This window comes from Acinetobacter sp. 809848 (genome assembly GCF_000581275.1).
In the GTDB taxonomy this organism is placed as follows: domain Bacteria; phylum Pseudomonadota; class Gammaproteobacteria; order Pseudomonadales; family Moraxellaceae; genus Acinetobacter; species Acinetobacter pittii.
The window spans coordinates 1-57671 of record NZ_JEXG01000019.1 but is presented as its reverse complement, the minus strand read 5'-3'; the positions used below and the strand labels follow the sequence as shown (position 1 = coordinate 57671).

Below are 57671 nucleotides of genomic sequence, written 5' to 3'. Positions count from 1 at the left end.
TTTGTAAGGTTTTTCGAGATGATGAACACGGGCGTAAACACAACAGTGAATTTACTATGCTTGAATGGTATCGCCCCGGTCTAGACTTAAAAGCGTTAATGCATGAAACAGCCGATTTATTGCAAACCTGTTTGCAGCATCGTTTTGGTGAAGTTCGTCCATTTATTTTAAGTTATAAGCATGCCTTTCAAGATCGTCTTGATATCAACCCTTTGCAGGCAACTTTGAAACAACTCAAAGATACGGCAAATCGTGTGGGGTTAAATCTCGACTTGGGCGATGATCGCCTAGCTTATATGGATTTGTTATTTTCTCATTTTGTTGAACCAAGTTTAGGTTTTGATGCTCCAGTTTTTTTAACTGACTTTCCACCAGAAATGGCCTCTTTGGCAAAAGTGAAAGTCGATGAAGATGGGGAAGAGGTCGCGGCGCGTTTCGAGGTTTATATTGAAGGCTTAGAGCTAGCCAATGCCTACGATGAATTGCTTGATGCAGACGTGTTACGTTCACGCTTTGAAGCAGATAATGCAGAGCGGGCTAAGCAAGGGCTTCATGTTATGCCTTTAGATGAGCATCTGTTAGCAGCATTGCCTCATATGCCGGAATGTTCAGGTATCGCTTTAGGTATAGACCGTTTACTCATGGTTGCAACAGATCAGGTCAAAATTGAAAAAGTAGTGACCTTTCCTGCAGAAATTGCTTAAAAGCTGACAAATAAAAAAGCCACAATATTGTGGCTTTTTTATTTAGGGTTTATTCAGCTTAAGCTTGTTGAATACCTGCAACAACCCAGTCTTGTTGAGAGCCAGCAGGCTTAACAAAGTGCCAGATTTCGGTAAACGGTTGTGGCAAGCTGTTTAGGTCTTCACTTACTGTACCAGTGAAACGTACACTTACTACGTATTGACCATTTTCAGTCGCACTGTCTACAACCATCGCATTCAAGTTACTAAATTCAGCAACGTCTTGATCTTGGTTTTCCATGATGTCGTTATACATAGAACTATAAAGTTCTGGTGTTAAGTAACGGCGAATTTCTTCAATGTTACTTGCAGTATTCATCGATTGGATGTGATTAAAACGTTGACGTGCAATACGTAAGAACGCAGCTGGTTCACTACCATCTGGAAGTTGATTGCCATTGCTCGTGGTTACACCACCAAAAGGTGCTTGCGTTGCTGCACCGCCACCCACAGATTGACCAAAGATATTTGTATTATCGCCAGCATTACGTGGAGCTGCTTGTGGCGCAGCAGAACGGCCAAATGGGTTTTGACCGTTACTATTTGGTGCGTAAGGGTTGTTACCTGCTAATTTTTTTTTTGATCCCAATTTACGGAATACAAAGAAAGCAAGAGCTGCGGCAAGCAATACCCAAATCCAACCTGGGATTCCACCTTTTTTCTCTTCTTGAGCTTGCGCCTGAGTGGCTTGCTGCTCAGTTGATGTCGGTTTCTCATCAGCTAAAGCATTTGCTGCAACAGCACCTACGGCAGCACCAGCCACACCAGCTGCAACCATTGAACCAACGCCTGGACCAGATTTCTGAGGCGCTGTAGTGGTTTGTTGAACTGGAGTCACTTGACGAGGTTGTTGATAAGACTGGCTTGAAGTAGTCGAACGTGCCATACCGTGGCTTTTACCACCACCTGCACGTTTAGCTTCAGCAAGAGGAGAAATTGCTAAAGCAGCCATTAAAATACCGGTAATCAAGCCACGCTGGTGTACTTCCATAGGAAATTCCTGTTTAAAGTTAATTTGTAATAGTATTTATGCAGGCTTTTACTCTAAATTTCAACTATAAAAGTATGTTTTTTTATGTCAATTCATCACTGAGTTGCATAGCTTCTGTCAATGCTTCATGCAAGCGCGCAACAGCAATAACTTGTACGCCTGGAATTGCCTTTTGAGGGGCGTTTCCTCTTGGTAAAATGACATATTTAAAGCCATGTTTTGCTGCTTCTTTTAAGCGCTCCTGACCGTTAGGAACAGGGCGAATTTCACCAGAAAGACCAACTTCACCAAAAACTGCAAGCTGTTGGGGCAACGCTTTAGTACGTAAACTTGAAGCACATGCAAGTAAAACAGCCAAATCAGAACCTGTTTCGGTAATTTTTAAGCCACCTACAATGTTGACGTATACATCTTGTCCAGTGGTTTGCACCCCACCATGACGATGCATTACAGCAAGCAACATGTTCAAACGGTTTTGTTCAAGACCAAGTGCAACACGTCGTGGTTGTCCTTGAGCATCATCAACTAAAGCTTGTACTTCGACCAAAAGAGGGCGAGTTCCTTCACGGCTAATCATGACAATTGAACCGGGAATCGCTTCATCATATCGACTTAAGAAAATAGCGGAAGGATTGGCCACTTCACGTAAGCCTTTATCAGTCATGCCAAATACGCCAAGTTCATTCACTGCACCAAAACGGTTTTTAACAGCACGAATCATGCGATAGCGAGAATCCGATTGACCTTCAAAGTAAAGTACGCAGTCCACCATATGCTCTAAAACACGCGGACCTGCCAGTGCACCTTCTTTGGTCACATGGCCAACAATGAATAGCGCTGTGCCACTATTTTTTGCATAACGGGTTAATAAAGCAGCAGATTCACGAATTTGTGAAACACCACCCGGAGCAGATTGGAGAGTTTCTGTATAAAGTGTTTGAATCGAATCTAGAATAGCGACTACAGGTTTTTCTTGTTCTAAAACCTCACAAATGCGTTCTACACAGGTTTCAGCCATGACTTTTAATTGGTCAGTTGGCAGATCAAGACGTTGCGCACGAAGCGCCACCTGAGATAAAGATTCCTCACCCGTAATATAAAGTGCAGAGCTTTTTGCGCTTGCCATGTGCGTTGCGGTTTGCAAAAGAATGGTTGATTTACCAATACCGGGGTCACCACCAATCAGCACCACAGAACCTGTCACCAAACCGCCGCCAAGCACTCGGTCAAATTCGCTAATGCCTGTAGGTAAGCGGGTTTCATGAGAAACGGAAACTTTATTTAGTGTTGTAATATTAGCAACTTGTCCAGCATAGCCCCCAATTTTAGGACGTGCACGGTGAGCAGTGGTTGGCTCAAGTTTAACTTCAGTCAGAGAATTCCATTCACCACACTCTGAGCATTGACCAGCCCATTTAAGATGATCGGCACCACATTGCTCGCAACGGTAAACAGTTTTGACTTTGCTCATAAAAAATTGAAATTTTGCTCAATATTATATAAATATAGTTCTTAGGAAGTTCTTCGTTCTTGTTTCCAGAAATTATCATAAAAGATAATGAGGAAATTTGAAGGGATCTTTTAAGGAACTAATAAGGGAAAGACACCAAAAATAACACGATATTGGATTTTTACAAGTCAGATAAAGTTTGTTTTCAGTGGATATAAAAAATCTAATCTATTCCCCAAGGACGGTGTTTTTACTGGAGTATGTATCTAGCTGTTTATTATAGATATGGCATGGATATTGCTGAAGTGAAAACGAACAAAATAATATGAGTATTGTATTTTAAAAATACAAAAGGTTGATATCTATGAGTGCAGCAGAAATTGTTGATTGGATTAATGGCATTATTTGGAGTAAGGCACTTATTTACCTGTGCTTAGGCGCGGGTTTATTTTTTTCTATTTTGACAAGATTTGTTCAAGTGCGTCAAATGAAGGAAATGGCCAGACTATTAATAAAAGGTACTTCTTCAGAACAGGGGATTTCATCATTTCAAGCCTTAGCTGTTTCATTATCGGGACGAGTAGGTGTAGGTAATATTGCGGGTGTAGCGGCAGCAATTGGCTTTGGTGGGCCCGGTGCTGTCTTTTGGATGTGGTTGGTTGCATTTTTAGGAGCAAGCACGGCATATGTAGAATCAACTTTAGGTCAAATCTATAAAGTCGAATATCAAGGGCAATATCGTGGTGGTCCTGCTTTTTATTTTGACAGAGGGCTAGGACAGCGTTGGTTAGGCATCGTATTTGCTATAGCAGCAATTATTTCTTGTGGTTTGTTCTTACCGGGAATTCAAGCAAATGCAGTAGGTAAGGCATTTACACAAATTACAGGTGAAGGGGCAATTATTTTTGGTGATATTGGCCTGTTTAAAATTGTAGCACTTGTGGTGATTGTTGGTTTACTCGCTATCATTATTTTTGGTGGTATTAAACGGATTGCACGTTTTGCTGAATTCGTTGTTCCTTTTATGGCAGCTGGTTATATTCTAATGGCTGTTGTTATTGTGATTGCGAATATTCACGAGCTACCTGGTGTAATCAAATTAATTTTTGAAGATGCTTTTTCTCCTATGGCGGGTCTTGGTGCTGCAATCGGTTGGGGGGGAAAACGTGGTGTTTATTCAAATGAGGCAGGGCAAGGAACAGGGCCACACGCAGCAGCTGCAGCAGAAGTTCAACACCCAGCTCAACAAGGTTTTGTACAGGCATTCTCGATTTATGTCGATACATTATTCGTCTGCTCTGCAACAGCATTTATGATTTTAATTACAGGTATGTATAACGTACAAGGTACATTAGAAGCTGGTCATTTTATTGTACAAAATGTTGGCGCTACTGTGGAACTAGGTTCCCCTGCTTTTACCCAAATGGCAGTGAGTACAATGTTTGGTAATTTTGGCCAAATCTTCGTGGCGTTGGCTGTGTTCTTCTTCGCTTTTACAACAATCGTTGCGTATTACTATATTGCTGAAACTAACATTACTTATCTAAGCTATATTACTAAATCTCCATCGTTATTATTTGTGACTAAGTGCTTTATTATTCTCTCTGTATCTTATGGGGTTTTAAGTGCAACCGGTTATATATGGGGTATTGGTGATATTGGTGTCGGTTTAATGGCATGGATTAATATTGTCGGAATTATTGTGACTTATTTTGTATGGAAGCCAACAATTAAAGCTCTTAAAGATTATGAAGCGCAGCAAAAAGCTGGAGTAACAGAGTACACATTTGACCCTGTTAAATTAGGAATTAAAAATGCGACATTCTGGGAAGAAAGATTGAAGAATAAACAAAAGTAAATTTTTCAAAAGATAAATTTATTTCCTGATCCTTAATCGAAAAGGCTATCTCACTGGTAGCCTTTTTATATATGCGAAAGTTAAGCAAGTACGACAAAAGTTGACTTGAGAGTCCGTTGTATTGCAGTGGGCTTGTGCGTATTATCGGCCCTAATTGTATGTAGCTTGGAATCATCAGCAATACAGACAAAATTGGTTAGCTGAAAAGTTGTCAAAAAATATACATTTAAAAGATACCTGCAAATGGTGCGATATCGTCTTTTTGATTTGAATTTAGCTAACGGACTAAAAAAATTACTGGAGTGTATTTATCAAATGTCGAATCAAAATCTGAGCGAGCCTCATGAACAAGGTGAGCTCCATCGAAGCCTCTCCAATCGGCATTTACAGCTGATCGCGATTGGTGGTGCAATTGGGACCGGATTATTTATGGGATCAGGCAAAACAATTAGCCTTGCTGGTCCGTCGATCTTATTCATTTATTTGATTATTGGTGTGATGGTGTTTTTTGTCATGCGTGCGCTTGGCGAATTACTTCTTTCAAACCTTGCCTATAAATCATTTATTGACTTCACAACAGATTTAATCGGTCCATGGGCAGGTTATTTTGTAGGGTGGACGTACTGGTTATGTTGGATCACGATTGGTATCGCTGACCTCTCTGCAATTATCTACTACTTACAGTTCTTCAATAATGGTTTACCTTTCTCGCCTGTCGAAGGGGCGATGATCAGTGTTGCCGCGATTGTATTTATTATGGGTTTAAACCTATTAACCGTACGTCTATTTGGTGAGTTAGAGTTCTGGTTTGCGCTCATTAAGATTCTTGCGATTATTATTTTAATCGCTGTGGGTCTATGGATGATCTTTACAGGCTTTACCTCAAGTACAGGTGAAGTTGCATCATTTACTCATCTTTGGGCTAACGGTGGCTTCTTCCCAACAGGTGTACATGGTTTCTTGGCAGGCTTCCAGATTGCAATCTTTGCTTTTGTTGGTGTGGAACTTGTGGGAACAACGGCTGCGGAAACGAAAGATCCAGCACGTAACTTACCAAAAGCAATTAACTCAATTCCAATCCGTATCATTATTTTCTACGTATTGGCATTGTTGATTGTGATGTCTGTAACACCTTGGAATAAAATTGATCCAGCGATCAGTCCATTTGTAAACTTGTTTAGTCAAGCAGGTGTGGCAGCAGCAGCCATCCTGATGAACTTGGTGGTATTGTCATCAGTGATGTCATCAATGAACAGTGGTGTCTTCTCAACAAGCCGTATGTTATTTGGTTTATCTCGTGAAGATCAGGGGCCAAAAGCTTTTGGTAAGCTTAACAGACGTGCAGTACCTGCAAATGCACTGTATTTCTCTGCTGCGTGTTTATTGTTAGGTGCAGCATTACAGTATTTTGTACCAAATACAGTTGAAGCATTTACGCTTGCAACAACACTTTCAACGATTCTCTTCATCTGCGTGTGGTTGCTTATTATTTGGAGTTACATCCGTTATTACACCACGCGTCCTGAACTGCATGCCAAATCAACATTTAAATTGCCGGGTGGCTTATTTACATGTTGGATCACGATTATTTTCTTTATTGGTATGATTTACGTATTGTCTTTAGAGCCAGACACTTTTAAAGCGCTTAAAGTCAGCCCAATTTGGTTTGTTATTTTGATCATTGGTTATTTCTTCTTCTATAAACCACGTCATAAAAAATAATTAAATTTATTTGGTTATGATGAAACGCTGGCTGAAAAGCTGGCGTTTTTTATGCATATTGTTTTTCTATTCAAGTTTACTCTTTAGCCGCTTGCCTGATCACGGTATACTGCATCGAATTGTTTAAATCAGGTGCTCAGATGCGTCGTGTCATTTGCCTCATCAGTTTATTGAGCAGCAGTATTTTGCTTAGCGCTTGCGGTCAGTCAGGAGCATTGCAGCTACCTTCTGATCCAAATTATGACAAACGTGCAAAATACTTGCTCTATCGTAATAAAGAACAGAAACAAGTTGTGCAACAAGATGAACAGGCTGAACAGTCAGTCGAATCATCAGCAGCTCAACCACAAACTACATCACCTTAAGCTTTGAAATAAGGACATCTTCATGAGTTTCACCCGCATTAATGGAGTATTGCATGCAGAGCAATGTTCTATGGAGCAGCTTGCGCAGCAATTTGGCACACCTTTGTATGTTTATTCAAAAGCAGCTTTTGAAAAACATTACTTAGATATGGACCGTGCTTTTGATTTTATTGATCATCAAATCTGTTTTGCGGTGAAATCTAACTCAAATATAGCTGTTCTTAATGTGTTGGCAAAACTTGGTGCTGGTTTTGATATCGTATCAGGTGGTGAACTTGCACGCGTTTTAAAAGCGGGTGGAGACGCATCTAAAGTTGTTTTTTCTGGTTTAGGTAAAACTGAAGCCGATATCGAAACATCGTTAAATGTAGGCATTGCTTGCTTTAACGTAGAGTCTTATGCAGAACTAGACCGTCTTCAAAAAGTTGCAGCTCGTCTAGGCAAAAAAGCGCCGATTTCTTTACGTGTAAATCCAGACGTAGATGCAAAAACTCATCCTTATATTTCAACAGGCTTAAAAGAAAATAAATTTGGTATTCCAAGTGATACCGTTTATGAAACTTATCAATATGCTGCATCTTTACCAAACCTTGAAATTATTGGAATTGACTGCCACATCGGTTCGCAATTAACCGAGACTAAACCATTCGTTGATGCTTTAGATCGTGTCATGTTGATGATCGAAGAACTAAAAAAACTTGGTATTACTCTTAAACACATTGATATCGGTGGCGGGTTAGGTGTTTGTTATAAAGATGAAACACCGCCAAGTGTTGAAGAATATGCCAACTCAATGAAACCTGCTTTAGAAAAGTTAGGTCTCAAGGTTTATATGGAACCAGGTCGTAGCATTAGTGCAAATGCAGGTGTGCTTCTAACAAAAGTTGATTTGCTCAAGCCAACGAGCCACCGTAACTTTGCCATTATTGATGCTGCAATGAATGATTTAATTCGCCCTGCTTTATATGAAGCTTGGATGGATATCCAACCTGTGGTGACAAGTTCAGATACTGAAGAAAAAACTTGGGATCTTGTTGGAGCAATCTGTGAAACAGGTGACTTCATTGGTAAAGATCGTTCATTGGCTTTAAAAGAAAATGACTTGTTGGCTGTTCTTGGCGCTGGTGCTTATGGTTTTGTAATGAGTTCAAATTACAACACACGTGGCCGTGCCGCAGAAGTGATGGTGTCAGGCGATAAAGCCTATTTGATTCGTGAGCGTGAAACGGTTGAATCCCTGTGGGAAAATGAACGCTTGTTGCCTGAGGAGTAAATGAAATGTTGTTAGAATTTACTAAAATGCATGGCCTAGGCAACGACTTTATGGTGGTTGATCTAATCAGCCAACGTGCCTATTTGGATACAGAAACAATTCAACGCTTAGCCGATCGTCATTTTGGCATCGGTTTTGATCAACTTTTAATTGTTGAACCACCAGATTTACCGGAAGCAGATTTTAAATATCGTATTTTTAATGCAGATGGTTCTGAAGTTGAACAATGTGGTAACGGAGTACGCTGTTTTGCTCGTTTTGTACATGAGCGCCATTTAACAACTAAAACAAGTATTACTGTCCAAACCAAAGCAGGTATTGTAAAACCTGAGTTGGGACAAAATGGTTGGGTTCGCGTCAATATGGGCTACCCAAAGTTCTTGCCGAATGAAATTCCATTCATTGCAGAACAACCAGAAGCTTTATATACACTTGAGTTAGCTAACGACCAGAACATTAATATTGATGTGGTCAATATGGGCAATCCTCACGCTGTCACTATTGTTCCAGATGTATTAACTGCTGATGTTGCTGGCATTGGTCCACAAGTTGAGTCACATAAACGTTTCCCTGAACGTGTTAATGCTGGCTTTATGCAAGTAATTGATGAAAAACATATTCGCTTACGTGTATTTGAGCGTGGCGTAGGTGAAACACTTGCATGCGGTACAGGGGCTTGTGCTGCTGCTGTAAGTGGTATGCGCCGTGGCTTACTTGCGAACTCAGTTGAAGTTGAGCTTGCTGGTGGTAAGTTACAAATCGAATGGCAAGAAGGCGATGTGGTCTGGATGACTGGTCCAACAACTCATGTTTATGATGGGCGTTTGGATTTACGTTATTTCCAAGGTTAATAGCATTACCTAAATAGAAGCCTCTTTTCATCAGCTAAAGTGATAAAAGAGGCTTTCTTTTATATGTATAATAATATTTGATTTAATTATCTTTTACTCAAAGCTAATTTCAAAGCAAACAACACAAAAATACTGCCAGTAATTCGGTCCATATATTTCACAAATTTAGGTTGCTTAAGATAACGTGACAGTGGTTGCATAGTCAAAATTAATAAAGTTGACCATAACATTCCAATCACCACATGAATCATTACCAGTCCCATCACCCAAGTAACTGCTGATGCTTGTGGTGGAATAAACTGTGGAAGAAATGAAATATAAAAAATACCAACTTTGGGATTAAGTAAATTACCCAAAAAGCCTTTAATAAACCAATTTTGTGAAGGAGAGGTATTTGAACTATTCTCTTGAATATCTGCAAGTTGGCTACGTGGTTTTAAAATCATATTTAAACCTAACCATGCTAGATAAGCTGCTCCCATCCATTTTAGAATATTAAAAGCGAGATCAGATGCCATGAGCAAAGCACCTAGACCACAGGCAACCACAATTCCCCATACAATACAGCCAAGGCTAATGCCGACAGCTGCTTGAAACGCTTTCGATTTACCTTCAAGTGTTGCTGTACGAATAATTAAAGTCGTATCTAAACCAGGGGTCAGTGTAAGTAAGGTAATCGCAATTAAATAAGGAATGAGTATGGTGGTCATGGCAGCAAGGTCCAATGAATACTTGGTTTAAATTGTAATATATAAATTAGATCAGCATTAGGTTGTGCGGTATCAAATTTTCATGATCACATAGTTTTTGATACACTCAAAAAAATGAGCAAATAAATGGAGAGCAATTTGGATTTTGCATTACAACTGCTCTCAATGTGGTTAAAAGAAAGAAAAATACAGAATCAATCTGAGCACACGATTACTGCTTATGAACGGGATGTTAAAAGCTTTCTTGAGTTCTGCGAGCACAAACAACTAGATTTGAGAAATATTGAAGCTTCAGATTTAAGAGAGTACTTAGCGCAGCGTGTCGAACAGGACCAGTTAAGTTCAAGTAGCATGCAACGTCATCTCACCTCAATTCGTCAATTTATGAAGTGGGCTGAACAAGGTAAATATCTAGAAATTAATCCTACCGACGATTTTAAGTTAAAACGCCAACCTAGACCTTTGCCCGGCATGATCGACATAGAAACGGTTAATCAAATTTTGGATCAACCTATGCCAGAAAAACCGGTTGATCAGCAATTGTGGTTAAGAGATAAAGCCATGCTTGAGTTACTTTACTCAAGTGGTTTACGTTTGGCTGAATTACAGGGTTTAACAGTTAAGGATGTAGATTTTAATCGCCAACTTGTTCGTATTACAGGTAAAGGAAATAAAACACGTATAGTACCATTTGGGAAAAAAGCAAAAGAAAGCCTATTGAACTGGTTGAAAGTTTATAAAATTTGGAAAGGACATTTTGATCAAAACGATTCTGTCTTTATTTCCTTACGAGGAGGGGCGCTCACTCCAAGGCAAATTGAAAAACGAGTGAAGCTTCAGGCACAAAGAGCAGGTGTAAATGTCGATTTACATCCACATTTACTCAGACATTGTTTTGCTAGCCATATGCTATCGAGTAGCGGTGACTTGCGTTCAGTACAAGAAATGCTAGGCCATAGTAATTTATCTACAACACAAATTTATACCCATATTGATTTCGATCATTTGGCTCAAGTGTATGATCAAGCCCATCCAAGGGCACATAAAAGCTAAAAGTTAAAAAATAGACTCAATCAAAGATAATTAAATTGAGATGTTTTAGGTGAATGTAGAGATCATTTGGATTTTTTTACAAATTTGTTTAAGAGAAATAAGGGAAACTACCCAATTGACAATTTTGATCTTTGAGTATTTTGTGGACGACTGGGTCTAAAAAACGTCGGATTTATGGTGTTTAAAAGTAATGTTATGTTTCTAGCTAATATGCTAAATAAGATAAAAAGATACTAAAAATCAATGTATAAAATAGAGTTTAAAAAGAATAAAATAGGCCCTCATAGCAGTCTAAAATTTTTTTATGAACTGATGATTTCATTTTTTTTGTGCTGTTCCAGAAAATTGTGACTTGACCGAAATGCCAAACACATTGCAAGATAGGGTACCTAAAAAATTTTAATTGAAGAGTTAATATACTTTTCTCAACATTTACTTTTGCTAGAACAGCCGAGGATTACATGAAGGCTCTTGTTGCTGTAAAACGCGTGGTTGATGCCAACGTTAAAGTTCGTGTTAAGCCGGACAATAGTGGGGTTGACCTTACCAACGTAAAAATGTCAATTAACCCATTTTGTGAAATCGCAGTGGAAGAAGCGGTTCGCTTAAAAGAAAAAGGAACAGTATCAGAAATCGTTGTTGTTTCTGTTGGTCCTAAAGAAGCTCAAGAACAAATCCGTTCTGCAATGGCTCTAGGCGCAGACCGTGGTATTTTGGTTGAAACTACTGATGAAATTGGCGCTTTAGAAGTTGCTAAAATTTTAAAAGGTGTTGTTGAAGCTGAAAAACCAGAACTTATCCTTCTTGGTAAACAAGCAATTGATGATGACTCTAACCAAGTAGGTCAAATGCTTGGTGCATTATTAGGTGCTGGTCAAGGTACATTCGCTTCTGAAGTGAAAGTTGATGGCGGTAAAGTACAAGTGACTCGTGAAGTTGACGGTGGTTTACAAACTGTTGAACTTACACTTCCTGCAATCATCACGACTGACTTGCGTTTGAACGAGCCACGTTATGCAGCATTGCCTAACATCATGAAAGCTCGTAAGAAGCCACTTGATACAAAATCTCCTGCGGATTATGGCGTTACAGCTGGTACTAAGCTTAAAACTGTTAAAGTTGAAGCTCCAGCAGAACGTAAAGCTGGCGTACAAGTGAAATCTGTAGATGAGCTTGTTGAAAAATTGAAAAATGAAGCGAAAGTGATCTAATACGGAAGGATAAAATCATGAGTATTTTAGTTATCGCTGACCACAACAACCAAGTACTTAACGGTGCTACTTTAAACGTTGTTGCTGCAGCACAAAAAATCGGTGGTGATATTACTGTATTAGTTGCTGGTTCTGGTGCTCAAGCAGTTGCTGATGCTGCTGCTAAAGTTGCTGGTGTAAGCAAAGTTTTACTTGCTGACAACGCTGCTTATGCAAACCAATTAGCTGAAAACGTAGCTGGCTTAGTTGCTGACTTGGCTAAAGGTTACAAATACGTTTTAGCTGCTTCTACAACAACTGGTAAGAACATTCTTCCACGTGTTGCTGCTCTTCTTGATGTAAGCATGATCACAGATATTATTTCTGTTGAATCTGCGAACACATTCAAGCGTCCTATCTACGCTGGTAACGCGATTGCAACTGTTCAATCTGACGAAGCAATCATTGTGGGTACTGTTCGTGGTACAGCATTTGATCCAGTAGCTGCTGAAGGTGGTTCTGCTGCGGTTGAAGCAGTAAGTGAAGCGAAAGATGCAGGTATTTCTCATTTTGTATCTGAAGAAATCGTTAAGCTTGATCGTCCAGAATTAACTGCGGCTCGCATCGTAGTTTCTGGTGGTCGTGGTGTAGGTTCTGGTGAGAACTACCATAAAGTACTTGATCCATTAGCTGACAAGCTCGGTGCAGCACAAGGTGCTTCACGTGCAGCAGTTGATGCGGGCTTTGTACCTAACGATTTCCAAGTTGGTCAAACTGGTAAAATCGTTGCACCTGAGCTTTATGTTGCTGTAGGTATTTCTGGTGCGATCCAGCATTTAGCTGGTATGAAAGATTCTAAAGTTATTGTTGCAATCAACAAAGACGAAGAAGCGCCAATCAACAGTGTTGCTGACTACTGGTTAGTTGGTGATTTGAACACTGTAGTACCAGAATTGGTATCTAAACTTTAATCTTTACTGATTAAAGCTAAAAAACCCTTAGTTTTTACTAGGGGTTTTTTTATTATGGATAGTGTCCTGAAATGTATAACTGAGACTTTTATCTCATTTGAGGTTTGATTTTTATAGAATAAAAATCACATAGTTTTACGAAGATGAAAAGATGCCTGTTATGGCGATATGATAAGAATAATATGCAATTAAATTATACAAATATCACCAGATTGGCGGTGTAGATTCCGCACATTACACAGTGCTTTTATGCTATAGTATACAGCTATATTTTTTTCGATTTTAGTTCAGTTTCCGGAACTAAATTTTTTGCAAGATCAAGACATATAAGCGGATGGAAATTTCTATCTGTAAGAAGGAGTATGCATGAGCGTATCGGAAATCCGACCGATTGCCATTGAGGACGAACTCAAGCATTCATATTTAGATTACGCGATGAGTGTAATCGTATCTCGTGCATTGCCGGATGTGAGAGACGGTCTTAAACCTGTTCACCGTCGTGTGCTTTATGCCATGCACGAATTGGGCAATGACTATAACAAAGCCTACAAGAAATCTGCGCGTGTTGTTGGGGACGTAATCGGTAAATATCACCCTCATGGTGACTCAGCTGTTTATGAAACCATTGTACGTATGGCTCAGGACTTTAGCTTACGTTATTTATTGGTAGATGGTCAGGGTAACTTCGGTTCGATTGATGGTGATAGCGCAGCTGCAATGCGTTATACCGAAGTCCGTATGACTAAGCTTGCACACGAGCTTCTTGCAGATCTAGAAAAAGACACGGTTGATTGGGAAGATAACTACGACGGTTCTGAGCGTATTCCTGAAGTACTTCCGACACGTGTTCCTAACTTGTTAATTAATGGTGCTGCTGGTATTGCCGTAGGTATGGCAACCAACATGGCACCGCATAACATGACAGAAGTTGTGAATGCGTGCTTAGCCTATGCTGACAATCCGAACATCTCGATTGAAGGATTGATGGAATACATTACGGGTCCTGATTTCCCTACAGGCGGTATTATTTACGGTAAATCAGGTATTGTTGATGCCTACCGTACAGGTAAAGGCCGCTTACACATTCGTGGTAAGTACCATTTCGAAGAAGATGAAAAGACAGGCCGTACAACCATCGTCTTTACTGAAATTCCATATCAAGTAAACAAAGCAAGAGTTATTGAACGTATTGCCGAGTTGGTTAAAGAGAAAAAACTTGAAGGTATTTCAGAACTTCGTGATGAGTCTGACAAAGAAGGTATGCGTATTGCAATTGATTTAAAGCGTGGTGAAAACGCTGAAGTCATTGTAAATAACTTATTCTTAAATACCCAGCTCGAAAACTCATTCAGCATCAATATGGTTTGTCTTGATAACGGACAACCAAAATTGATGAATCTGAAAGATATTATTGCGGCATTTATCCGTCACCGCCAAGAAGTTGTGACACGCCGTACCATGTTCGAACTGCGTAAAGCACGTGAACGTGGTCATATCTTAGAAGGCTTAACAGTTGCTTTAGCCAATATCGATGAAATTATCGAGACGATTAAAACTTCTGCTAACCCTGCTGAAGCGCGTGAGCGTTTACTTGCAGGTGAGTGGGCAGGTGGTGGTGTCGTTTCATTACTTGAAAAAGCTGGCGCAATTTCTGTTCGTCCAGATGAAATCGAAGGTGAAGATCCAAATCGTCCATTTGGTCTAACCGATTCAATTTACCGTTTATCACCAACACAAGTAGGCGCAATTTTAGAATTACGTTTACATCGTTTAACTGGTCTTGAGCAAGACAAATTACATGCAGAATATACTGAGATCTTAGGTCAAATCGCTGAACTTACTGCGATTTTGAATGATTTCAATTTATTGATGGCTGTAATTCGCGAAGAGTTAGCACTGGTACTACAACAGTATGGTGATGGACGTCGCACTGAAATTATTGAATCACGTATTGATTTTAGCCGTGAAGATTTAATTCCTGAAGAACAAGTTGTATTAACGGTTTCACAAACAGGTTACGCAAAAACTCAACCACTTTCAGATTATCAGGCTCAGCGCCGTGGTGGACGTGGTAAGTCTGCAACTTCAATGAAAGATGATGACTTTATTCAACATCTGATTGTAGCTTCAAACCATGCGACTGTGCTTTGCTTTACCAACGTAGGTAAAGTATATCGCCTTCGTGTGTTTGAAGTGCCTCAAGCATCACGTGGTGCCAAAGGCCGTCCGATCGTGAACTTGTTACCTTTAGATGCGAATGAAACAGTAACAGCTATCTTGCCGTTGACTGAGTTCCCAGAAAACCATTACGTATTTATGGCAACAGCGTCAGGTACGGTTAAACGTGTTGATTTAGAGCAATTCGCTAATATCCGTTCAAATGGTTTACGTGCAATTGAGCTCAATGAAGAAGATACCTTAATTGGTGTTGCGATTACTGATGGTAATCAGCAAATCATGTTGTTCTCGAACGAAGGTAAGGCAATTCGTTTTGCTGAGACTGACGTACGTGCAATGGGTCGTACTGCGAAAGGTGTTCGTGGTATGCGCGTGAGCTTTGCAAGCAGTACTTTAAGTGAAGAAGATGCAGAAGTTGAAAATGATGAATCAGATGACAATGACGATTCAGCAGATTCAAATTTAGTAAGTCGTATCGTATCACTTGTGGTTGTACCTGAAACAGGTGAAGTACTATGTGCAAGTGCCAACGGTTACGGTAAGCGTACTCCTGTAAATGACTTCCCGACTAAGAAACGTGGCGGTAAGGGTGTAATTGCGATTAAGACAAGCGAACGTAACGGTGAGCTTGTTGGTGCAGTGTCTATTGATGAAACCAAAGAATTGTTACTTATTTCTGATGGCGGTACATTAGTTCGTACCCGTGCAGCAGAAGTTGCGATGACTGGTCGTAATGCACAAGGTGTACGCCTAATTCGCTTAAGCGAAGAAGAAACTCTAGTAGGTGTTGTGTCTATTGAAGCTGTCGAAGATGAAGAAGAGTTTCTCGAAGGCGAAGTAGATACTACTGAAACTGATAGCGAAGAAGTTGTATCAAATAATGAAGATGCTTCTGAAGAGTAAGTAAAACTTAAATAAAAAAGGAAGCATAAGCTTCCTTTTTTATTTTATGAAGAAGATTTTTTAACAAGCCGATAATAAGATAAACTCACCAATATTAATCCAAGGGTCCCAAGAAAAATCAGCTTTGGTACAACCGTGGCTAATGAAACACCCATCTGGTTAAGTTGCACAAACATTTGTACCCCATGTGTGGAAGGTAAACACCACGCAAGCCATTGTAACCATTCAGGCATGGCTTGATGAGGCCAAGCAGCTCCGGTTAATAAGAATAAAGGTACTGAGCTAAACACAATAATATGTCCGGCACGTTCCGGCATATCTAAAAGTGAACCGATCAGCATGCCTAATCCAATCACACAACTAATAAAAATTGGAACGGCAATGAGTAGACCTATAAAATTTCCACCGTGTGGATAGTCATTGAACCACAAGGTAAAACCAAAAAGATAAAAACACCCTAAACAACCAATCGTAAATATACTTGCGAAAACTCCAGCGAGGCGAACAGCAGTAATCTTTTCACGTTGCTCACGATAGCTAGCTATTAACATTGCCAAACCTAGCACAATCGTTTGATGAATAATCAAAGATGCAACAGCCGGAAAAATATAACTTCCATATCCTGAAAGTGGATTAAATAACGGCACTTGATGAATAGAAAGTGCGGGTTGGAAATGAGTGCGCTCTCCAAATTTTTCGACATATTCTTTTAAGGTCGCTTCGATGGATGTAGCTAAGCCTAAACCAATTTCTTTAGTTTTTAAAAAGTTGGTTGTACTTAAATATAAGCCAATTCCGCCTGTTTCTCCACGGCGTAAGCTTTGCGTTAGGTTACTTGGTAAAAGTAAAATACCATCGGCTTTTTGTTCACGAACCATTTGTTCTGCTTGTAAGAAATTGCTTGTAACAGTAACAATATGAACATGGGGACTATTTGCACTTTGACCGATTAATTGAGAAGTTAAGAGGCTTTGTTCTTCATCAACAATGACAATAGGAATAGATTCTGCACGCTCAGCTTTATAGGCGGTAGGATAAAAAAAGCTATAAAGAATGACCGATAAAATCAGAGTTGTGAAAACTGAGCTATTACTTACAATGTCTTTAAATGTTTGCCCATAAGCCTTAAAGAATTCTTTCATTGCGTTGCCCCTCGAACTAATTTTTTAAGAAGCAGACAACTTAAAAGGAAGTAAATCAGGCAATAACCGATAAGTATTAAAAAAGGAATTATTGAAATGAAAATTGGACTGCCGATCACCCATTGTTCGGTTTGAAGCTTAGCATAAGGTGTATACGGAATAATGAGTGACCAAAACTTGGTGAAAATAGGCGCATTATTTAAAGGTAGCGTAACGCCTGCGAAACTTAAAGAAGACCCACCATATACCGCGATAAAGCCAAAAGTTTTACTTAAATTTTTGGTTGCAAGAATGACGGTGCTACTAATTAAAGCGTAGGCAAAATAGAGTAAAAACTGTGCACATAACAATAAACTAAGAGAACCTGCTACGAACCAGCCACGGATTTCGACTAGCCAAAACATCCATAACCATGTCCATGCACAAAATATAAGGCTATAAAGCAGATTTTTAGCCAGTAAGCCTTGAATAAAACTTTCTCGGTTTACCCATGCTGTTAATGTGCCACGTTTAAGTTCTTGTCCAATAGCAAAGGCAACACAGCAACACAGCAATAAGTGCAATACAGCAGGAACCATGAAAGGTTCTAAATAAAACTCATAGCTCATACTTGGATTATAAAGCGTTGAGATTTTTACATGAGCGGTAGGAACATCTAAATAGGGAATACTATTTGCAAGATAACTTTGACCAGCATAGTCTGCTAAAGCATTGAGGGTACTGACTAGCATTGCTGAAGAAATGGTATTTCCGACACTAAAAAAAGACTGGTTAAATGCAATGCTGATTTGAGCATCTTGTGCTTTAACGAAGCGTTTTTCAGCACCGTCTGGAATAAAAACGTAACCCCATATTTTGGTTTCATTGAGTAATTGTTCAGCTTCAGTTGAGCTTGCCGTAATCGTTTTAATATCTACCGTATGATTTAACGAAAGATATTTTTCAATATTACGGCTGAGTTCACTTTGGTCCTGATCAATAATCGCAATTGGTAAATGTTCAGCTTTACCTGCATAAAACATGCTGCTAAACAAAAAAATGATAAAAGCAGGGATAAGTGTCACCATACACAAATCCCATTTATTGCTTTTTAGATAGTTTAGTTCCCGTAATATACTGGCAAACATGCTTTATTTTTCTTCTTTAATTTTAAATAGAACACTCATACCAACCTTTAAATCTTTGACAGGACTTTCAGGCACCAGATGTAATTTGAAGCTACGAATATCATAGCCTCCAGTTTGGCGAGTCGTTTTAATGGTGGCAAATTCACCTTCAGCGTCAATATTCTTAATTTTAAAATTCACATTCTGATTAAGAGCAGGTATGAATCCTTCAAGGGTTTTACTTTTATAAACAGAAGCGTATTGGTTTTCACCCACGTTTAAACTTACCCATAAATCATCATCTTCTAAAATGCTAACAACAGGCACGCCCATAGCGACTAATTCGGAAGGTTTACCATAAGTTTTTGAAACCGTACCTGAAATAGGTGAGAGTAAGCGTGTCTCTGCTTCCAGTGCTTTTGCTTCGCTTACCGCTGCTTTTGCAATTTCAACTTGTGCATCTGCTGTAGATTTTTGCTGGCTAGTACTTCCACGTTTTGCACGAGCATATTGTTGATAAGAGGCTTCACTTAATTCTTGAGCAGAGGTCTGTGCTGCGAGCATTTCATCTCGTCTTTGACGCGAAATTACCCCTTGTCTATATAAATTTTCACCACGTTGGTAAGTTGTTTTTGCAAGATTCGCTTGCGCTTTGGTGCTTTGCCAGTTGGCATAGAGAGTATCGATATTTTCTTGTTGCGAACCGCGGTCTACCGTAGATTGAAATGCTAAAGCCGATTGTAAGGTAGCCAAGGCTTGTTGCTTTTTAGCTTCTATTTCAGGGCTAACCAAACGAACAAGTGGCTGGCCTTTGGAAATTTTCTGGCCTTCTTGTACATAAATTTCTTCAATACGACTTGGAACCTTTGTACTTACGTGAATAGTCTCGGCTTCAACACGGCCTTGTAGTTCAATAGGTTTCGGTTGATAGCTTTTCCACAAACCAAAAATAATTAAACCTAATAGGGCAATAATGACTACACTAATAATCAGTTTAATTTTGGAATTTTTAGGGGGGTTTTGACCATCTTTATTTGTGTTTGATTCTTGATGGTCACTAACTTGATCATCTTTTTTAATTTGGTTGGTTTCTGCCGTATCCGCAACAGGAGAATCTTGTTCTGAATGAGCTGAGTCTTGATTCATTTTATACTCCTATTAACGAATATAGTCGGTATGTGGTTGATTGACATAAGCTTTAAATTGGTCAATTGAGCCGTGACTTTGTAGTAAAGTCGCGAGTGACATGACATATTTATAAGCATTTAAAGCCATTTCAGTTTTTAAGGCACTTAATGCATTTTGCGCATCAATCACTTGGGTTGCTGTACCCATTCCTTCACGAAAAGAAAGTTCTTGAATACGTAGGTTTTCTTGAGCAGCATTTACGTTTCTTTGTAAAAGCTGATGACTTTGTTGAGCAGAGTTAATCTCGTTATATGATTTATTCAAAAGTGCTTCAATCTCTTGTTTAGTTCGTTCAGTCATGAGTTCAGAAGCGTAGCGCTTTAATTCGGCAGCATGAATATTCTTATTTTTATCTACCCCAGAAAATAGGTTGTATTTTGCCATTACACCGACAATCCAGTTTTCATTTTCATCAAGCGCATATTCACCAAATGCAAATAGACTTGGTTTTTTTGCGGCTTGTTGAGCTTGAATATTGACATTAGCCAGTTGAGTATCCATCTGCATTTTTTGTACAAGGCTAGATTTTTGCGAATAACTGGTTAAAAGTGATTCTAGAGGCTGGCTTGGAGTGTTATTTACAAATAACGGTGTACTTAAATCGACATTATTTTGTTGATGTAAAAGATTATTAAGGCTAAAGCGGCTGGCGTTTAAGTTGGCTTGAGTATTTTGTAAAGTACGTTCTGCATTATTACGCGCGACTTCAAACTGCATGCGTTGCCCTTTACTAATAAATCCTTGTTGTTCCAGCTTTAGGGCATTGCTGTAATGTTTTTGCATCGCATTAAAGTTAAATAAGCTACTTGCGACCAGCTGCTGCTGTAATTGCACATTAAAGTAACTTTGTACTACTTCAAATCGCTGTATATCTTGCTGTTGTTGGCTTGAAAGCTCAGAGCGCTGTGCTTGTATATTAGCTATTTTTTTAGCGCTGCTGGTTAAGCCGCCTGTATAGAGTGGCATTACGACTGAAATCGAAGGGCGTACCACCTGATCTTCGATAGTCAGATTCGCATAATCAGGAAAGCGATTTATACCATCATGTATGGTTTGGTTTGCGCCTTCTTGAACTTGTCCCAGCACATCTGATGGAATGACATTGTTCCACTGTGAAAGTTTATCGTTGAGTCCTTGGCTTAAATCATTTTCAAGTTTTTGTTTAAAAGCCCCAAGAGGTACATCTGTTTCACTATGAAAAGCGTAGGCTCTGACATTCAAATCAACTCTAGGTAATCCGAGGCCCTTTACTGCTTCAGCTTCTAATTGAGATGCTTGCTGTAATGCTTGGTTGGCTTGAGTACTGTATGAACTTTTTAAAGCTTGTTGTTCTGCTTCGGCATAACTTAAGCTTCCAGCGTATAAATGATTAGTGAAAAAAAAGCCTAAAGCCAAAGCAAGATGTTTTGGTTTAAATGAAAAGGGAAAAATAGACTGTCTATATCGATGTGTTGGCATTTTAAATAACAATTTTTGGCATCCCTTATAGTTTAAATTTCTTGTTATTAAATTCAATTATCATCTTGTTTATTATACATTTGTATAAAAACATGGTGGTTTTTAGCTCCTTTAATTATTGAATTTACTAAGCCAATATTTTTGTAATAGCTATCAAGGTATGTGAAATGATAATCACAAGTCAAGTTGATCTTTTTGCTTAAAAATTTTTTTAAATGAGGAAGCTGATTATTAAAACTAAAGAAATAACGACAACAATAATTGAAAAAATAAACCTAAATACAGTCCAGCATTGAAATATTTACTTGAGAAGCTGCTGCAAGCTTAAGCAATCTGTGGTTAAATGCCATTTTTATTGTGTTTGACTTTATACAAGGGAAAAATCATGCGCGCGTACAATTTCTGTGCTGGTCCTGCTGCATTACCTACTGCCGTTTTAGAAAAAGCTCAACAAGAATTGTTGGATTGGCAGGGTAAAGGTCTATCCATCATGGAAATGAGTCACCGTAGTGCTGACTATGTTGCTGTAGCTGAAAAAGCTGAAGCAGATTTACGCAAGTTAATGAACATTCCAGAAAACTATAAAGTACTGTTTTTACAAGGCGGTGCGTCATTACAATTTTCTGCTATTCCTTTAAACCTTTTAGGTAAGAACAGTAAAGCCGATTATATTCACACAGGCATCTGGTCTGAAAAAGCGTTAAAAGAAGCAAAACGTTATGGCGATATTAATGTTGTAGAAGCTGGCATTAAAGTAGATGGCAAGTTCGCAATTTCTGAACAAAGCGAATGGAATTTATCTGATGATGCAGCATATGTACATTATGCGGATAATGAAACGATTGGTGGCTTACAGTTCGCAGGAATTCCTGATGTAAAAGCGCCACTTGTTTGTGACTATTCATCAAGTATTTTATCTGCTCCATTAGATGTGACCAAGTTTGGTTTAATCTATGCTGGCGCACAAAAAAATATTGGTCCTGCTGGTTTAACAATTGTCATTATTCGTGATGACTTACTTGATCAAGCTAAACCAGAAATTCCAAGTATTTTAAAATATGGCGACCAAGCCAAAAATGGTTCTATGGTAAATACACCATCGACTTACGCTTGGTACTTGTCTGGTTTGGTATTTGAATGGTTGCTAGAGCAGGGTGGGGTAGAGGCTATTCATAAAGTAAACCTTGAAAAAGCTCAGTTGTTATATGGTTATATCGACTCAAGTGATTTCTACAATAACCCGATCGCAATTCCAAACCGTTCAATTATGAATGTACCGTTTACATTGGCAGACGAAGCTTTAGAAAAGCAATTCTTAAAAGAAGCGGAAGCTAATCACTTGTTGAATTTAGCTGGCCACCGTTCTGTCGGCGGTATGCGTGCAAGTATTTATAATGCTGTACCATTAGAAGGCGTACAGGCTTTAATCAACTTTATGGATGATTTTGCAAAGCGTAATGGTTAAGCAAATCAAATAAATAAAGCCCTCAAATGAGGGCTTTATTTATTGAATAAGTTATAAATTAAAAAGGCACTAAACCAAACTGGTGCATGAATATGGCAGCTAAGAACATACCCAAGACAAAAAAGCAAAACGCACCAGTATCGACCTTTACGCGCAGGCTACTGGATTGAATGAGGCTGGTAGTTTGTTCGGGTATAATCTTCATTCAATAACCTAATTATTAAAATATTAGTGAAATTCAATTAGTTTCACTCTTTTTAGCACAAATAGTCGCCTGAATCCAGATATTACCGCGAATATATTCGCCAATATTAAAGTTTTTATACAAATCGTTTTTGGTCGCAATGCGCACTAATATGGCAGGAAGATCATCTTCTAAAACCAAAGTGACATCATAAAGAGTATATTCTGCCCCCATAAATGTCATAGAAGTTTTACCAACAATATTACCTTGGAACCATGCTTCATCTTCTTGACCAAGATTTTCGCCATATAAATAAGCGACCATTTTAGAAAAATCAACGGTTACAGGTTCTTGATCTTCTGGAGTTTTTGGTTGCCATTCATTAATGAGTTCCTGTAAGTTTTCAGGAGCAACACCATTATGTTCAGTTAAAATTGCATTTAATGCACGGTGATGTTTAATAGAAGCGGGGTCATCAACAATGATTTTTTCACCTGCTGGAACAGGTTCTAATTCATAAGCCCATGCATTAAATTGGACTTGATAGTTTTGATTTTTGTCATATTGACAGTAGTTAACACTAAATAAATTATCAAATGCATAAACGGTTGTATTTTTATTTAGTCTTAAACTCAACACGGCTTGTGTAGCAGAGTCACAAGTAATGATGCGTTCAATTTTCGCATTATATTGATACGGACTTTCAAAACTTGGGAAGGCTGTTTTAAGCGCGCGAGGTTTTTGGTTTTCAACAGCAATAATTTGATTGATCGTAACTTTTTGGTCTTGTGGACCTTGAATGAGCCAAAAAGATTGGTCCATGTCTTCTTCATGTTCACACAAACCCATTGGCATTACAGGTGCATCAAGTGCCAGTCCTAACCATTTTGGTACATCTGTTTCGGGATGGGACGTCAATAGATTCCAATGTTCTCCATGACTACCAAAATTTTGGTCATTTACTTTAATAACTTCTGGACTGTTTTGATTTTTCATAAGCACGATGCTGTTGGGTTCACATTACTTGTTATATTAAATCGAGGGTGTTTGCTATTTTTCAAGTCACCATATGTAAATTCTCTTGTAAAAGCGCGTATTTAGTCATTTAAAAAGAAGCGCCGTTTCTATTTATAAGTTAAAAGTACGTTTAATTTATAAAAAAATTAAATGTTGAAATTAAAAATCAGTTTAATCGTTATTTTTACTCACCTTAGAAAAGCATCTGTTAGACTAATATTTTTAGTGGAAATAGAGAATAACGTGCTGCCATTTAAGCTATGGGTAGACGCAGACGCCTTACCGAAAATTTTACGTGAAGTGATTTTACGTGCGTCAGATCGTTATCAATTAGAAGTTATTTTTGTAGCCAATCAAAATGTTGGGATTACGCCTTCAGTACGAATTAAATCAATACAAGTTTTAAGTGGTGCCGACCAAGCAGATAAAGAAATAGTTGATCGTATGACTGAAAATGACATTGTCATTACGCAGGATATTCCACTGGCAGCTCAGGTGATTGAGAAAGGTGGAGTTGCTATTCATCCCCGTGGTGAAGTCTATACAACGGCCAATGTTAAAGCGCGTTTACATCTACGTGATTTCATGGATACGCTCCGTGGTGCAGGTGTGCAAACTGGTGGACCGCCTCCTATTTCCGAACGAGATAAACGTGAATTTTCAAGTTCATTAGATCAAACGATTTTAAAGCAAAAACGTAAAACAGCTAAGTGAGCATCGCATGCCATCGCAAACCAATTTGGCTCTAACCTATGCCTTGTTAGTGTTTATCTGGGCAACAACTCCGTTGGCAATTGTCTGGAGTGTGTCTGATTTACATCTGATGTGGGCATTGTTATTACGCTTTTTTATTGCATTGCCTTTGGCTGTCATCATATTACTAATTTTGAGAACACCTTTTCCAACGCATCGACAAGCAGTTCATAGCTACATTGCCGGATCTTTTAGCTTAATTGGTTCTCAAATTTTCACTTATGCCGCAACCCAATATTTAAGTTCAGGCATGATTGCGCTTATGTTTGGCTTAGCACCGATTATGGCGGGGCTTATTGGTCGGTTTGCTTTTGGCCAACAACTTTATAAGCTGCAATGGTTGGGTATGGCAATTGCGGTCAGTGGGTTAGCTATTATTTGTCTGAGCGGTGCGAATCAGCATGTACACCCGTTTGGTATTGTTCTTATGCTGATCAGTGTGTTTGTTTATTCTTTTTCAATTTTTTGGGTTAAGAAAGTTAATGCGCAGATCCAGCCGATGGCTCAGGCAACTGGTTCTATTTTAGTGTCTTCAATTTTTGCTAGTTGTTTTATTCCATTTATTTGGCAATATGCACCAACACATTTGCCAGAAGCCAAATCACTATTTGCCCTAATTTATACGGTACTTATGGCTTCACTCGTTGCCATGTTCTGTTATTTCAAACTTATACAAAATATTCAGGCAACGACTTTATCTTTAACGACAGTTATTACACCTATGTTAGCGATGATGATTGGAGCTGCTTTAAACCATGAACAACTTTCAATTATGGTTTTTGTAGGTGCTTTCATTATCTTGTCTGGACTCTTTTTATATTTCTATAAAGACATTCAGGCAAACCGGAACTTTGCTCAACATATGAAGTCTAAATAGGAGAAGATTTGGGTAATTTGTTGAGCTTATTCATTAAATTGTTCTAATTCGTAGCGAAATGCACGATCAAATTGATCTCCCAACTTAACTAGTAGAAAATAGCGCAGCAATATAATATTAGGATTGTTAAGGATAAGTCAGAACTTACTGATTTTTAAACCTTAATACAGCATCTAACGGTATGGCCAAATAGTAGATGTGGGTGCAATTTGCCATCAACATCTTATATTTTCCATCAATGACCTTGGATTTAGAAGGTATGTTTAAACCAATCTCACTGTATATAGGGTTGAGATATACTCGCGCAAGACGCAGTAATCATTTTATTTCTTTTATTGCATTGGTTTCGATGGTCGGTTTGACACTAGGTGTCGCTGTGCTGATTACAGTACTTTCTGTCATGAACGGTTTCGATCGCGAATTGAAAAACCGTGTGTTAGGAATGGTGCCGCAAGCAACAGTTTCATCTACACAAATCCTCACGGATTGGCCTGAACTCGTGAAGCGAGTTGAACATCATCCACATGTAACAGGGGTTGCACCTTTTACGCAATTGCAAGGTATGTTAACTGCGCAAGGGCAAGTCGCTGGTATTATGGTGACGGGTATTGACCCAAAATATGAAAAGAATGTCTCTATTATTCAAAATCATATTGTTGCCGGGAGTTTAGATTCACTTAAAAAAGGTGAATTTGGTATTGTACTTGGTAAAGATATGGCTGATTCATTGGGCTTACGTCTAAATGATAGTGTGACATTGGTTTTACCAGAAGCAACACCATCTCCAGCAGGTGTTGTACCTCGTTTCAAGCGTTTTAAAGTGGTTGGTATTTTTAGTGTAGGCGCTGAAGTCGACTCTATGGTGGGTTATATCGCCCTATACGATGCTTCAACCTTATTACGCTTACCAGATGGTGCCCAAGGTGTCCGTTTAAAACTAGATGATATTTTTGCAGCGCCACAAGTTGCTGACGACTTAGTAAAAAGTTTACCAAGCAATTTCTATGCGACGAACTGGACCTATACGCATGGTAATTTATTTAATGCCATTCAAATGGAAAAAACTCTAGTCGGTTTATTGCTTGTCCTTATTATTGTGGTAGCAGCATTTAATATTGTTTCATCATTGGTCATGGTGGTGACTGATAAAAAATCTGATATCGCAATTTTGCGTACATTAGGCGCTTCGCCGTCGATGATCACTAAAATATTTATGGTTCAAGGTACCGTGATTGGGGTGATTGGTACAGTTGCAGGTACGGTTTTAGGTGTAATTTTAGCTTTAACCATTAGTGATATCATTTCATGGTTTAACAATGTGTTGGGCTTAAATCTATTTGATGCTTACTTTGTACATTACCTTCCTTCTTATTTAAGATGGCAAGATGTGACGATTATCGTGATTGTTTCTTTACTTTTAAGCTTCTTGGCGACTATTTATCCGGCACTTCGTGCTGCCAAAGTTCAACCTGCCGAGGCACTGCGCTATGAGTAAAATTGTTTTAGAAGCGAAAGAAATATATAAACATTTTGATGACGGTAAATCTAAAGTTGAAGTCATTAAAGGTCTTTCTTTACAAGTTGAAGCAGGGCAGTTTGTTTCGATTGTCGGTGCGAGTGGTTCAGGTAAAAGTACTTTGCTTCATGTGCTAGGTGGTTTAGAGCAGCCAACTCAAGGGCAAGTATTTTTAAATGGTCAGCGTTTTGATAATTTAGGTGAAGCTGAACGTGGTTTTCAGCGTAACCAATACCTCGGTTTTGTTTATCAATTTCATCATCTATTACCTGAGTTTTCTGCGCTTGAAAATGTGGCGATGCCTTTAATGCTTCGTGCAGATAGCCAATTTAAATCTGTAAAAGCGCAAGCTGAATATTTACTTGATCGAGTTGGGTTATCTCATCGTATGGATCATAAGCCAGGGGAGCTTTCGGGTGGTGAGCGCCAACGTGTGGCTTTAGCGCGTGCTTTAGTCACTAAACCTGCAGTTGTTCTGGCCGATGAACCTACAGGTAATTTAGACCGTAAAACAGCTCTAGGTATTTTTGAATTACTGACCGATCTTAAGAAAGAACTCAACATGGCAATGTTAATTGTGACCCATGATGAGCATTTAGCTCAGGCTGCTGATTCTATTTTGCATATGCAAGATGGACTCTGGGTGAGTGGCACTTAAAAAATTGTCATTAAATCACATTGTTAAAGCCCACTTAGTTGGGCTTTAATTTTGCCCCTAAAAAGATAATGATATGACCTTGAATGTTAAAACTTATTTTAATGGGGTGGATTGGGGGTATTGCATTTATGGGGATAGATATCCCTTTAATAATGCAATATGGGTGGTTAGGTAAAGTTTTGCTTGTTATGGGCTTTATTTTTTATATTTTTAAGAGAAATATTTTCTTAAATCGCCCCATATTAAAAACCATTTACTGTTTAGTCTGCGCTATTAGTTTTTTTACTATAGGACATCAATATGCTCAGTATGCCTTAAATGAAAGATTAGAACTGCGACAAATGCAGCCTAAATCTTTAGATATTATTGTGTATGTCGACCGTATAAGTGAAGAAAAAGAAGATAAGACACAGCAACCCGTTCAGGTATTAGGGCAGTCCTTACATCCCGTCAATTGGCTATTATATTTAAAAAATCAAAAAGTAAACTCGGCCATAGATGAGCCAAAATTAAAATTAGGTCATTATTATCGAATTTCTGGCAAAACCAAACCTGCTCATAGTTACGCAGTGGCTGGTGTTTTTGACCAAGAACAGTGGTTCATTCAACGAAATATAATGTCCGGTTTTAGTGTTCAGCATATTGAGCCTTTAAGCTCTGATGAAATTTATCAGTTGGGTTATCAACATCATTTAAAAGAGCAACAAAAATTCTTTAACAGACAAAAGTTAAATGTAGAAAAGTTGCGCCTAACATTTAGATTAATGTTAAAACAATCTCCTTTGCAAAATAAGGGTCTGTTATTAGCTTTGTTAACAGGGGACGAAAGTCTCTTAAATGATGAGATTAAAAATCAATTTAAGGAATTAGGAATCTCTCATTTGTTAGCCATTTCAGGGCCTCATGTACTCATTTTTGCTATCATGTTGTCTTGGGTATTACATCAATTAATAAGACGTTATTATCCGCAGCTTTATTTGCGTCAACCTAAACAAATTTGGACCATGATTCCATTATGTTTTGGTGTTTTGATTTATACGGCATTTGTTGGTTTTGAAATTCCTGCCTTAAGAACTTTACTCTCAGTATTTTTATTTGCTTCTTTGGTATTGATTAAAGTGCCTGTTAAACCATTTTCACTCTTGGTTTATAGTGCAAGTCTACTTTTACTTTTCGATCCCTTCAGTGTTTTATCCGCAGGTTTTTGGCTGTCTTATGGTTCTTGCTTTATTTTATTACGGATTTATCAAACTATAGAGCAAGCTCCAAATGTTGTTTCAACTAGTCTGTTATCTAGAATCATTCTTTTCAGTAAAATTTTAATTGAATCTCAAGGCAAAATATTTATTGCCTTATGTCCCTTAATGCTGATTTTCTTTCAACAGATTTCATGGGTTGCTCCTTTTACAAATATTATTGCAGTTCCTTTACTCGGAGGAGTGATTGTTCCTTTAAATATTTTTGCAGCTTGTGTATGGCTTATTTTTAAATCATTCGGAAATTTACTTTTTCAAATTAATGACGTCCTGATTAGTATAGTACTGTCATGTTTTAATCTTTTAGAAAAGTTATCTCTACCATTACAAGGTTTTAGCCTGACACCACTTGCTTTAGTTTGCCTTAGCTTCGTTATTATTATCTTATTTTTACCGCGTGGGGTTTTACCAAAATCTTGGGGGCTAATATGCTGTTTACCCTTGATCATTCCAGATAAGTCGTCCCAGCAAGTTCAATTAAATATTATAGACGTAGGACAGGGGCAAGCTATTTTCTTGCAGCACCCGCAGCAGACATGGCTCATCGATACGGGTGGGTCTTATGATGAGAAAGCTTTTAGTATTGGTCAAAATGTGGTGATTCCATATTTACGTCAAAAGGGAATTAAACAACTGGATCACGTCGTACTGTCTCATCTTGATCAAGATCATAGCGGAGCATTTCCTTCAATCGCTCAGGCTTTTCCTATTAAACAAGTCATATCAAATGAACGATGGACAGAGCAAATTAAAGAACCATTTACCTATTGTCATCAAGGTCAAAAATGGCAATATCCACAATTAGATATTGAAATCCTTTGGCCTAAAGAAAAAGATTTAAACTTAGTTTCTTCAAATCAAAATCAATATTCTTGTGTGGTTTATATTCATTTAAAACAGATAAATGGCTATCAAAATTATTTAATTATGGGTGATGCAGGGTGGGAAGCAGAATATCAACTCATGAAAGAATATCCTGATTTCAAGGTAGATGTTCTGGTATTAGGTCATCATGGAAGTAAACATAGTTCAGCTTACGACTTCTTAGCGACGTTAAACCCCAAGCTTGTTGTTGCTTCTGCTGGCTTTAATAATCGTTATGGTCATCCAAGCAAAGAGGTTTTAGCGAGAATACAAGAGCTTAATATTCCATTTAAAAGCACAGTTGAGCAAGGAACATTGAGCTTTGTATCTCGCAATCAAGAGATGGTTTTATACACTCGACGTCTCGAGCGTACTTGGCTTCACAGGAATTTGTGAAGCTTCTGCTTTAAGTCTATCTACAATTTGAAGTGCTTCATTCGGATCAATATTGTAAATATTATCTAAAGCGGGATTTGCTTTAAAACGTTTATAACTCCAGTGATAGTGTTCTGGATAGTGCTGGATCAGTTGTTCAATGGCTTGATGAATAACAAAAGTTCCATCATCGGCACTACCTTCGTAAATCTTCTCATCCATAGGTTCAATATGCATCGTAAAACCGTTGTGTTCATTACGAATCGCATAAAGAAATAATGCTTTGGCTTTTGTTTTTTGGATGAGCTTGGCGCTTAAATTACTTGAGGCAAGTGGTACACCAAAATAATTGATCATATCCCCACCAACATTAGGTGTATGGTCGGGTAAAATTACAGTGGTTTCGCCTTGTTTGAGTGCTTTAAAAATTTGTCGAACACCAGTCTCATCGGTAGGTACCAAGTTGGCTTGTTCACGGCTACGTGCTTCTCGAACAAAACGGTCTGCATCTTCATTTTTTACAGGCTTGTATAAAATAGTCATAGAAGTGAACTGGGCACACCAAGCATTCATGATTTCCCATGTACCAAAATGTGGAACAATCAATACCACACCTTTTTTTGCTGCTAGTGCTTCATGAAAGTAATGTTCACCCTCAATATGGTGAATACGTGAAATATTCTTACTATTTGATGAGCCCCAAATACTTAAAAACTCGAAGTATGAGGTTAACTCGTTACGAATAGCTTGTTGTGTAATATCTATTCGTTGCTGTGGTGTTAAGTGGGGAAGTGCAATTTGTAAGTTAAGTTCTATACTTTTTGATGTTCTAGTAATTTTTAAAGTATTGACTAACCCTGCCAACATACGGGCAATAAAACGTCCAAATTGAATGGGTTGACGGCTAAAAGTTTTGAGTAAGTAATAGTTCATGCTTTTTACATCTAGTTTGGTCATCTATCGCGGTAAAAAGGAGGCAACAAGTAAAAAAAGATAAAAATATTATAAATGAAATCATATAATTTAGACAGTTTTTATCAAATCAACGTATATAATGACATCATTTTAGATTGATTTGGATTGGAATTTTATGTCCGATTGGCCACCAAAACCACAAAATGAACCTATAATCCCTAAACAAAATGGACCAGAATGGCAAATTCTTGAGAAGGCTGTACTCGCTTCAGTAGAAGAGCAACGCCGTAGTCGTCGTTGGGGTATCTTCTTTAAAACATTAACTTTTATTTATTTACTATTCATTATTGTACTCATGGGCAAAGGCTGTTCAACCAGCAAAGAAGGCTCTGCTGTAAGTAGCAGTAGTACTCATTTGGCAGTGGTGGATATTATTGGAACGATTGATGCTTCGAGTAATCAAGCGGTAAATAGTGAAGATACGAATAAAGCGCTTAAACGTGCTTTTGAAGCCTCAAATAGTAAGGCTGTTGCACTTAACATTAATTCACCTGGCGGTTCTCCAGTTCAGTCTGATGAAATCTGGCAGGAAATTCGTTATTTGAAAAAACAGCACCCTGATAAGAAAGTTTATGCCGTTATTGGTGATATGGGAGCATCGGGTGCGTACTATATCGCTTCTGCTGCGGATGAGATTATTGTCAACCCATCAAGTTTAGTGGGCTCAATTGGTGTGATCATGCCTAACTATGGTATTACTGGTTTAGCTCAGAAGCTCGGTATTGAAGACCGCACTTTAACTGCCGGAACGAATAAAGACATTTTAAGTATGACAAAACCGATTGATCCTGCTCAAAAGCAACATATTCAATCTGTTCTTGATAATGTTCATACTCACTTTATTACCGCAGTGAAAGAAGGGCGTGGAAAGCGTTTAAAATCGAATGATCCAGCTATTTTTTCTGGTTTATTCTGGACGGGTGAACAAGCAATTCAATTAGGTGTTGCTGACCGTTCAGGTAATATTACGAGCTTGATGCGTGAACTAAACCTTGATAATAAAGTTGACTACACAATTGAGCGTAACCCACTACAATCCATTTTGGGTCGTATGGGGGCACAAATCGGGCAAGGAGTAAGTGAATCTATTGCTCAAGAGGTGCAGACTAGTCAAAGCGCAAAATTACAATAAATCTGTATTTTTAGGATAACGGTATGTCAGTAAAACCGGTTATACACTTTGCGCATGCTAATGGTGTGCCATCTATGGTGTATCAAAAATTGTTTGATCAATTAAAAGATGAGTATGACGTAATTTATGTTCCACTCATTGGTCCTGACAAACGTTATCCTGTGACTAACCATTGGCCTGCTTTGGTTGATCAAGTTATTGATAGTATTGTGCGTCAGGCGAAAGGACGTAAAGTCATCGGATTAGGCCATTCTCTTGGTTCGGTTTTAACATTAATGGCATCTTTTCGACGTCCTGAACTGTTTTCTCAAGTCATTATGTTAGATCCGCCTCTTATTTTAGGGCGATATTCATTTGCTTTTCATATGGCAAAATTATTTCGTCCTAAATTGGTTGATGCGATGACACCGGCGGGCTTATCTGCACGTCGTCGTGAACACTGGGAGTCGAGAGAGCAGGCTGCTGAGTTACTTCGTCCTAAAGGATTTTATAAAGATTTTGATGAAGATTGTTTTCAGGCTTACATTGATTATGCTTTGAAAGAAGATTCGATTCGCGGTGGAGTAACTTTAACGATTTCTCGTGAAGATGAAGTTGCAATTTTCCGTAAAAATCCTTCTTGGTGGTGGCTGCCTATGCCAAAACCTAAGATGCCTGTGCATTTAGTTGTGGGTAAAGGAAGTGACTTCTTAAAAAGAGGCTTTCCTCAAATGGCAAAGCGAAAAATGGGAATCCCATTTACTGTGGTTGAAGGGGGCCATATGTTCCCTCTAGAGCATCCTATTGATACAGTAAATTCTATAAAGAAATTGATTCATCATTAATTAAATTAATTTAAAGCTTATAAAAAAGGACATGCCAGCATGTCCTTTTTTATTTTTGTTTGCTAGTAAAATACTTTACCAACTTGCAAAACGAATAGGGTCTTTTAGAACTTGATTACGGAAATAGGCTTGCCCATCTTTCCATGTAAGTTGACCGTTACACAGCCACTCTGCAACTTGTGGGTAGATAAAGTGCTCAAGTGTGTGCACTCGATCTGCTAATGAAGCGGCAGTATCATGTTCTTGAACTGATATAGCTGATTGGGCAATAGATTGACCAGAATCCAGTTCAGCAGTTACAAAGTGTACGGTACAACCATGCAAACGATCACCTGTGTTTAAAACACGTTGATGAGTATTCACACCTTTGTAAGCTGGAAGAAGCGAGGGATGTATATTCAGCATTTTCCCTTGCCATTTGTTGACAAAGGTGGATGTTAAGATACGCATGAAGCCAGCTAAAATAACTACATCTACTTCCCAAGCTAAGAGTTGCTGATGCATTGCCTCATCAAAAACTTCGCGCGTTGGAAAGTCTTTATGGGAGATAACAGCGGTAGCAATATTGGCTTTTTGAGCACGCTCTAGGGCATAAGCATCTGCTTTATTAGACAGTACACCTACAATTTGCCCTGATAGATTTGCATCTATCAAGGCCTGTAAATTACTGCCATTCCCAGAGACTAGAACAGCAATTTTTATCATGCAAAGATCACACGAATTTTTTCGTCTGCACCTTCCACTGACTCAGCATTTTCTTGGATATATCCAATTTTCCAAGCTTTTTCACCTTGAGCATTAAGTACTTCAATTGTTTTTTCAGCATCATTTGCATCAACAGCAATAACCATACCTACGCCACAGTTAAACGTACGGTACATTTCAAAGCGTTCTACATTGCCTTCGCGTTGTAGAAGTTGGAACAATTCAGGCCATTCCCAAGAAGATTCATCAATAACTGCTTGTGCACCATTTGGTAATACACGAGGTAAGTTACCTGGTAAACCACCACCAGTAATGTGTGCCATAGCATGAACATCAACTTGTTTGCAGAGTTCAAGAACCGGTTTTACATAAATACGAGTTGGTTCCATTGCTACATCAGCAAGAGGACGACCATCAATCGTTTGAGTTAAATCAACGTTTTTAACGTCTAAAATTTTACGTAGTAATGAGTAACCATTCGAGTGAGCACCACTTGATGCAACACCGATAAGTACGTCACCAGACTTTACTTTAGAGCCATCAATAATTTTGCTTTGCTCAACAACACCAACTGCAAAACCAGCAAGATCGTAATCTTCACCTTCGTACATGCCTGGCATTTCCGCGGTTTCACCACCTACAAGTGCGCAACCTGCAAGCTCACAACCTTTACCAATACCAGTAACAACATTTGCAGCAACGTCAACATTTAAGTGACCAGTCGCGTAATAATCAAGGAAGAATAATGGTTCTGCGCCACAAACTAAAAGGTCGTTTACGCACATAGCCACAAGGTCTTGGCCGATTGTGTCATGACGATTGAGATTAAGGGCCAAACGTAATTTAGTTCCTACACCATCGGTTCCAGAAACTAAAACAGGCTCTTCATAACCTTTAGGAATTTTGCATAGTGCACCAAAGCCACCAAGCCCGCCCATTACTTCAGGACGACTTGTACGTTTAGCGACTGACTTGATACGATCGACCAGTGCGTCGCCCGCTTCAATGTCGACACCCGCATCTTTGTAGCTTAAACCGGTATTTGGGGTAGAAGTTGAGTTGCTCATAAATGAAGTCTCCGCATTGGCGGCAGATTATAACCTGAATATACGAAACTCTTATGTTATTTATGCTCGAAAATGCTATCTTTAATAAAAATATTTTTTCATTTATAACGATTAAATCAAAAAAGGCTAGATTTTATGCAAGATCGTATACTGCGCCGTATTTTTTTACTCGCAGGTATTGTATTGCTGGTATGGGTGTTGTACTTACTCAAGCCTGTAGTCATTCCTTTTATCGGTGCTTTTTTCCTGGCTTATTTATTCAGTCCACTTGTTGATGTGCTGGTAAAAATGAAATTGCCTCGCTGGTTAGCAATTAGCGTGGTATTCGTCGGAATAGGTGTAACCTTAACTATTGCACTCTGGTATTTAGTTCCACTGATTTGGAAACAATTAGTTTATGCCCGAGATAGTATTCCAGCAGGTATTCACTGGATTAATGCTACCTTTTTACCTTGGGTGTCTTCGACATTTAATGTCCAGCAAATGGAAATTGACACAGAGCAGTTGTCTAAAGCTGTCATGGAATATGTCCAAACAAACTATAGCGCAGACAGCATTCAGGCAGTGTTATTAAAACTGGCTCAATCTGGTTTGAATTTTATTCAGATTGGTGGAACAGTTGTTTTAATTCCAATTATTGCTTTCTATTTCTTGCTTGATTGGGAACGTATGTTACAAAACTTACGTCGTCTCATTCCACGTCCATATGAAGCAACTACTTTACAGATCGTTGGTGAATGCCATAGCGTTTTAGGGGCATTTGTTAAAGGTCAGTTTCTGGTCATGCTATTGCTTGGCGTAGTATATGCAGTTGGTTTACAACTCATCGGTTTGGAAGTTGGTCTTATTATTGGTATGGTGGCAGGACTTGCTAGTATTATTCCTTATTTAGGTTTTGCCGTAGGTATTATTGCCGCTGTTATTGCTAGCCTGTTCCAGTTTGGCTTGGATTGGATGCATCTATTACTGGTTGGTATCGTCTTTATGATTGGTCAAGCGGTAGAAGGCTATATCTTACAGCCATTCCTACTGGGTGATAAAATTGGCTTATCTCCTGTAGCAGTTGTTTTTGCAGTATTGGCAGGTGCACAACTTGCAGGCTTCTTGGGAATGTTAATTGCATTGCCTGTTGCTGCGGTTATTGTAGTGTTGTTGAAGCATTTAAGAGAGAATTACGAAAGAAGCTCACTTTATGCTCCACCATCTACATTAGTGATCCAACATGGCGATATTGAGCAAATTCATGTACAAACCGAAAGCACTAAGCTTGATCTTGAAGTTAAAACACAGCAAGATACAGATGAACTAAAATCTCCTAACCAGAAATAATTTCAAGGTTAATTCAATATATGCGTCAACTCCAACTGGATATAGAACCTCAACTTGATGCCCGAATCAGCGATTTTTCGGGACCGGGTTGGGGGCATGTAGTCGATGCCGTGCGTCAACTACATGCTGGTCTGGTGAGCAGGTTCTATATTTACGGTGGAGCGGGGACGGGGAAGAGTCATTTACTTTCTGCAATTTGTGATTCTTATTTAGAAATAGGCAAATCTGCTATTAAAGTATCTTTGCTCGAACTGCTTGATGCACCTATTGAGGCAATTACCTCTTTAGAACATTATGATCTTGTTGCTTTGGATGATATTGAATCGATTAGTGGTGTGCCTCACTGGCAGAAAGCTGTTTTTCATTTAATGAATAATCACGAAGGACAACTGGTGTTTTCGTCGCGTGTAGCACCGATTGAATTAAAGCTGGAATTACCAGACCTACAATCACGACTTACACAAGCCGTTAGTGTAAAAGTGCCAAGTGGAAGTCTATATGCAGACCGCTATGCCTTGGTGACATCTGTAATGGCTAGACGGGGTATTCACTTTGACCAACAAATTGTTGATTACTTATTATTACATGGTCCTCACCAAGCATCTCTTTTACTGCAAACTGTTGCTCAGTTAGAAAAACTACTCAAAGGTGAAAAAACAAAACTTTCTAATGCGACTTTAAGACAAATTTATGCTTTGATTGATGAGTATCAACAGTAGAGTTTCTAGCTTAAATTTGCTGTTTTGCTTAAATTAAACTCATACAATTTAAAAAATGGCTTTCCCTACATAAGTTTTTTTCATTTCAGAAAAGCTATATTTATAACTTATAAATTCTTTTTTAATTTTTTAATACGACAATTTTTTGTATTTAAAAAACTTTTTTAGGTCTACGAAGCTTTTTGTAATCTAGCTCAAAAATGACTCTACAGACCGACCAAAATGTCTTGAGAAATTCTACTTCCTGTGACAAAGTACGCACAAAGGATGCGATTGCAAAAGCGGAAATTTTGCAATATTGACAAAGAAAAATGAAAAAAGATGTAAGGAGATGGGTATGCTCAAACGGAGCATTGCTTTTGCTTTATTGGCTGCTGCTGGACACGCTTATTCTGCCGATATTCAAGTCACAACTACAACTGATGAAGACGTCGATAACACGGTCTGTTCATTACGCGAGGCTGTCGAACTTTTAAATAAACTTAATTCAAGCGATTCTAAGGTTGTTGCGTCTGTAAAAGATGGTTATCGTGGCTGTGCTAGTGGTGACTCAAATAATATTATTTTGCAAAGAGATAAAGAGTACACACTTAATGAAAAAATAAAGATAACAGCTCCTCTGACAATTAGTACTGCTAAAAATGATTCTACGCTAGTTGATACCGATCAACCAGGTTCGCATAACGCTACAATAAAAATGATTGGTACTGATCAGTTATTTAAAATTGATGATGAAAGTATTGAAAAAGCATCAATTTCTGTTTCGCTAACTGATCTTAATTTACAAGGTGCGGGTTTAAAATTTAAAGCCGTCACTGGTGGTTTGATTGATAATCATGAAATATTGAAAATTCAAAACTCTCGTTTAATTGATGGATACGCAGCTCAAGGGGGAGCAATTTATAATAGAGGATTGGTCACGAAAAGTGGCCAGACCTATGGGTTCGTCACAATTACCAATACTCTTATTCAAAATAATAAAGCAACACAAGGTGGAGTAATTTATAGTGAGCAGCCTTTGTATTTGATCACGCAGTCTGTGATTCGAGACAATGAAGTTAGTTCTGCTGCTGGATCACTTTTCTTCAGTGCAAATAAATTTGATGATGAAAGTACAGGGGGATATTTAAGCCAGCGTTCTACCGGTCTGAGTAACAGTACTTTTTTTCATAATAAAGTAGGTTTTATTGCAAATGTTCAAGATGGGATGTTTGTTAATAACATTACGATGATTAAAAATGATAAAGGATTATTTCTAGATGCTCCCCAAGGTAATGCTTCTATTTCAAATAGTGTTTTAGTTGGAAATACGATCAACTGCCAGGCTACTAGTGCCGATAAAGCAATTATACAAAGTAATTTGGTGACAACAGAATGTAATAGAAATGCGACCTCTAAGCTCCCTAATATTCTTTATCCTGCTAATGAAAAATTAATAGCAGGTAGTACAGATGAGGGAGTATGCGATGTAACAGCGAAAGAAGGTTTATTTTGTCCTTTTAACACTCCTAAAGATAGTTTTTTAGGTTTTTTTAAGCCTCGACTTTTAGAAAGTTATAATACTTTAGCTGACTCCTTAATTATTAATAAAGGTCGTTTATATAGTGACGGCACTTCAGTCGGATTAGCAAGCTGTGAAAGTGTTGATCAACGTGGGAAAAAACGTAGCGGTTATGATGAGCTATGTGATCTTGGAGCGATTGAATATATTTTAGATACTGAGATATCCTCAGTAGGTCAAGATATTAGATATGGCCAAGTTGCAAAATTTAATATTCTTGGTTCTCTAAGTGAAGCAGATTTAGTGACTCCAGCTACGTGTAAGCGATTGTTTGGCGAGCGAGCTGATGGAAAAGAATGGCAACCAGGATGCCTTAGAATTAAACAAAGTACAGACACACCAGTTTCTAAAGGCAATATAACTTTAGATCAAAATGGAAATGTAATTTATACACCAAATGGGAACTGGCATGGCGCGGATATTTTTAGTATTCAGGTTGTTACGAGTGTGTCTCGATTTAATGAAGGCGTAGAGTTTCAATATATCACTATCCCGACAAGAATTGTTCAGGATCCTTTATCTGGAATTGAAGACAAATCTGTCAGTACCGGAGGTGGAGGTAGTGTTGGTGGGGCCTTTATTTTAAGTTTATTAGGTTTAATTGCTTTACGCCGTTTCAAGTCATAATCAGGGATGAGACTATGAAAAATTATAAAAAGGCATTATTAGCGTTAGCTGTGCTTGCAAATATGCCACTTTTTGCTGATACCACAAATAAAAGAATTGAGGTCACAACTTTTGCTGATGAAGATGGTGAAAATACGAACGCATGTTCATTAAGAGAAGCTATTAAAGTTGCAGAAACTCGTAAATCCGCTTATGGGTGTACTGTATTTAGCCTCGATACTGATCAGGTAATTCAGTTAAAAGCTGGAACTTATACTTTAAATAAAGAATTGGTGCCCAATGCTAATATTTCTATTTATGGCTATGGTGAACGTGAAGAGGATAAAATCTGGTCAGAAAAAAATGTTTTAACAAATGACTATCCTGCTCTACCAGAACTTAAAACACGTATTAATGCTGCGGGTAAGTCGCGTATATTTAACACAGCAGAAAATCAAAAAGCATTATTTTTGCAAAATATTATTTTAGAAAATGGTATAGCTTTAAATCAAGGTGGAGCTATTTATGCGGGTGGTAATGTTACATTATTAAATTCTCAAATTTTAAACTCTCAAGCTCCAAAAGGTGGAGCTGTTTTTCTTGGTGGTAGTGGAGTAAATTTATCAATAACTCATTCCCTCTTGCAAGGCAATCAAGCAAGTACTGGTAGCGTGTTAGCTATGAGTTGTAAAAATGGTACTGAGTATGCTAAACGAGAGGTTACTCTTACATCCTCAAGTATTATCAAGAATGGTTCAAGCAATTCTGCGAGTACATTTGAATTTTGTGGCGAGCCGAAAGCTACTTTTACAATTAATACAATTGCTCAAAATATTGCCAGCACTGTAAATGGGGTTATTTTAAAATTTACAGGAGATGCGATTCCTGGTAATACAACAAATCCATCAACTATTTTAAGTGGTGGAAGTAGTTTAAAACTACAAAATAATACTATTGTTGAAAATAACGCAAATACAACTTTCCTATATGATAGTTTAGGTGGGAAAGAGTTAAATTTTAATATAATTGGATACAATCCAGTTGGTTATGCTTGTCGATATTTAGCAGGCTCAGCAGCAGATTTAAAAAACACGGGTCTTAGATTATCTTTTAATGCACTCAATTTAAGTAATAATACTGATAAATGTGATTTACCAACAGAGGTACTTTCGTCAGCTAATAAGACAATTGATATTTCAGGTGTTCCATTTAACTCTTTACTTGAGCGCCATGAAAAAGCTACAGCAGTAACTGGTTTTTTACCACTTTATTTTCCATTGGTAGCTACTGGAAAAGAAGATTTAATAGATGTAGACCCTGAGGGTAAAGCTATATGCGCTGATATAGATCAACGTGGTTTAGCTCGACTCCCAACTAATAAACTATATTATCAGCCCGATAACATTGCTCGTAATAGCTGTGATATAGGTTCAGTAGAACTAATGAAATTAACTGCTGGTGATTTAAGAGGTTTAGGCAACAGCTCTCTCACTACTTTACTTGAGGGATACCAAACCCAGTATGATACTGCAGAAAAAAATCTCACTAATCCACTTTATTCATATTTGTGGAATGTCTTAAAAATAGATTTGGCAAATTATAAAAATCTTCTTGATCAAACTAAAGCAAATGCAAAATACCGAGCGATCTATATTGATTTGAAGGCAAATGGCTTACCTTTGCCAAATGAAGATAGTAGCCATCTTCTAAAGTTTTTTAATAGTACGGACTATAATATTAATCTTGAATCTGTTGGAACAGGATTGATAGATGACAAAGTTGCAAGCACGGAAAAAGACGATAAACTTTTTTGTGAGTGGAATAGTGCTTTACAGCAAATTATATTCTATCGATCGGATGATATTACTACTCAAGCTGGTGACTACAACTATTGTAAATATACGATTAGTAGTAAAGATGGTTCTACTCAATCATCTGGTCTTTTAGAAGCACGATTTGATAATGTTGCACCTGTAGCAAGTGATAGTAAAGTTGTATTCCAATATTTAGCAAATGAAATAATTCCATTAAATTTACTTAAATACGCAAATGATGATGGAGATGGTCCAGCTAATACACTTATTACAAAGCCTAATAAACCTCAGTTTGCAGATTTGCCTATATATTTGCCAAGTAAAACTTCAAAAGATGGAATTTTTACAGTAGTTAAGGCAGATAGAGAAGGCCCTTGTCCAGGTGAAGATAAGGATAATACTTGTTATGGTGGTAATATTTATATTCAAGCTAAAAATAGTTTTAATAACTTCAATGATACATTAACTTATTACGTATATGATGCTGATAATAAAATTTCAAATGCAGGTACTATCAGTTTAGTGAGTAGTAATACTACTGCTGGAGGTGGTAATAGTGGAGGCGGTGGTGGCAGCTTGGGAATTTTATCTTTAGCATCGTTACTTGGTTTAGCAGCTTATAGACGCTATCGTAAATAAACTCAAAGAATAAAAAAAGCCTCCAATTGGAGGCTTTTTATAAGAAATAAAATCAAAATAATTAAGTGATTAGATGCCTTATCTTTGATAGCCAAATAAGAACTTAGTGTTCTAAATACTTGTTCATGTATTCTTCACGAATTGCTGTTCTTTCTTCACCATTCGCTTTAAGCATCCGCTCACGTAAGTCTTTTCGCTCTTGCGTACTCATTTTTTGCCATGCTTCACGCATTTTTTGTTTTTCAGCTTCAGGAAGTTGAGTAAACCAGTCCATGCGTTGCTGTAAGTTGGTGCTTTGATTCGCTGGTAGCTCTTTTAAACTCTGGTAACGTTTAATGACTGCACGTTGCTCTTCTTCGGAAAGGGCATCCCATGTGTCATCGACTTGTGCATTGGCATCTTTAGAAAAAATCCAAAAGCGTTCAAAACCTGCAAAACTTGTCTGCAAGAAACTTAATGAACACAGGATAAGCGCTAATTTTTTAGCTGCCATGTTGTACTTTATCCTCACCCAACACCATTAACATCTCTAAATCTTCCACCATTTGTGGAGATAATTTAGGATTTACGATCACTTGATTTTGTGGCTTATCCACAATCTCGACTGAGTTAGGCAGAATCACAAAACCTGTAATTGCTGCGGCAAGTGCGAAACCAGTCATTTTCCAGACACTATAATAAGAGGCTGGTTTTTGTTGAATATGGTCAAGCACATGATTCATGACCACTGTTTTATTTTTATGGTGATCTGCCAAACTATCAAGTTTGGATATCACCTTTTTAGTGAAATCATCATGATTCATCAGAACCTCCCAAGGGATTTAAATGTGCCAAATATTCTCTAAGTCCCTGAATTGCTCGGTGATAATGGGTTTTCACACTACCTTCGGTACAGTTCATGATCTGAGCTGTTGTATGGGTGTCAAACCCTTCCCACGCACGTAACATAAATGCCTGTTGTTGACGAACAGGTAGTTTTTCAATCGCTTCCCGAATTTCCTCTATCGTTACCGCTTGATCGAGAAAATCTGCAGGATTAATGGCTTTTTCATCAACTACATCGATAACTTCGTCGTCGTCATTATCCAGGCTAACTTTTTTGAAGAATGAAAATGGGTTTGCTCTACGAGCTTCTTTGCGGCGCCAATCCTGAAGTTTGTTATTCAAAATAGTGTAAAACAGGGGATACCATTCTTCAGTACTTTTATCGGCGTAAGATTTGTGTAAAGCAATAAATGCTTCTTGTACCAAATCCATCGCAATACCTTGTTGACCTTGGGTAGCACTCTCCATCATCACCAAAGCACGACCAGTAACATCTTGCATAAAAACTTTCAGGCGTTGCTCAGCCGTGCTGGCATGAGCACTAGATGTTTCCGATCGAGACTTTTTCGGTGCTAAATCCATGGAGATGGAAAATCCTGTCATTGGACATACCCACCTTATCTTCAATATATCTCTTATATAACGTTGAAAAGAGGTGGGAGGTTGACAACAATCGGTTATTTTTTACTAGTGTAATTGATTTTTTTCACAAATATGTGCGATGTAAAATAAATTAACGTTTTATTGGCGTTGGCGAACCATCTCAAAAAAACAAATAGATCCTGCAATTGCCACGTTTAATGACTCTTGTCCGCCTGGTTGGGGAATAGTTACTGATTGTGCGTGATCTAATGCATAATCACTAGCACCTTGTCCTTCATTTCCTAAAATCCACACACACGGTTTAGAAAGGTCTTTTGAGTAAAGACTGGTTGAGCGGTGAGAGCTAGTAACAAAAACCGGGATTTGAAATTTTGGAAGGATATCTGTCAGCTGGAAGTTTTCAAAACAATGTAAGCTAAAATGAGCGCCCATGCCTGCTCTTAAAACTCGTGGTGACCAAAGTGATGCAGAGCCTTGTGTGCAAATGATTTGTTTAATATTTGCTGCTGCTGCTGAACGTAGCAAAGTACCTACATTACCCGGATCTTGAATATTTTCTAGAATTAAGGTGTCTACATTGTAGTCGATAGTTGATGCAGTTTTAGGTAAATCAATAATCGCTAAGCAAGGTAAGCTTGTACCTAATGTGCTCAAATCTCTATATAAAACTTCACTAATAACAAAGATATGGCCTTGATGTAGCTCTGTTATTTTCTTTAAATCTTCGTGTTCTAAGGCCTGTTCTGTCGTAAATAAAGAAAAAATCTTCTTTTGCTGTTGTAACCAAGCCAAACAAAGATGGGTGCCTTCAAGAACGGTTTGTTGGTGCTTTTTTCGGGCGTTACTGAGTTCGATTAATCCACGCAAATGTTTAATTTTTGCATTGTCTTTTGATTCTAAAAAAATAACCGCCATAAGAAAATATCCAACAAAAGGGCACCATCATACTATGATGCCCTAAGTAATTAAAATTATTAGTGGTAGCTTGTTACGCGTTCAACTTCATTTTTAGAACCGATAATCACAGGTACACGTTGGTGAAGTTCTGTAGGTTCAATCTCTAGAATGCGTACACGGCCAGTAGTTGATGCACCGCCTGCTTGTTCAATGAGCATACTCATTGGGTTCGCTTCATACATTAAACGTAAACGACCAGCTTTTTTCGGATCTTTTAAGTCGTATGGGTAAAGGAAAATACCACTACGACATAAAATACGGTGAATATCACCCACCATACATGCTACCCAGCGCATATTGAAATCTTTTTCACGAACAGATGTCTTGCCCGCGAGTAATTCATCAATATATTGTTTTACGGGTTGTTCCCAATGACGTTGGTTAGATGCATTAATAGCGAATTCTTGAGTATCTGCTGCAACCTGTACATTCTCATTCGTCAGCAAGAAGGTTTGAGTTTCTGGATCTAAAGTAAAGAATGCTACGCCATTTCCTACAGTTAAAGCCATCATAGTTGATGGACCATAAAGCACATAACCAGCAGCAACTTGCTGTGTACCAGCTTGCATGAAATCGTTTGCTTGTGTTACTGCATTTTTTGCAGGCAAAATAGAGAAAATCGTACCTACACACATATTGATATCGATATTGCTTGAGCCATCTAATGGATCAAATAAAACGAGGTATTTACCATTTTCTTGTGCAGGTGTGAACTCATCAAGCTCTTCAGAAGCGAGACCGCCTACATGCGGGTGTACTTTTAAAGCATCAATTAAGTAGTCATTCGAAATCACATCAAGTTTTTTCTGTGTTTCACCCTGAACATTTTCATTGCCAGCACTACCTAAAATACCAGCCAGAGCACCTTTTTGTAATGCTTGGTCGATTGTTTTACAGGTCGTGGCAATAGTATCGATGACTTGAGCCAACTCAGGTGTTAGATTCCCTTTTTGTTGTTGTAAAAATTGGGACAAAGTGAGGTTGGACATAAAAAAACGCTCCTGTGCTTCAAGCATCAAAATGAGTCAGATAAATACGTGGCATATTCTAGATGAGAATGTCACAAAATAAAAATTATCTTACTTTATTTGTGTTGGATTTATGCTTACAAGCCCCAATTAAAATGGTATGTTGATTGCATTACAAAGGATTGTATATTTTTAGGAGAATCGAAATGACAACAAAGAAGTTTGATGCGACCCCCACAGCAGGTGAACCAATCAATCTAGATGAAATTTCGAAAGAAAATGTTCAGGAAGCTTGGAAAGATTATGAGGCAAAACCTGAATATAAAGATTTTAATAAGCATGATTTGATTGAGTCCATGCAACATCCTGAAGAAGAAAAGAAATCTTCTTAAGTAATAAAAAAACGCTCATATTATTATGAGCGTTTTTTTATGCATATCCCTTATTTTAATAAAGGAGGGACTGCTTCGTAATTAATCTCAACGCGGCGATTTTCTTTCCACGCTGATTCATCATGTCCCGCATTAACAGGAGCTTCTTTACCATAACTTACAGCTTCAAGTTGCTGCGGGTTTACACCATTGGTAATTAAATAGCTTTGTACAGCTTTAGCACGACGCTCACCTAAAGCCATGTTGTATTCACGTGTACCACGTTCATCTGTATGGCCTGTTAATGCAACTTTTGAATTTGCATTTGCGATAAGGAACTGAGCGTGAGCTTGAAGTGTTTGGTAGTCTTCAGTAGATAAATCGCTGCTGTCATAATCAAAGTGAACAACCCGTTTAGCCAAAGCCGCTTTATTTGATTCAGTTACACCTTTAGATGAAGCGCCTGCCAAATTTTGAGCATTTAATGCAGCATCTTCACTTAAACCAGAAGTGTTTACCGTACTTGGATTTGTACCAGTTGTGGTAGTCGCTGCAGGTTTACGGCTAGCACAGCCTGTCATTACGAGTGCTACGCTAAGAAAGGGTAGAGCTAAATATTTGATTGATTTCATGATCATCTCCGTCAATGGAATTAAAAGTTATTTTGGTGCCCAGGCTGGTTCACGTACTTCACCTTGTTCGCTTGGTAAATTCATACGGAAACGTCCATCAGTAGACATAATAGACAACAAGCCACGGTTGCCTTCACGAGTTGCGTAGACCACCATTTGCCCATTTGGTGAGAAACTTGGTGATTCATCTAAACTAGTTGGGGTAAGAATATTGGTGATGCCAGTATTAATGTCTTGAATTGCAACTTTATAACTGCTGCCACTTGGGCGATGAACAAGTGCAATCTTTTTGCCATCTGCACTCAGAGTTCCACGTGCATTAAATGACCCTTTAAACGTTAGACGTTTTACTGAGCCATCAGCAAAGGTATAACGATAAATTTGGGCAGAGCCACCACGGTCAGAAGTGAAAATAAAGGATTTTCCATCTGGTGTGTAACGTGCTTCGGTATCAATTGCCGAGTCATTTGTCATGCGTTTGACTTGGCGAGTTGATAAATCCATTTGATAGATTTCAGGGTTGCCATTCATAGATGCTGTAAACAGCATTGATTGGCCATCTGGTGAGAAACTTGGTGCGCCGTTTAGACCTCTGAAACTAGTAAGAACTTCACGTGTTCCAGTTGATAAATCCTGTAAATAAATTGCTGGACGTTTAGTTTCAAAAGAAACATAAGCAATTTTTTTAGCATCTGGTGTCCATGCCGGAGAAAGAATTGGATCACGAGACGATAAAACAGTCTTTGGTTGTTCACCATCCGTATCTGCAATTTGTAGTGTATAACGCTCGGCAGGTGTTGCAGGGTTTCTTAGTACATATGCAATACGGCCGCTAAAGTCACCAGGAATGCCAGTAAGCGCTTGATAAATAGCATCACTTACCATATGACCAGCCTGACGTATGCGAGCAGCTGGTACATTTAAAAGTTCATTTAAAATGTATTGTTGCTTTTGTACATCATAAAGTTGGTAGTGAACTTCAAAACCTGTCGCTGTTTGTTTAATTTGACCAGTAACTACATATGGAATACCCGCGGCTTGCCAGTCAGAAGCTTGAATCTGATTAATTGCAGCATTGGCAGGTAAGTTTTTAGATGAGCTTGTAAAGCGCCCAGAACGGTTTAAGTCTGTTTCAACAATAGGATAGAGCCCATTGTCGTTTGTAAATGGGACAATAGCAATTTTGGGTGCCTGATCTGGTGCTTTGGCAATTTCCAGATATAACTGGGCAAAAGCAGTGGTAGAAGCAATAGGGCTTAAGGCAGTGATCAGTGCTAAAGATAGCAGGTGTTTGCGGCTCGTATTCATAAGTTTAAAGTCATAGCAGGTATTTTTGTGACTGTTGATTTTGTAGCATAGTTACATGCCTTAAACTATTTAAAGCATGTAACTCTTTCAAAATTATTGCGCTCTAAATGTAGAGCTAACACTTCTTGCTTCACGTCTTGCATCTGGATCTGATGGCATAGGATATGGCGCTGCGGCTTGAATTGCAGCTTTAATACTTGCGTCTAAAGCATCGTCACCGCTTGAACGGGTGATCACAATAGAATTAACGCTTCCCGAATCGGAGAGGGTAAAACGAACACCAACTGTTTTACCACTACTGCCAGTTGGAACATCCCAAGAGCGTCGAATTTTTTGCTCAAAATCGCGTCTAGCTGAAGAAGCAACCTTTTTAGCTTCAGCTTTCTTTTGAGCTGCCTCTTCTTGTGCTTTTTGAGCAGATGCAGCTTTGGCTTCGGCCTCTGCTTCAGCTTTACGCTTAGCATCGTCAGCAGCTTTTTGCTTGGCTTTAGCATCAGCCTCAGCTTTGCGTTTAGCATCGTCAGCAGCCTTTTGCTGTTTGGCTTTCGTATCGGCCTCAGCTTTACGTTTAGCATCATCAGCTTTTTGCTGTTTAGCTTTTGCATCGGCCTCAGCTTTACGTTTAGCCTCGTCATTGGCTTTTTGTTGCTTAGCTTTTGCATCGGCCTCAGCTTTGCGTTTAGCTTCCTCAGCTTTTTGTTGCTTAGCTTTAGCATCTGCTTCAGCTTTACGTTTAGCATCGTCATTAGCTTTTTGCTGTTTAGCTTTAGCAGCAGCTTCAACTTTTCGTTTAGCGTCATCGGCAGCTTTACGGGCTTCACTTTGTTCATGCTTGGCTTTCGCATCGGCCTCAGCTTTTCGCTTAGCCTCTTGTTGTGCTTGAAGCTTAGCGTTTTCGGCCTTTTGAGCTTCACGTTTTAATTTTGCATCAGCCTCAGCTTTACGTTTAGCGTCTTCAGCAGCTTTACGAGCTTCACTTTGCTCTTGTTTAGCTTTGGCATCTGCTTGAGCTTTTGCCGTTTGTTCGGCCTTACGCTTTTGTTCAGCTTCTGATTTTGCTTTAGCTTCAGCCTGCTGTTTTTGTATTTCCTCTTTACGTTGCTGTTCCGCTGCTGCTTGTTTAGCTTTTGCAGCTTCTTCAGCTTTACGTTTTTGCTCAGCTAACTTAGCTTGTTGTGCCTGTTCAGCCTTTTGCTGTTGGGCGGCAAGTTGTTGAGCTGTTGGAGGAGGAGGCGTAGTCGGAAGATTTTGAGGAAGCGTTTCATCCACAATAGGGGCTAATACCTCTTTTGCTTCATTGGTAGCTGTAGTCTCTTGTTCAACTTCTTTTGCTAAAGGAGGAGGCAAATCTTCTGGCTTAACTAAAATAGTTGTTAGCTTTTTTGGCTGTTCAGGTGGTTTACTCAAGCCTAAAAAAAGCAAGCCAACAATGGCAATTGCATGAACTCCGAGTGTAAAGCTCAATGCAATCGCATTTTGTTTAAAGGGCGGCTTTTGATTTTTGTTCATAGCTTATTTTAAAGGCTCTGTCAGAAGGCCAACTTGAGTTAAACCTGCTTCTTGTAAACTCGCCATCAATGATACGACTTCTCCATAAGGACGAGACTTATCACCATTGACTAAAACTGTGAGTTGTTTGTTTTCTTGTTCAGCTTGTTTTTGAGCATCGCTTAAAACTTCTTCAAGTTTTTCACGAGATAATGGTTCATTATCTTTGTAATCTTCATACTGAAGATAAATATTGCCATCTTTGCCAATTGTTACCATGGCTGGCATATCTTTTGATTCAATTGGATGGTTATTTGCTTGAGGTAAATCAACCTTGATACCACTGGTAATCATAGGGGCAGTTACCATAAAAATAACCAAAAGCACGAGCATAACGTCAATATAAGGTACGACGTTCATATCACTTTTTAATGGTTTTTTTATGCGCTCAAAGCGCCCTGAACGCTGAATTGCCATTATGCATCTTCCTGTGATGAACCCACAGATTGACGTTGCAATAAAGCAATCATCTCTTCAGCAAATAAAGCGCGATCAGAATAAACACTTTCACTTTTAGCAGTGAAATGGTTAAAAGCTAATACAGCAGGAATTGCGGCAAACAAACCAATTGCAGTTGCAATAAGTGCTTCGGCAATACCCGGTGCAACAGTTGCTAGAGTTACCTGATCAACCGCAGCTAAACCGATAAAGGCATTCATAATACCCCAAACAGTACCGAATAGACCGATGTACGGTGCTACAGAACCGATACTTGCTAAAGTACCTAAGCCGTATTCTAAATGGCTCTGATCACGACTCAAACCTACACGCAAAATACGTTCAGTGCCTTCAATTGTTTGTGAAACAGGAGCCTGACGCTTTTTAAGTTTAAAAAATTCGCTCAACCCTTGATAAAAAATATCTTCAAGCCCAGAGCGCTTTGAGTTGAGTTGAGCATTGTTATAAAGCGTATTGAGTTCGGCACCAGACCAGAACATTTTTTGGAAATGTTCATCGTCTTGATGTGCTTTTTTATAACTCATATGTAACTTGGCAATCAGATACCAACTAAAGATCGATGCTAACAATAAAATTAGCATGACCAACTGAACGACTGGACTTGCTTGTAAAATAAGGTCAGAAATATGCAGGGTTGATTCAATGTTTGTTGCCATAGGTTACATATGCCGGTTGTTTTTTTAGTCTTGTTCCAATTCTTTACGAATAAGATCACGTATTTCTTCTGGAAGACGACGAGCTACAAGTTCTTTACTTAAACATGCCAACTCAACCTCGCCAGAAGCAAGCAAGATTTCACCACGATAAATATTTTGTTGCAACACAAATGACGCAGCTTTACATGAAACTACACGTGCTGTAACAGTAATTAAATCATCCATTAAAATAGGACGCATGTATTTTACGTCAATTTTGTGTACGACAAAGTTGTAGTCTTTTTGATGCCAGTAATGATCAACGCCAGAAGCACGGAGCCATTCAGTACGGGTACGTTCCATATAGCGAATATGGTTGGCATGGTAAACAATACCACCTGCGTCCGTATCTTCAATATAAACACGAATGTTGAATTCAAAATGATTCGCCATGAGAGTATTCCGTTTTAGTTCACTATAGAGCTTTATATTTAAAATATGGCTTTGAATAAAACATCAGCTCTATTCAACAGCCATACATCTGCTTTTAAATACGGGGCAGTTTAGCAGATTGCATACTAAGTCCTATGGCACAACCTTTCAATTGCGGTTGCTGTATTTCTAATCTAAAAACGCTACATCTTATGGCTAGCAAGCTTTTAAAGTTAAGAGGGCTTCCATGAAGTTTGAACTTGTTTTGATATATTCGGATAATCTAATACGAATCTTACATGTAGCTCGGTCCCAGTTTTTAAAGCCTTGTTATCTACAATAAAATAAGGACTATGATTTGGTGCCGCCTGAGTTAAGTCCTGATTTTCTGGAGTTGCGCCCAAGAAAACAAAAAATGAGGGCATTAACTTGCCATAATAGGCAAAATCTTCACTTGCGCTTGCATTGTGATCTAAAACATGGAGTTTTGAATCGCCAACAACTTTGGCTAGAGTTGGCTGAATAAACTGAGTGAGCGCTTTGTCGTTCATGGTTACTGGAGCGTAAGGAGCAATTTCAACTTTGGCGGTCACGTCATTGGCTTGAGCGTTATGCTCTATCAGGGTTGGTAAACTTTTTAAGATATTTGCCCGTATCTGCTCGTTGTTAGAGCGAATAGTCCCAATCATATTGACTTGTTCTGGAATCACATTGCCTGCTGTACCCCCTTGAATGTTACCGATGCTGACAACGCCCATGCCTTGGGTGAGATCAGTTCTTCGGCTAATAAGGCTCTGCAAATTATTAATCATTTGTGCCGATGCATAAATCGGATCTCTACCTAACCAAGGGGTTGAGCCATGTACCTGCTTGCCGTTGACCTGAATACGCAAGTGATCTGCACTATTTAAAATGGCACCATCTTTATAATAAAGGTGTCCACTTTGCATACCAGATATGACATGCATTCCAAAAATAGCCTCGGGTTTATAATCTCTAAATGCGCCATCTGCGATCATTTTTCTTGAGCCGATTTGATCACCCTGCGTAAAGTTGTCTATATCTGCTCCACCTTCTTCAGCGGGTTGAAAAACAAAGACAACGGTACCCGATATTTTATCTTTATTGGCAGCCAGAATTTTTGCTGCGCCTAATAACATTGCAGTGTGTGCGTCATGTCCACAAGCATGCATTACGTAAGTTTCTTTTCCTTGATAAATTGCTTTCTGTTTACTCGCAAAGGGAACACCACTTTTTTCTTCCATAGGTAGTGCATCCATATCGGCTCTAAGTGCAATAATAGGGCCAGGTTTATTCCCTTTTAAAATGCCAATAACACCTGTTTTCGCATAACCTGTTTTGACCTGAATGCCATAGGACTTTAATTCTTTTTGAACTAGTGCAGATGTTTTAAATTCCATATTGCCAAGTTCAGGATGCTCATGAATATGTTGTCTTAATTGAATAACCTGATTTTCATTTTGTTGTGCAGCATCTTTTACCCAATCTGCTAGGCTCAGCTGACTCATTAGAGCGAGTGGAAAAATCAAAGCGGCTTTTTTGTACATGTCCTTATCCTAAAAATATTATTGTTCATAAGATTTGCTATCTAGATTTCTTATAATGTAGTTTTTAGAAATATTAAAAAATCAATAAGGTATAAAGAAAGACTTAAAAGGTATAGAGTAGCTAATTTATTGATAAGACAATTATTATTTTAATTGGATAGAGAGATTAAATTAAAAAAGAAAGAGAAAATTCTCTTCCTTTGATTAGTTTTTAGGCTCAGGCGGTGTCATTCCAAACTGTAAATAAGATTGGTTGGTTGCAATCCGACCTCGTGCAGTACGCATGACATAACCTTGTTGAATTAAATAAGGTTCAATCACGTCTTCAAGTGTACCGCTGTCTTCAGCCATCGCTGCTGCAAGCGCTTCAACTCCAGCAGGACCGCCATCAAAACGCTCGAGTAGCATGCTCAAGTAACGTCGGTCTAGGGTATCTAGGCCAGCTTTATCAACATTGAGCATATCAAGCGCACGCTGTGCCATTTCATGGGTCACTTCGCCTGTGCCTTTCACTTGTGCATAGTCACGAACACGTCGTAATAAACGGTTAGCGATACGAGGTGTTCCACGTGATCGACGAGCTACTTCTTCTGCGCCTTCAACTGTAATGGGTACATCCATTAAGTTTGCAGAGCGTGACACAATATGAGTCAAGTCTTCTACAGAGTAGAACTCGAGACGTTGCACAATACCGAAGCGATCACGTAGTGGTGAGGTCAGTAAACCCGCACGTGTGGTGGCAGCGACAAGTGTAAAAGGCGGTAAATCGAGTTTAATTGAACGAGCAGCAGGGCCTTCACCAATCATGATGTCAAGTTGGTAATCTTCCATCGCTGGATACAGAATTTCTTCAATCACCGGTGAAAGACGATGAATTTCATCAATAAATAAAACATCGCCTTCTTCAAGGTTAGTCAGCATTGCTGCTAAATCACCTGCACGTTCCAAGACAGGCCCCGAAGTAGATTTGAGGTTGCCACCCATTTCACGTGCAATAATATTAGCTAGTGTTGTTTTTCCTAAGCCAGGCGGACCAAAAATCAGTGTGTGGTCGAGTGCTTCACCACGACCACGAGCAGCGCCAATGAAAATTTCCATTTGCTCGCGTACGACTGGTTGTCCAATATAGTCGGCAAGAGAAGTTGGTCGAATAGCCCGGTCAAAATGATCTTCAGGTTTTTCTGTTCCACTGATTAAACGGTCTTGCATAAGTGTTTTACTTCATCATGGATTTAAGAGCAGCACGAATAATATCGGCTGATTCTGTGTAATCGGCTTTAACCGCAGCAACAGCTTTTTGTGCTTCAAGTGGCTTATAACCTAAAGATTGCAACGCAGCTTCTGCTTCTGCAACAGGAGAGTTTGCAGCAAATTGAATTTGAGGCATGGTCGCCACAGTTGAAGTGCCTTGAGCCAATGTTTTGAAACGATCACGGAGTTCAATCATTAAACGTTCAGCTGTTTTTTTGCCAACCCCTGGAACTTTGACCAGCGTATTTATATCATCATGTTCAATGGTGTGAACCAATAACTCAACGCTTAGTGTCGATAAAATACCCAATGCCATTTTCGGGCCGACACCATTTACTTTTAATAAGGTGCGGAAAATTGTTTTCTCTTGAGCATCGCTAAAACCGTAGAGTTGTTGAGCATCTTCACGAACAACTAAATGCGTCCATAACGTAACTTTCTGGCCTTTTTGTAATTGGCAAAATGTTGAAAGTGGCGTATCAATTTCATAACCCACACCGTTTACATTTAGTAAGACAGTAGGGGCTTCTAGGGCAAACACTTCGCCAATTAAACATCCGATCATAGCGTAATTTCACTTATTCATAACTGTAAATCTGGTCGTTCTAAAATGAATTGAAAACGACACTAGTTTTATTTCTTTCTATATCAAGCCAGCTTAAAACAAACCTATTTTATTGCCTTGTAGCTCTTGCGCCAAGCTATAAGCCTGATGATCTGAGAACTTACTGATAATATCGAGGACTTGCATGATATTGCTGTAGTGATTATTGCTAAAGTTAGCACCATATAGATTAAGGATAGACATTAAACGTTGTTCTTTAAAGCTTAAAGATTTATGCGGAGTTGTGAGTGGTACAAATGCATCCAAAATCGTTTGTAAACTTTGGTGCGCAATAATTTCTAAACCAGACTTCTGCGGGTGCTCAAAAATTTTATCACGTGCCAGATTTTTGGCAGTTTCAATACCAATTGCAATATCTGGCGAACAATATTGCAAAAGATTGCCTTTAAGCTGACCTGTAATGATTTCATAATGATGTTTAGCAAAGGCTGTAGTAACTTCATCTACAAGCCGTTTCATGACACGACCACGTAATGCCGAAATCTTTTGTTGCCATGTACTGTTTGGATGAGATAACTCTTCAGGCTGACCATAGTCGGCAATAAGATTTAGGAATATTGGTTCAACTTCTTGGTAACTCAGCATATTCAAGACAATGCCATCTTCTAAATCAATGAGGGCATAGCAAATGTCATCAGCAGCTTCTAGCAGGTAAGTGAGTGGATGACGGCAATAATGATATTCGCCGAGTTGAATCAATCCAAGTTGTTCTGCAATCTGTTTTAAAATTTCTTTTTCAGACTGATAACAACCAAACTTTGCTCTTTGATGGGAAGGGCGGTCACCCTGAGAAGCAATTGTTTTTGAAAGCCATGGATATTTTAGATAAGCACCTAAAGTTGCATAAGTTAAGCGCATACCGCCATCATTTGGATGATAGTCAATGCGACTTAATAGACGTAATCCTTGAGCATTACCTTCAAACTGACGAACATCAGCTTCTTCTTCGGGGCTTAGTTTTTTCAAAAAATCATCATGCGAGGCATCATCGAACCATTCGCGAATTGCATATTCACCCGCATGCCCGAAAGGGGGATTACCAATATCGTGGGCCAGACATGCTGCCTGAATAATTGCCCCAACATCGGCAGGTGAAATCCAGACGGGTAATTCGTCTTTTATTTTTTCTGCGGCAAGCATACCCATTGAGCGACCAATGCAGGAAACTTCAAGGGAGTGTGTTAAGCGGGTATGAATGCCATCATGCTGTGCTAGAGGATGAACTTGAGTCTTACGGTTTAACTGACGAAAACTTTGAGAAAATATAATGCGGTCATAATCTTTATGGAATGGGCTACGAGCCAGTTCTGTACTACTTTTTTTGCTACCTAAACGAACTGCAGACAGCAGCTCTAACCAACGCATTTGTTCCATTTATCATTATTCAAAACTATAAAACCTGATCATGCCAAAAAAAACTTAAAAGCACTAGCTTGGTGCGACATAGTTTGTCTTAGTTCGGGTTTTATTATGTTATTGAATAAACATGCAACAATTTATTTTTAGCAAGAATGACTAAAAAAATGATTTTGAACAAAAAACAAATCACTTCTTGCAGAATTAGGTTACAGAATACTGATTCTACATCTAGCTGATTTTAGCAAGACGCAGTAGAATATGCGCTCTCTCTAAAGTCACATTGCGGTAAGGTTCACAAGACCTGCCCGTGGAGCCAAAATCAACATGTTTATCGTGGCCGGTGCAGCAGCACATTCTTCTTTTAAGAAAGCTCAACTATTAACACGTTTATCGTCAATTAGTTCTGTTCAATCTTTTGACAGCCAATGGGTCTATTTGTTTGATCAAGCGCTCAACGAGCAGCAACATCAATCTGCTTTGCAATTATTGAATGACGGTGAGTCTTTTGAACTTCGTCAATCTGCAAGTGATGAGATTCAGATTTTAGTTACACCACGTGTGGGTACTATTTCACCTTGGTCTTCTAAAGCAACTGATATTTTCAAAAACTGTAATACACCAGTACACCGTTTAGAACGTGGTCTTTTATTTACGTTAAAAGGTGTTACTGAAATTACGAATGAAGTTAAACAAGTACTTCATGACCGTATGACAGAAACAGTTTTTGCTCAAATTGATGATGCAAAAGCATTATTTTCAGAAACAGCTCCAAAACCATTAAATTCAATTGATATCTTGGGTCAAGGCAAAGAAGCTTTGGTTAAAGCTAATAATGAGTTTGGTTTTGCGTTATCTGAACAAGAAATTGATTACTTAACTGAAGCATTCATTAAGCTTGGTCGTAATCCAAATGACATCGAGTTGATGATGTTTGCACAAGCAAACTCTGAGCACTGTCGTCATAAAATCTTTGGATCTGAATGGACAATTGATGGTGAAAAACAACCATTATCATTGTTTCAGATGATTAAAAACACTTATAAAGAATCTCCAACTGATGTGTTATCGGCATATAAAGATAATGCTTCAGTAATTGTGGGTTATGACACGATGCGTTTTTATCCGAAAGCGGATGAAAATGGTCACTTTGTTTATAAATATAAGAGCCAAGCTGCTCATATTTTAATGAAGGTTGAAACTCATAACCACCCAACAGCAATTTCTCCATTTGCTGGTGCTGCAACAGGTTCAGGCGGTGAAATCCGTGATGAAGGTGCAACTGGCCGTGGTGGTAAACCAAAAGCTGGTTTAACAGGTTTCACAGTTTCGAACTTAAATATTCCTGGTTTTGAACAGCCTTGGGAAGAAAACTACGGTAAACCTTCACGTATGGCTTCGCCATTACAAATCATGATTGAAGGTCCATTAGGTGGCGCGGCATTTAATAATGAATTCGGTCGTCCTGCGTTAAATGGTTATTTCCGTACTTTCGAACAGAATGTAAATGGTGAAGTGAAAGGCTTCCACAAGCCAATCATGATTGCTGGTGGTTACGGTAATATCCGTCCTGACCATGTAGAAAAAGATGCGATTCAACCAGGTGATTTACTCATTGTGTTGGGTGGTCCTGCAATGTTAATCGGTCTTGGTGGTGGTGCAGCATCTTCTGTAGATAGCGGTACAATGGGTGAAAGCCTTGATTTCGCTTCTGTACAACGTGAAAACCCAGAAATGGAGCGCCGTTGTCAAGAAGTAATCGATACTTGCTGGCGTTTAGAAGACTTCAACCCAATCGTTTCTGTACATGACGTTGGCGCGGGTGGTCTATCAAATGCTATGCCTGAACTTGTGAATGATCATGAGTTAGGTGCAGTTCTTAACCTTCGTAAAATTCCTTCATTAGAGCCGGGCATGAGCCCAATGGAAATCTGGTCAAATGAAGCTCAAGAGCGTTATGTTCTTGCAATTCGCCCAGAGTCTTTAGAACAGTTCGAATCAATCTGTGCTCGTGAACGTTGTCCATTTGCCGTGTTAGGTGAAGCAACTGAAGCTCGTCATTTAACTGTTGAAGATCCATTGTTCCAGAACAATGCAGTTGATATCCCAATGCAAGTAATGCTTGGCGGTACACCGCGTATGCAACGTTCTTATGAAACAATTGAACGCAAAGGTAACGAATTTGACGCTTCAAAAGTTGATTTGAAAGATGCGATTTTCCGTGTATTGAAAAATCCTACAGTTGCGTCTAAGTCATTCTTAATCACCATTGGTGACCGTTCAATTACAGGTATGGTTGCACGTGACCAAATGGTTGGTCGTTGGCAGATTCCTGTTGCGGATGCAGCAGTAACGACTACGAGCCTACAAGGGTTCACTGGTGAAGCAATGGCAATGGGTGAACGTCCACCAGTTGCATTGTTAAATCCAGCAGCATCTGCTCGCTTGGCAGTTGCTGAAGCAATTACCAATATTGCATGTGCAAACATTGAACAAATTAGCGATATCAAACTTTCTGCAAACTGGATGGCTGCTGCTGGTCAAAAAGGTGAAGACCAAGCATTGTTTGAAGGTGTGAAAGCGATTGGTATGGAAATGTGTCCTGCTTTAGGAATTGCGATTCCTGTAGGTAAAGACTCGCTTTC

The 57671-nt window shown here is 38.7% G+C and carries 50 protein-coding genes and 1 pseudogene (1 of these 51 running past the window's edge); 24 read left to right on the top strand and 27 right to left on the bottom strand.

The window, feature by feature from the left end:
- Positions 1-704: the 3' portion of an EF-P lysine aminoacylase EpmA gene (gene epmA / locus J536_RS15675; protein WP_032063287.1), read on the top strand. The gene continues 271 nt to the left of window position 1, outside the view; 704 of the gene's 975 nt are visible here — the last part of the coding sequence; the start codon falls outside the window, past its left edge; the stop codon is at positions 702-704.
- Positions 705-762: 58 nt separating this feature from the next.
- Here the strand turns inward: epmA and J536_RS15670 are convergent, their stop codons facing one another.
- A complete protein-coding gene (locus tag J536_RS15670; RefSeq protein ID WP_032063286.1) occupies positions 763-1734 on the bottom strand; it encodes a Tim44 domain-containing protein in 972 nt (323 codons plus the stop codon).
- Between the two features lie 82 nt (positions 1735-1816).
- A complete protein-coding gene (gene radA, locus J536_RS15665) occupies positions 1817-3205 on the bottom strand; it encodes a DNA repair protein RadA (protein WP_005073053.1) in 1389 nt (462 codons plus the stop codon).
- 343 nt (positions 3206-3548) lie between these two features.
- On the opposite strand from radA, the gene J536_RS15660 reads away from it, so the two are divergent.
- The 5 genes from J536_RS15660 to dapF all read left to right on the top strand — a co-directional run bounded on the left by J536_RS15660 (position 3549) and on the right by dapF (position 9253).
- Positions 3549-5042 (top strand): alanine/glycine:cation symporter family protein, encoded by a 1494-nt coding sequence (locus J536_RS15660; RefSeq protein ID WP_032057628.1) that lies wholly within the window; start codon positions 3549-3551, stop codon positions 5040-5042.
- Between the two features lie 315 nt (positions 5043-5357).
- Positions 5358-6764: an amino acid permease gene (locus tag J536_RS15655; protein WP_014207418.1), complete on the top strand. Its 1407-nt coding sequence runs from the start codon at positions 5358-5360 to the stop codon at positions 6762-6764.
- A gap of 140 nt (positions 6765-6904) precedes the next feature.
- Entirely contained in the window at positions 6905-7129 is a 225-nt protein-coding gene (gene lptM / locus J536_RS15650; protein WP_001255198.1) for an LPS translocon maturation chaperone LptM, read from the top strand.
- Between the two features lie 22 nt (positions 7130-7151).
- A complete protein-coding gene (gene lysA, locus J536_RS15645) occupies positions 7152-8402 on the top strand; it encodes a diaminopimelate decarboxylase (RefSeq protein WP_017480537.1) in 1251 nt (416 codons plus the stop codon).
- Positions 8403-8407: 5 nt separating this feature from the next.
- A complete protein-coding gene (dapF, locus tag J536_RS15640; protein ID WP_017399221.1) occupies positions 8408-9253 on the top strand; it encodes a diaminopimelate epimerase in 846 nt (281 codons plus the stop codon).
- Between the two features lie 86 nt (positions 9254-9339).
- On the opposite strand, the gene J536_RS15635 is transcribed toward dapF, so the two are convergent.
- The gene (locus J536_RS15635) at positions 9340-9963 is read right to left on the bottom strand and encodes a LysE family translocator (protein ID WP_005067713.1); all 624 of its coding nucleotides are present in this window, start codon (positions 9961-9963) and stop codon (positions 9340-9342) included.
- Between the two features lie 165 nt (positions 9964-10128).
- Between J536_RS15635 and xerA the strand changes: the two genes are divergently transcribed.
- From xerA to gyrA, 4 genes are all read left to right on the top strand, one after another.
- Positions 10129-11016, top strand: a complete 888-nt coding sequence (gene xerA / locus J536_RS15630; protein WP_080631163.1) for a site-specific tyrosine recombinase/integron integrase — start codon at positions 10129-10131, stop codon at positions 11014-11016.
- 461 nt (positions 11017-11477) lie between these two features.
- Entirely contained in the window at positions 11478-12227 is a 750-nt protein-coding gene (locus tag J536_RS15625) for an electron transfer flavoprotein subunit beta/FixA family protein (protein ID WP_002118903.1), read from the top strand.
- 17 nt (positions 12228-12244) lie between these two features.
- The gene (locus J536_RS15620) at positions 12245-13177 is read left to right on the top strand and encodes an electron transfer flavoprotein subunit alpha/FixB family protein (protein WP_032063285.1); all 933 of its coding nucleotides are present in this window, start codon (positions 12245-12247) and stop codon (positions 13175-13177) included.
- Between the two features lie 366 nt (positions 13178-13543).
- Positions 13544-16258, top strand: coding sequence for a DNA gyrase subunit A (gene gyrA / locus J536_RS15615; RefSeq protein ID WP_032063284.1), 2715 nt, complete (start codon positions 13544-13546; stop codon positions 16256-16258).
- A 44-nt stretch (positions 16259-16302) separates the two neighbouring features.
- Here gyrA and J536_RS15610 read toward each other — a convergent pair whose 3' ends face one another.
- Genes J536_RS15610 through J536_RS15595 form a run of 4 tightly spaced genes read right to left on the bottom strand, consistent with a single transcriptional unit; the run spans position 16303 to position 21152 of the window.
- Complete coding sequence (locus tag J536_RS15610) at positions 16303-17400, bottom strand: ABC transporter permease (RefSeq protein WP_032063283.1); 1098 nt, start codon at positions 17398-17400, stop codon at positions 16303-16305.
- A complete protein-coding gene (locus J536_RS15605) occupies positions 17397-18527 on the bottom strand; it encodes an ABC transporter permease (protein ID WP_212750231.1) in 1131 nt (376 codons plus the stop codon). Before J536_RS15605 ends, J536_RS15610 begins: the two co-directional genes overlap by 4 nt.
- Before the next feature lie 3 nt (positions 18528-18530).
- Positions 18531-19652: an HlyD family secretion protein gene (locus tag J536_RS15600; protein WP_032063280.1), complete on the bottom strand. Its 1122-nt coding sequence runs from the start codon at positions 19650-19652 to the stop codon at positions 18531-18533.
- Positions 19653-19664: 12 nt separating this feature from the next.
- Positions 19665-21152: a TolC family protein gene (locus J536_RS15595; protein WP_032063279.1), complete on the bottom strand. Its 1488-nt coding sequence runs from the start codon at positions 21150-21152 to the stop codon at positions 19665-19667.
- 385 nt (positions 21153-21537) lie between these two features.
- On the opposite strand from J536_RS15595, the gene serC reads away from it, so the two are divergent.
- Positions 21538-22617 carry a 3-phosphoserine/phosphohydroxythreonine transaminase gene (serC, locus tag J536_RS15590; protein WP_005067728.1) on the top strand — a complete coding sequence of 360 codons (1080 nt, stop codon included), beginning with the start codon at positions 21538-21540 and terminating at the stop codon, positions 22615-22617.
- 238 nt (positions 22618-22855) lie between these two features.
- Here the strand turns inward: serC and J536_RS15585 are convergent, their stop codons facing one another.
- Complete coding sequence (locus J536_RS15585; RefSeq protein ID WP_032004409.1) at positions 22856-23797, bottom strand: hypothetical protein; 942 nt, start codon at positions 23795-23797, stop codon at positions 22856-22858.
- A 246-nt stretch (positions 23798-24043) separates the two neighbouring features.
- On the opposite strand from J536_RS15585, the gene J536_RS15580 reads away from it, so the two are divergent.
- Together J536_RS15580 and J536_RS15575 are read left to right on the top strand one after the other, a co-directional pair.
- A complete protein-coding gene (locus J536_RS15580; protein WP_014207405.1) occupies positions 24044-24532 on the top strand; it encodes a YaiI/YqxD family protein in 489 nt (162 codons plus the stop codon).
- A 7-nt stretch (positions 24533-24539) separates the two neighbouring features.
- Positions 24540-25448 carry a DMT family transporter gene (locus J536_RS15575; protein ID WP_032063278.1) on the top strand — a complete coding sequence of 303 codons (909 nt, stop codon included), beginning with the start codon at positions 24540-24542 and terminating at the stop codon, positions 25446-25448.
- Between the two features lie 29 nt (positions 25449-25477).
- Here the strand turns inward: J536_RS15575 and J536_RS26170 are convergent.
- Positions 25478-25579: pseudogene (locus J536_RS26170) on the bottom strand (PilZ domain-containing protein); the annotation flags it as partial.
- 128 nt (positions 25580-25707) lie between these two features.
- Here J536_RS26170 and J536_RS15570 point away from each other — a divergent pair.
- The 3 genes from J536_RS15570 (at position 25708) to J536_RS15560 (ending at position 30138) form a co-directional block, all read left to right on the top strand.
- The gene (locus J536_RS15570) at positions 25708-26943 is read left to right on the top strand and encodes a lipoprotein-releasing ABC transporter permease subunit (RefSeq protein WP_004790618.1); all 1236 of its coding nucleotides are present in this window, start codon (positions 25708-25710) and stop codon (positions 26941-26943) included.
- Positions 26936-27622, top strand: a complete 687-nt coding sequence (gene lolD, locus J536_RS15565) for a lipoprotein-releasing ABC transporter ATP-binding protein LolD (protein WP_032004412.1) — start codon at positions 26936-26938, stop codon at positions 27620-27622. The genes J536_RS15570 and lolD overlap by 8 nt, the downstream gene beginning before the upstream one ends.
- Before the next feature lie 83 nt (positions 27623-27705).
- Positions 27706-30138: a DNA internalization-related competence protein ComEC/Rec2 gene (locus J536_RS15560; protein WP_032063277.1), complete on the top strand. Its 2433-nt coding sequence runs from the start codon at positions 27706-27708 to the stop codon at positions 30136-30138.
- Here J536_RS15560 and J536_RS15555 read toward each other — a convergent pair.
- On the bottom strand, positions 30091-31074 hold the full coding sequence (locus J536_RS15555) for a lysophospholipid acyltransferase family protein (protein ID WP_080612814.1): 984 nt from the start codon (positions 31072-31074) through the stop codon (positions 30091-30093). The two genes, J536_RS15560 and J536_RS15555, sit on opposite strands and share 48 nt — an antisense overlap.
- 133 nt (positions 31075-31207) lie before the next feature.
- Here J536_RS15555 and sppA point away from each other — a divergent pair, with 133 nt between their 5' ends.
- The gene (gene sppA, locus J536_RS15550; RefSeq protein ID WP_032055172.1) at positions 31208-32224 is read left to right on the top strand and encodes a signal peptide peptidase SppA; all 1017 of its coding nucleotides are present in this window, start codon (positions 31208-31210) and stop codon (positions 32222-32224) included.
- A 23-nt stretch (positions 32225-32247) separates the two neighbouring features.
- Positions 32248-33048 carry an alpha/beta fold hydrolase gene (locus tag J536_RS15545; RefSeq protein WP_017385815.1) on the top strand — a complete coding sequence of 267 codons (801 nt, stop codon included), beginning with the start codon at positions 32248-32250 and terminating at the stop codon, positions 33046-33048.
- Between the two features lie 75 nt (positions 33049-33123).
- On the opposite strand, the gene purN is transcribed toward J536_RS15545, so the two are convergent.
- Together purN and purM are read right to left on the bottom strand one after the other, a co-directional pair.
- Complete coding sequence (gene purN, locus J536_RS15540) at positions 33124-33753, bottom strand: phosphoribosylglycinamide formyltransferase (RefSeq protein WP_032055175.1); 630 nt, start codon at positions 33751-33753, stop codon at positions 33124-33126.
- Positions 33750-34820, bottom strand: coding sequence for a phosphoribosylformylglycinamidine cyclo-ligase (purM, locus tag J536_RS15535; RefSeq protein ID WP_005073084.1), 1071 nt, complete (start codon positions 34818-34820; stop codon positions 33750-33752). Before purM ends, purN begins: the two co-directional genes overlap by 4 nt.
- Before the next feature lie 135 nt (positions 34821-34955).
- Between purM and cxpE the strand changes: the two genes are divergently transcribed.
- From cxpE to J536_RS15515, 4 genes are all read left to right on the top strand, one after another.
- A complete protein-coding gene (gene cxpE / locus J536_RS15530) occupies positions 34956-36149 on the top strand; it encodes a chloramphenicol efflux transporter CxpE (RefSeq protein ID WP_002118385.1) in 1194 nt (397 codons plus the stop codon).
- A gap of 20 nt (positions 36150-36169) precedes the next feature.
- Positions 36170-36868, top strand: a complete 699-nt coding sequence (hda, locus tag J536_RS15525; protein ID WP_002118656.1) for a DnaA regulatory inactivator Hda — start codon at positions 36170-36172, stop codon at positions 36866-36868.
- A 337-nt stretch (positions 36869-37205) separates the two neighbouring features.
- Positions 37206-39056, top strand: coding sequence for a rhombotarget A (gene rbtA / locus J536_RS15520; RefSeq protein ID WP_032055181.1), 1851 nt, complete (start codon positions 37206-37208; stop codon positions 39054-39056).
- 14 nt (positions 39057-39070) lie between these two features.
- Positions 39071-41488 (top strand): CSLREA domain-containing protein, encoded by a 2418-nt coding sequence (locus J536_RS15515; protein WP_032063276.1) that lies wholly within the window; start codon positions 39071-39073, stop codon positions 41486-41488.
- Between the two features lie 103 nt (positions 41489-41591).
- Here the strand turns inward: J536_RS15515 and J536_RS15510 are convergent, their stop codons facing one another.
- From J536_RS15510 to J536_RS15490, 5 genes are all read right to left on the bottom strand, one after another.
- Positions 41592-41981: a DUF3106 domain-containing protein gene (locus J536_RS15510; RefSeq protein ID WP_002118619.1), complete on the bottom strand. Its 390-nt coding sequence runs from the start codon at positions 41979-41981 to the stop codon at positions 41592-41594.
- Positions 41971-42291, bottom strand: coding sequence for a hypothetical protein (locus J536_RS15505; RefSeq protein WP_017399235.1), 321 nt, complete (start codon positions 42289-42291; stop codon positions 41971-41973). The genes J536_RS15510 and J536_RS15505 overlap by 11 nt, the downstream gene beginning before the upstream one ends.
- Positions 42281-42895, bottom strand: a complete 615-nt coding sequence (locus J536_RS15500; RefSeq protein WP_002118814.1) for an RNA polymerase sigma factor — start codon at positions 42893-42895, stop codon at positions 42281-42283. The genes J536_RS15505 and J536_RS15500 overlap by 11 nt, the downstream gene beginning before the upstream one ends.
- A gap of 159 nt (positions 42896-43054) precedes the next feature.
- Complete coding sequence (locus J536_RS15495; protein WP_002118372.1) at positions 43055-43831, bottom strand: TrmH family RNA methyltransferase; 777 nt, start codon at positions 43829-43831, stop codon at positions 43055-43057.
- A 59-nt stretch (positions 43832-43890) separates the two neighbouring features.
- Positions 43891-44862: a class 1 fructose-bisphosphatase gene (locus J536_RS15490; RefSeq protein WP_017399238.1), complete on the bottom strand. Its 972-nt coding sequence runs from the start codon at positions 44860-44862 to the stop codon at positions 43891-43893.
- A gap of 185 nt (positions 44863-45047) precedes the next feature.
- Between J536_RS15490 and J536_RS15485 the strand changes: the two genes are divergently transcribed.
- Positions 45048-45233 carry an NF038105 family protein gene (locus J536_RS15485; RefSeq protein WP_002118730.1) on the top strand — a complete coding sequence of 62 codons (186 nt, stop codon included), beginning with the start codon at positions 45048-45050 and terminating at the stop codon, positions 45231-45233.
- Positions 45234-45283: 50 nt separating this feature from the next.
- Here J536_RS15485 and pal read toward each other — a convergent pair whose 3' ends face one another.
- From pal to J536_RS15435, 10 genes are all read right to left on the bottom strand, one after another.
- Positions 45284-45844: a peptidoglycan-associated lipoprotein Pal gene (gene pal, locus J536_RS15480; protein ID WP_032055187.1), complete on the bottom strand. Its 561-nt coding sequence runs from the start codon at positions 45842-45844 to the stop codon at positions 45284-45286.
- 27 nt (positions 45845-45871) lie between these two features.
- On the bottom strand, positions 45872-47152 hold the full coding sequence (gene tolB / locus J536_RS15475; RefSeq protein WP_002118491.1) for a Tol-Pal system beta propeller repeat protein TolB: 1281 nt from the start codon (positions 47150-47152) through the stop codon (positions 45872-45874).
- 93 nt (positions 47153-47245) lie between these two features.
- The gene (gene tolA, locus J536_RS15470) at positions 47246-48661 is read right to left on the bottom strand and encodes a cell envelope integrity protein TolA (RefSeq protein WP_032055189.1); all 1416 of its coding nucleotides are present in this window, start codon (positions 48659-48661) and stop codon (positions 47246-47248) included.
- Positions 48662-48664: 3 nt separating this feature from the next.
- Positions 48665-49117, bottom strand: coding sequence for a protein TolR (tolR, locus tag J536_RS15465; RefSeq protein WP_005067772.1), 453 nt, complete (start codon positions 49115-49117; stop codon positions 48665-48667).
- Complete coding sequence (gene tolQ / locus J536_RS15460) at positions 49117-49815, bottom strand: protein TolQ (RefSeq protein ID WP_016140259.1); 699 nt, start codon at positions 49813-49815, stop codon at positions 49117-49119. Before tolQ ends, tolR begins: the two co-directional genes overlap by 1 nt.
- Positions 49816-49839: 24 nt before the next feature.
- Positions 49840-50247 (bottom strand): tol-pal system-associated acyl-CoA thioesterase, encoded by a 408-nt coding sequence (ybgC, locus tag J536_RS15455; RefSeq protein ID WP_004699892.1) that lies wholly within the window; start codon positions 50245-50247, stop codon positions 49840-49842.
- Positions 50248-50459: 212 nt separating this feature from the next.
- On the bottom strand, positions 50460-51794 hold the full coding sequence (locus tag J536_RS15450) for a M20 family metallopeptidase (protein WP_032055192.1): 1335 nt from the start codon (positions 51792-51794) through the stop codon (positions 50460-50462).
- Positions 51795-51998: 204 nt separating this feature from the next.
- A complete protein-coding gene (gene ruvB / locus J536_RS15445) occupies positions 51999-53003 on the bottom strand; it encodes a Holliday junction branch migration DNA helicase RuvB (RefSeq protein ID WP_002052424.1) in 1005 nt (334 codons plus the stop codon).
- 7 nt (positions 53004-53010) lie between these two features.
- Positions 53011-53610, bottom strand: a complete 600-nt coding sequence (ruvA, locus tag J536_RS15440) for a Holliday junction branch migration protein RuvA (protein WP_002118762.1) — start codon at positions 53608-53610, stop codon at positions 53011-53013.
- 93 nt (positions 53611-53703) lie between these two features.
- Positions 53704-55044, bottom strand: coding sequence for a deoxyguanosinetriphosphate triphosphohydrolase (locus J536_RS15435; protein WP_002118538.1), 1341 nt, complete (start codon positions 55042-55044; stop codon positions 53704-53706).
- A 309-nt stretch (positions 55045-55353) separates the two neighbouring features.
- On the opposite strand from J536_RS15435, the gene purL reads away from it, so the two are divergent.
- A partial coding sequence (purL, locus tag J536_RS15430) for a phosphoribosylformylglycinamidine synthase (RefSeq protein WP_081404154.1) occupies positions 55354-57671 on the top strand: 2318 nt, incomplete at its 3' end.

Bases quoted from the DNA above. Each gene is read 5' to 3' on its own strand.
- J536_RS15595 (WP_032063279.1), bottom strand. From the start codon at position 21,152: ATGCCAACACATCGATATAGACAGTCTATTTTTCCCTTTTCATTTAAA.
- J536_RS15485 (WP_002118730.1), top strand. From the start codon at position 45,048: ATGACAACAAAGAAGTTTGATGCGACCCCCACAGCAGGTGAACCAATC.
- lysA (WP_017480537.1), top strand. From the start codon at position 7,152: ATGAGTTTCACCCGCATTAATGGAGTATTGCATGCAGAGCAATGTTCT.
- J536_RS15505 (WP_017399235.1), bottom strand. From the start codon at position 42,291: ATGAATCATGATGATTTCACTAAAAAGGTGATATCCAAACTTGATAGT.
- J536_RS15560 (WP_032063277.1), top strand. From the start codon at position 27,706: ATGTTAAAACTTATTTTAATGGGGTGGATTGGGGGTATTGCATTTATG.
- J536_RS15635 (WP_005067713.1), bottom strand. From the start codon at position 9,963: ATGACCACCATACTCATTCCTTATTTAATTGCGATTACCTTACTTACA.
- xerA (WP_080631163.1), top strand. From the start codon at position 10,129: ATGTGGTTAAAAGAAAGAAAAATACAGAATCAATCTGAGCACACGATT.
- dapF (WP_017399221.1), top strand. From the start codon at position 8,408: ATGTTGTTAGAATTTACTAAAATGCATGGCCTAGGCAACGACTTTATG.
- tolR (WP_005067772.1), bottom strand. From the start codon at position 49,117: ATGGCAATTCAGCGTTCAGGGCGCTTTGAGCGCATAAAAAAACCATTA.
- purN (WP_032055175.1), bottom strand. From the start codon at position 33,753: ATGATAAAAATTGCTGTTCTAGTCTCTGGGAATGGCAGTAATTTACAG.
- serC (WP_005067728.1), top strand. From the start codon at position 21,538: ATGCGCGCGTACAATTTCTGTGCTGGTCCTGCTGCATTACCTACTGCC.
- J536_RS15605 (WP_212750231.1), bottom strand. From the start codon at position 18,527: ATGTTTGCCAGTATATTACGGGAACTAAACTATCTAAAAAGCAATAAA.
- rbtA (WP_032055181.1), top strand. From the start codon at position 37,206: ATGCTCAAACGGAGCATTGCTTTTGCTTTATTGGCTGCTGCTGGACAC.
- J536_RS15620 (WP_032063285.1), top strand. From the start codon at position 12,245: ATGAGTATTTTAGTTATCGCTGACCACAACAACCAAGTACTTAACGGT.
- J536_RS15570 (WP_004790618.1), top strand. From the start codon at position 25,708: ATGTTTAAACCAATCTCACTGTATATAGGGTTGAGATATACTCGCGCA.
- tolA (WP_032055189.1), bottom strand. From the start codon at position 48,661: ATGAACAAAAATCAAAAGCCGCCCTTTAAACAAAATGCGATTGCATTG.
- J536_RS15545 (WP_017385815.1), top strand. From the start codon at position 32,248: ATGTCAGTAAAACCGGTTATACACTTTGCGCATGCTAATGGTGTGCCA.
- sppA (WP_032055172.1), top strand. From the start codon at position 31,208: ATGTCCGATTGGCCACCAAAACCACAAAATGAACCTATAATCCCTAAA.
- pal (WP_032055187.1), bottom strand. From the start codon at position 45,844: ATGAAATCAATCAAATATTTAGCTCTACCCTTTCTTAGCGTAGCACTC.
- J536_RS15495 (WP_002118372.1), bottom strand. From the start codon at position 43,831: ATGGCGGTTATTTTTTTAGAATCAAAAGACAATGCAAAAATTAAACAT.
- J536_RS15585 (WP_032004409.1), bottom strand. From the start codon at position 23,797: ATGAAAAATCAAAACAGTCCAGAAGTTATTAAAGTAAATGACCAAAAT.
- J536_RS15435 (WP_002118538.1), bottom strand. From the start codon at position 55,044: ATGGAACAAATGCGTTGGTTAGAGCTGCTGTCTGCAGTTCGTTTAGGT.
- tolB (WP_002118491.1), bottom strand. From the start codon at position 47,152: ATGAATACGAGCCGCAAACACCTGCTATCTTTAGCACTGATCACTGCC.
- J536_RS15500 (WP_002118814.1), bottom strand. From the start codon at position 42,895: ATGGATTTAGCACCGAAAAAGTCTCGATCGGAAACATCTAGTGCTCAT.
- J536_RS15490 (WP_017399238.1), bottom strand. From the start codon at position 44,862: ATGTCCAACCTCACTTTGTCCCAATTTTTACAACAACAAAAAGGGAAT.
- J536_RS15660 (WP_032057628.1), top strand. From the start codon at position 3,549: ATGAGTGCAGCAGAAATTGTTGATTGGATTAATGGCATTATTTGGAGT.
- J536_RS15610 (WP_032063283.1), bottom strand. From the start codon at position 17,400: ATGAAAGAATTCTTTAAGGCTTATGGGCAAACATTTAAAGACATTGTA.
- gyrA (WP_032063284.1), top strand. From the start codon at position 13,544: ATGAGCGTATCGGAAATCCGACCGATTGCCATTGAGGACGAACTCAAG.
- purM (WP_005073084.1), bottom strand. From the start codon at position 34,820: ATGAGCAACTCAACTTCTACCCCAAATACCGGTTTAAGCTACAAAGAT.
- J536_RS15600 (WP_032063280.1), bottom strand. From the start codon at position 19,652: ATGAATCAAGACTCAGCTCATTCAGAACAAGATTCTCCTGTTGCGGAT.
- J536_RS15450 (WP_032055192.1), bottom strand. From the start codon at position 51,794: ATGTACAAAAAAGCCGCTTTGATTTTTCCACTCGCTCTAATGAGTCAG.
- ybgC (WP_004699892.1), bottom strand. From the start codon at position 50,247: ATGGCGAATCATTTTGAATTCAACATTCGTGTTTATATTGAAGATACG.
- J536_RS15575 (WP_032063278.1), top strand. From the start codon at position 24,540: ATGCCATCGCAAACCAATTTGGCTCTAACCTATGCCTTGTTAGTGTTT.
- radA (WP_005073053.1), bottom strand. From the start codon at position 3,205: ATGAGCAAAGTCAAAACTGTTTACCGTTGCGAGCAATGTGGTGCCGAT.
- lolD (WP_032004412.1), top strand. From the start codon at position 26,936: ATGAGTAAAATTGTTTTAGAAGCGAAAGAAATATATAAACATTTTGAT.
- J536_RS15670 (WP_032063286.1), bottom strand. From the start codon at position 1,734: ATGGAAGTACACCAGCGTGGCTTGATTACCGGTATTTTAATGGCTGCT.
- lptM (WP_001255198.1), top strand. From the start codon at position 6,905: ATGCGTCGTGTCATTTGCCTCATCAGTTTATTGAGCAGCAGTATTTTG.
- cxpE (WP_002118385.1), top strand. From the start codon at position 34,956: ATGCAAGATCGTATACTGCGCCGTATTTTTTTACTCGCAGGTATTGTA.
- ruvB (WP_002052424.1), bottom strand. From the start codon at position 53,003: ATGCAAGACCGTTTAATCAGTGGAACAGAAAAACCTGAAGATCATTTT.
- J536_RS15510 (WP_002118619.1), bottom strand. From the start codon at position 41,981: ATGGCAGCTAAAAAATTAGCGCTTATCCTGTGTTCATTAAGTTTCTTG.
- hda (WP_002118656.1), top strand. From the start codon at position 36,170: ATGCGTCAACTCCAACTGGATATAGAACCTCAACTTGATGCCCGAATC.
- tolQ (WP_016140259.1), bottom strand. From the start codon at position 49,815: ATGGCAACAAACATTGAATCAACCCTGCATATTTCTGACCTTATTTTA.
- ruvA (WP_002118762.1), bottom strand. From the start codon at position 53,610: ATGATCGGATGTTTAATTGGCGAAGTGTTTGCCCTAGAAGCCCCTACT.
- J536_RS15625 (WP_002118903.1), top strand. From the start codon at position 11,478: ATGAAGGCTCTTGTTGCTGTAAAACGCGTGGTTGATGCCAACGTTAAA.
- J536_RS15555 (WP_080612814.1), bottom strand. From the start codon at position 31,074: ATGACCAAACTAGATGTAAAAAGCATGAACTATTACTTACTCAAAACT.
- J536_RS15515 (WP_032063276.1), top strand. From the start codon at position 39,071: ATGAAAAATTATAAAAAGGCATTATTAGCGTTAGCTGTGCTTGCAAAT.
- J536_RS15655 (WP_014207418.1), top strand. From the start codon at position 5,358: ATGTCGAATCAAAATCTGAGCGAGCCTCATGAACAAGGTGAGCTCCAT.